Consider the following 55324-nt stretch of genomic DNA (forward strand, 5'->3'; position numbering starts at 1 on the left):
CGCATAGACATAAGAGTAGATCGAGAACATCACCAGGATCAGCAACCCCGGCCCGATCCCCGCCAGGAACAGCTCCGCGATGGATGTCCCCGATACCACGCCATAGATGATCATGCCGATCGACGGCGGGATCAGGAAGGCGATGTCGGATGCGTTGATGATCAGCGCCAGCGTGAAGCGGTCGCTGTAGCCCGCCTTGAGCAGGCGCGGCCGCATCGGGCCGCCCACCGCAACAACCGTGGCCTGCGTCGACCCCGACACGGCGCCGAACATGGTGCAGGCCCCCGCGGTCGAGATGGCCAGCCCGCCCTTGACGTGGCCCAGAAAGGCCATGACCACGTCGATCAGGCGGCCCGCGGACTGGCCGCGGGTCATGATCTCGGCCGCGAAGATGAACATCGGCACGGCGATCAGGCTGGCGGGCTGGATGCCCGCGATGACCTGCTGGACCAGCGTCTCAAGGTGGCCGATGCCGCCGAAGATCGCGACGAAGCCCACGACCGACGCGACGATCAGCGGGACCATCATCGGAAAGCCCAGCAACAGCAGCACGATCATCGTGCCAAGGATGGCGGTGGTCATGCGTCGGCGTCCTTCTGCGGCAGGTCGTACCCGTCGCGCACGGCGGTCGACAGCCAGATGTCGGGGTCCCTGAGGTTCTTCAGCGCGGTCAGCGCGTATTGCAGGCCGGTCAGGAAGAAGCCGGCGGGAACCCAGACGATGATCCACCATTGCGGGATGCGCAGCGCGGGCAGAACCCTGCCCCGGCCCGCCTGGCTCATGACATAGGACAGCGCGAACCACGCCAGCACCAGCAGCAGCACCGCCGTCAGCGCCGAGATCGCCACCAGCATCGCCTTGCGCGCCCTGGGCGGCAGCGCGTCGGTGATGGCCGACATGCGGATGTGGCGCCCGTGCCGCGCGGCATAGGAAATGCCGGCGAAGGTCACCAGGACGATCAGGGCCTGGTTGACCTCCTCGGCGAAATAGAGCGAGCGGCCAAAGACGAAGCGGCCGACGACATTGGCGACGGTGTTGAACGCCATCGCCAGCACGCCGATCGCCAGGGCCACGGCCTCCAGCCGGGCGATGGCGCGGTCGGCCACGCCCAGGACGCCGGGCAGACCGGATTCGTACAGCGCATCGTCGATGTCGTCCTGCGCCTGCGTCGCCTCGGCCGCGGCAAGGATGTCCGGGTCGTCGGCCGGGCCTGGGGGCCGGTCACCTTTTGTCTCTGGCGTCATGGCCACCTGTCCATCATCGTTCGCTTAGGCGCCCCGCCCCGCAGGACGGGACGGGGCACCGGGATCAGCCCTGGGCCGCGGCGGACAGGTCCGCCTTCATCTGGTCCAGGACCTCCTGGGCGCGGGGACCGCCGATCTCCAGGAAGGTCTCCTCGACCTGGGCGGCGGTGTCGCGGAAAGGCGCGCGCTGCTCCTCGGTCAGGGTGGTCACGGTCACTTCGGGGCGGTCGGCAGTGATCTTTTCCAGCGACGCCTCGGTCAGGCCCTGCTGATATTCGATGATGTGGTCGAACGCCGTCTTGGCCGCGTCGCGGACCACCTGCTGGTCCTCGGGGGACAGGCCCTCGAAGAACTCCTGGTTGGCCATCAGCGCTGTGGTGAAGTTGTTGTGGCCTAGCCGGGTGATGTGGTCCTGGACCTCGTACATCCGGGTGGATTCGATGAAGAAGGCCGGATTCTCCTGTGCATCGACGATGCCGGTCTGCAGGCCGCCATAAACCTCGCCCCAAGGCAGCGGCGTCGGCGTGGCGCCGAAAGCCTGATAGCTGCTGACCAGCAGCGGGTTGGTCATCACCCGCACCTTGACGTCGTCGAAATCGGCCGGCGCCGCGATGGGCCGGTTCGATGTGACCATCACCTCGCCCTCGGGGTACATGCTCAGCAGCTCCAGCCCCTGCTGGGCATACAGCTCGGGGAAGATCGTGTTGATCGCCTCGGAATTGCGGAAGAAGGCGAACAGCTGGTCGTCATCCTCGGGCAGCAGATAAGGCACGAAGAACACCTGCGCCTCGGGGATCAGCGATCCGGTGAAGCCGGGCGACTGGTTCACGAACTGCAGGATGCCCGATTGGGTCTGTTCCATGATGTTGTCGGATTCGCCTAGCGTGCCAAAGGGGAACAACTGGACCTCGTGGTCGGAATTGGCCTCGACCTCCTCCTTGAACTTCTGGGCATAGACGCCCTGGACCTCGTCCAGCGCCTCCTCGAAGGCATAGCGCCAGGTGTCGGCCATGGCGGCCCCCGATCCCAGGATCAGGGCGGTCAGGCTAGCGGTGGCAAGGCGGAATGCGGGGCGGGTGGTGATGGTCATGATACCTCCTGTTGGGGCGGGCCCTGCGCGCGGATCGCACGGGCCCTTCTGCGGCAGGATTCGGACCTTTCGGACCGTTCCGATTGGACCCGATGGTTCGGGACAAGCGGAATCCAAGTCAATTGATGTATTAAATCATGACAATTCTGACCGCGAGAGTCAAACAGGTCGCCCGATTTTCCTGCCCTCAGCCCGGAAGAACTGCCGAGACGATGCGCAGCGCCTGTTCAAGATCGCGCGTCGTGGCCCCGCCCAGCGACACGCGCAGCGCCGGCCCCTGGGGCAGGATCGCAAAGCCCGCGCCGGGCGCCAGCGCGACCTGGTGGGACAGCGCGGTGGCCAGGGCCGCGCCTTCGTCGATGCCAGGGTCCAGCGGCATCCAGCGGTGCAAACCGTGCAGGAACCCCTGCGCACGCTGGCCCAGGACGCGCACCGCCAGCCGGTTCCTTGCGGCCAGTTCGCTGCGCTGCGCCGCCAGCAGCGCGTCGGCCGTGCCGCCGGTGATCCAGTCATGCGCGATCTCGGCGATCAGGGGCGTGGCCATCCAGGCCATCGACAGGTGCCGGTTCAGCGCGGCCTCTGCCATTTTTTCGGGCATCGCCAGAAAACCCAGGCGCAGCCCCGGCGACAGGCATTTCGACAAGCCCGTGAAATAGAAGCTGCGCTCCGGCGCGAATCCCGACAGGGCGGGCGGGCGGCGCGGCGGCATCGGCCCCGTGGGGTCGCTTTCCAGGATCATCAGCCCGGCTTGGGTCGCGGCGCGGGCCAGGGCCTCGCGCCGGTCTCGGTCCATCACCCGCGCCCGCGGCCCCCCGCCCGAGGGCAGCAGGAACACCGCCTTCATCCGCCCGCCCGCCGCCCGCGCGGCCCGGATCAGCGCGTCGGGGTCCATGCCGTGTTCGTCGTCTGGGATGCCCTGCAGGCGCAGGTGCAGATGCTGGGCCGCGGGCCGCAGCGTGTGGCAGGTGGCGGATTCGGTCGCGATGATGTCCCCGGGCAGCGCCACGCATTGCAGCGCCACGAACATCGCGGGCGTGGTCCCGTTGGTGATCAGGATCCGCTGCGCCGGGACCACCATCCCGCAGCGCGCCAGCCACGCCGCAGCCATGCCGCCATACAGCGACATCGTCTGGCGCGGACGGAAGGACAGCATCGCCGGGTCGGGCAGACGGTCCGACAGGCGCAGCAACGTCTCGCTCCAGGCCGTGCGGATCTGGGGCAGCGCCACGGGCGTCATCATCGACAGGTCGATCGGTGGGCGGTCGGTGGGCGCGCGGAACCACGGCACCTCGATCGTCTCGCGCGGGCCGGATCGCACGAAGCTGCCGCGCCCGACCTCTCCCGAGATCAGGTCGGCGCGGATCAGCTCCTCGTACGCGCGGCTGACGGTCTGGACGCTGACGCCCAGCTGCCAGGCCAGGTCGCGATGCGGCGGCAGGCGCGTGCCGGGCGGCAGGCTGCCCGCGTCGATCGCCGCGGCGATACCCTGGGCCAGGCTGCGATAGGCGGGGCGGGTGATGTCGGTGCGTCTCAGGGGCCAGTGGGACATGGGATGCAGGATCGCCCGCCGCGCGCGGATTGACAAGCGGGCCACACGGGGGAACATGCGCGCCATGATCCCGCCCCGCAGCCTGCGCCTGGACGACCGCGACATCGCCATCCTGGCGGTGCTGTCGCGCGAGGGACGCATCACCAAGACCGACCTGGCCGCCCGCGTGAACCTGTCGCCCACCCCCTGCTGGGACCGGATGCGGCGGCTGGAACAGGCGGGCCTGATCCGGGGATACCGCGCCCAGATCGACCTTGCCGCCCTGGGGCCGCATGTGCAGGTCTTCGTCACGGTCGAACTGGACCAGCACCGCAGCGAAAGCTTTCAGCGGTTCGAGGCGGTGATCGCGCGCATGGACGCCGTCACCGGCTGCTGGGCGATCGGCGGGGGGTTCGATTACCTGATGTCGGTGATCGCCCCCGACGTGGCGGCGTTCCAAGGGGTCATGGACGGGCTGCTGGACAGCGGCGCGGGTGTCAGGCGCTATTTCAGCTATATCGTGACCAAGCCGGTCAAGGATCAGCCCGCCCTGGGCGCCATGCTGGAACATCATCGGCTTGAGGGCTGAAGTTCAGGGATTTCCTCGGACAGGACCCATCGGATCAGAGAAATCTTCGGGCCCCACCGCCCTATCCTGCCCCCAGCAGGAACAGGAGCGATGATGCTGACGAATGACGAACTGGCCCGTTGGGACCGCGAGAGCTTTTTCCACCCCTCGACCCATCTGGGGCAATTCGCGCGGGGCGAGGCGCCGCAGCGCATCGTCACCGGGGGCGAGGGCTGTCACATCACCGACCGCGACGGCAACCGCCTGCTGGACGCCTTCGCGGGCCTCTATTGCGTGAACGTGGGCTATGGCCGCCCCGAAATCGCGCAGGCCATCGCCGATCAGGCGCATCAGCTGGCCTATTACCACGCCTATGCCGGCCACGGGTCCGAGGCCGCGATCACGCTGGCGCAGATGGTCATGGACCGCGCGCCCCAGGGCATGGCGCGGGTCTATTTCGGCCTGTCGGGGTCGGATGCGAACGAGACGAACATCAAGCTGGTCTGGTACTACAACAACATCCTGGGCCGCCCGAAGAAGAAGAAGATCATCAGCCGGTGGCGCGGCTATCACGGGTCGGGCCTGATGACCGGATCGCTGACAGGGTTGCAGCTGTTTCACGCCAAGTTCGACCTGCCGCTGGACCAGGTGATCCATACCGAGGCGCCGTACTATTTCCGCCGCCCCGACGCGGCCCTGTCGGAGGCGGACTTCGTCGGCCATTGCGTGGCACAGCTGGAGGCGCTGATCGCGGAACACGGCGCCGACACCATCGCGGCCTTCATCGGAGAGCCGGTGCTGGGCACGGGGGGCATCGTGCCGCCGCCCGCGGGTTACTGGCCCGCCATCCAGGAGGTTCTGGACCGCCACGACATCCTGCTGATCGCGGATGAGGTGGTGACGGGCTTTGGCCGGTTGGGAACGATGTTCGGGTCGGACCATTACGGCATGCGCCCCGACCTGATCACCAGCGCCAAGGGCCTGACCAGCGCCTATGCGCCCCTGTCGGCCAGCATCGTGGGGCAGCGCGTCTGGGACGTGCTGGCGCGCGGCACGGACGAGAACGGCGTGATGGGGCATGGCTGGACCTATTCCGCCCATCCCATCGGCGCGGCGGCCGGGGTGGCGAACCTGAAGCTGATCGACAGCCTGGGGCTGGTCGGGAATGCGGGCACCGTCGGCGCCTATCTGAACGCGCGGATGCAAGCGGCCCTGGGCGATCACCCCCATGTCGGAGAGGTGCGCGGCGAAGGGATGCTGTGCGCCGTGGAACTGGTCGCGGACCGCGATGCCCGGCGCTTTTTCGACGTGTCCGAAGGCAAGGGCGCAAAGGTCGTGGCGGCGATGCTGAAGCGCGGCGTGATCGCGCGGGCAATGCCGCAGGGCGACATCCTGGGCTTTGCCCCGCCCCTGTGCCTGACGCGCGAGGAGGCCGACCGGATCGTCGCCGTCACGACCGAGGCGGTCGGCGAAGTGTTGGGCTGAATTGCGTCCCGCGACAGCGGGGGGATTTCACATCCCCCCGCACCGTGGCGTCGTGCGGCCGCCCTGGTGGCGGCGGGCTAATCTGTTCTGGCAGGTCGATGTCGCGCAAAAGGCCCGGCGCGGGAACCTGTCTGGACGGCGCCAGATCGCGCAGCAGCCGACCCGCGCCCTGATCCCCGGTCAGCTGCGCCAGCCGGGGCAGCCAGTCGCGCGGAAAGCAGGCGGGGGGCAGGGACGCGATGCCGTCATGGCTGCAGGACGGCAGACCATCCGCGGCCAGGCTGACGATCTGCGTCAGATGCGCCGCAGTGACGTCGGGCATGTCGCCCAGCGCGATCAGCAGGCGGTCAGGAGTGCCGGCCGCGGACAGGCCCGCGCGCAGGCTGTCGGACTGCTGGCCCTGCGCGATCAGGACGATGCGGAAACCATCCAGCAACGGTGCCAGTGCGGGATTGGCGATGACGGCGATGCGGTCGTCCAAGGGAATGGCCCGCATCGCCTGCGCGGCATGCGCCACAAGCGGCATCCCCGCAACCGTCGCCAGCAGCTTGTCCGACGGACCGAAACGGCGCGAGGCGCCAGCCGCCAGCAGCAGGCCGGTGCAGGTCACGCTGTCAGCACCTCGTAGGCGGCCAGGATCTGGGTCAGGGCCGAGGCCCCGATCAGGCGCGGATCGCGGGCCGGGCTGACGACGCCGATGGGCCCGGTGATCCGGTCCAGCGCCGCCAGGTCGAACCCCTGTTCGGTCAGGGCCGCCAGCCGCGCCGCCTGCGCCCGCCGCGACCCCAGCGCGCCGATGTAGAACGCCTCTGACCGCAGTGCGCGGGCCAGCGCGGGCAGTTCACGATCGTGGTCGTGAAACAGCGTCACCACGGCGGTATGCGCGTCCGGCGTCGCGTCCTGTCCCATCACGGGCATGTCCATCGCCGTGACCAAGGTGGTGAGGGCCTGCGCCTCGTCCCCCTCTCCGTGGATCTGGAACGCGGGAGGCGGCGGCAGGACCAGGGAAAAGTCGTCAGGGTCGGGATCGCCCGCGCGGCAGGGCGCACCGGTGCGCAGGTTCAGGCACCATCTGCCGGTCCGCCGGCGGATGCGGTCGTCCCAGATGGCGCCCAGCCAGTCGGGGTCGGGCTTATGGATCAGCGCGATCTGCACCGTGCCGCCGCAGGGCAGCGGCAGATCGACGGGGCCGCCCACGCCATAGGTCAGCCGCGTCACCGGGCCGGGCGCGTCCAGATGCGCCGCAATGTCCGCATCGATGCAGCCCGCGCCAAGACGGCCCACGCGACCGCCATCGGGCCACAGCGCCATCATCGCACCGGGGCGGCGGGGAAAGCCGCCCTTGGCATCGGTCAGCATGGCCAGCGACCCGCCGGGACGGCGCAGCAGCGCCTTGACGGGACAGTCGGCGGTGGCGGTGATGGGGGCGGAAATCGACATGGCGCAGTCTTTCGGCAATCGGTGCTGGCAGCCTAACGCAGTCGGCCCGATTTGGATGCCGAAAAAGCGACCAGGATGGTCATTCCGGACAGGGTTGTCCGGCTGCCCCCCATTTCAGCACGTCGTCGATATGCGCCTGCAGGCCGAAGGGCGCGGGTTCGCGGCCACCGCCGGGCGCGAAACCCCAGGCGACAAAGCCGCCGTGGCTGGCATCGTCGCGCAGGTGTTCGGCCAGTGCGACCCAGTCGCGCCCGCCGTTCCGCTGCGGGTCGCGCAGCTGGCGGCACAGGGCGGGACCGTCCAGGCCGAACCATGCCATCTCGACCGGGGGCAGCTGCCAGGGGATCATCGCGTTCGGTGCCTGATGCGGATCCGATTCCAGCGTCGAAGCGGTGACGTGGCAGGTGGCGCAGGGCAGCGTCTCGACCCCCATGCGGCTGTCGCCGCCGCTGACATGCATGCCGTGCGGGCGGGGTTCGGGATATTCGGGGCCGGACCACATGGGCAGGTGATCGGGCCCGACATGGCAGTTGGCGCAGCGCGGATGCGACACGACCTGCCGCACGCGGTCCCATGCCGCCAGACCGTCGGCGGTGCTGACCGATCCCGCCGCAGGCGGAGCGACGATCGAGGGCATGACACCCTCGGCCCAGGCCGGGCCGGTCATCAGCAGCAGGGCCAGCAGACGCATCATGCGAACCGCACCCCCCGGGCAAAGGGCAGGTCGCGCAGGCGCAGGCCCGTCGCGGCGAAGATCGCATTGCCCAAGGCCGCGGCGGCGGGCGGAACGCCGGGTTCGCCCAGACCCCGCAGGGGGCCGTTCTCCAGCAGGCGGACCTGAACGGCGGGGGCCTGGTGCATGCGCAACCCCTCGTAGGCATGGAAATTGGTCTGATCGGGGCGGTGGTCGCGATAGGTCAGTTCGCAGTTCATCGCATGGCCCAGCCCGAACAGCATGCCGCCCGACAGCTGCGCATCGGCGTTCACCGGGTCCAGCATGATGCCCACATCGGCCACGGCAAAGGCCTGGGTCAGGCGGATGCCCTGCGGTGTGTCCTGAACCTCGACCACCTGGGCGCAGGGCACGCCGAAGGACAGGCAGAACGCCACCCCTCGCCCGCGCCCCTGTCCCGCGTCGCGGCCGGTCCAGCCCGACAGGTCGCGGACCCCCTCCAGCACCGCGCGCGACGGGGCGTGGTCGCACAGACGCAGCAACCCCTCCAGCGGGTCGATGCCGGCCTGCGCGAACATCTCGTCCAGGGCGGTGCCCAGGAAGAAGCCGTTCGACGATGCGCCCACCGACCGCCAGCTGCTGACCGGCACCGATTCGGGCGCGCGCAGGCCCGTCACGCGGAAATGCGGGACCGCGAAGGGCTGGTCCCATGCGCCGGTGGTGATGCTGAGGTCAGGTCCGGGCGGCGCGCTGGCCACGCGCCCGAACCAGGAGGCGATGACCGATGGGCTGGCCACCGCCAGGTCCAGCGCCTGCACGCCATCGCCGGTCACGCGGCCCCGGACGCGGGCGATCTGCGCGGGGCGGGGCTGGTCATGGGCGAAATCCTCCTCGCGCGACCAGGTCAGCTTGACCGGACGACCGGGGACGGCCATCGCGATCTGGACAGCCTGGGCGATGAAGTCGATCTCCAGCCGGCGGCCGAAGCTGCCGCCGATCATCTGGTTCTCCAGCCGGATCGCGGTCTTGGGCAGACCGGTCAGGGCGGCGGCGCGGGCGACCGCGAAATCGGGGACCTGCGTGCCGGCCCAGATGGTGCAGGCATCGTCCGTCACCAGCACGGTGGCGTTCATCGGCTCCAACGGCGCATGGGCCAGGAAGGGCACGCGGTATTCGGCGGTGGAATCACCGGGGCCGATGGCCGCATCCACGTCGCCATCGTCTCGCTTGCGGCTGTCGATGTCGCCCGCGTCATGGGCGGCCTGCAGCGCGGCCCAGATCGCCTGCTGATCGCCCGCCGTATCGGGGGCCGCAAATTCGACGTACAGCGCCTGCGCGGCGCGCATCGCGGACCAGGTGTCGCGCGCCAGAACCGCGACGCCCCCGGTGATCGGCAGCACCCGCAGGACGCCGGGCAGGCCTTCGGCCGCGACGGGGTCCAGCCGTGCGACCGTCCCGCCCCAGGGCGCCATCCGCACCGTCGCGTGCAGCATGTCGGGCAGGACCAGATCGATCCCATAGACCTGCGTGCCGGTCGATTTCGCGACCACGTCGGCGCGCGACATCGGCTTGCCCAGCCAGCGCCACTGCGACCGGTCGCGCAGCACGACCTGGGTCACGGGGGGCATCGCGGCGGCGTCGCGGGCCAGGTCGGGATAGGGGATGCGCGTGCCGTCGGGCAGGATCACCGCGCCCTCCGCGGTGTCCAGATCGGCGCGGTCCAGCCCGTGGCGCAAGGCGGCGGCCTGCTTCAGCGTCTCGCGCGCGACGGCGCCCGCCTGGCGCAGCTTGTCGAAGCCGTCGGTGGTCGAGCTGGACCCGCCGGTCATCTGCCAGCCCAGCAGGCGCGCGGGAATGTCGGCGGCGCCCCGCGCGGTTTCGGCCAGCCAACCGGTATCTGTCGGCGCAAAGGGCATGAAATCCGCGATCAACGCGCGGTTATAGTACGTGGCGCTGACTGGGCCTGGCACGATGCGGGCAGTGGCGGGGNCGATGTCCAATTCCTCGGCGATCAGGGCGGCCTGCAGCCAGCGGGCGCCCTGCCCCTTGTCGGCGCGCGGCGCGACCAGCGTGACGCCATCCACGTCGATCAAGACATAGGGGTTCAGCGCGCCTGCATCCGTCCCCGCAAAGGGATCCGGCAGCGGGCGCGCATAGCGCCAGGCGCCAAAGGCCACGCCCCCGGCCACGGCGACCGACCCGATCAGGAAACCCCGCCGCGCGATGCGCCCCGCACGCGACATCAGGCAGACCCGATGCGGATCGCTGCCGACCGGATCGCCGCGCGGATGCGGGGATAGGTCGCGCAGCGGCACAGGTTGCCCGACATCGCGTGGTCGATGTCCGCGTCTGACGGGTCTGCATTCAGCGCCAGCAGGGACGCGGCCTGCATGATCTGGCCGGACTGGCAATAGCCGCATTGGGCGACCTGCTGTTCGATCCAGGCGGCCTGGACCGGGTGCGGGTCGTCGGGCGTGCCCAGCCCCTCGATCGTGGTGACCTCTCCGGCCACGTCGGCCAGGCGGATCTGGCAGGCGCGCACCGCCATGCCGTCCATGTGCACCGTGCAGGCCCCGCATTGCGCGATGCCGCAGCCGTATTTCGTGCCGGTCAGGTCCAGCAGATCGCGCAGCGCCCACAGCAGCGGCATCTGCGGGTCGGCGTCCAGGTCATGGGTGTTTCCGTTGACGATCAGTCGCATGGACGCAATCTGCCGCAGCCCGCCGCGTCGCGCAAGCGGGCGCATCCATGGCAAAAGGCCGCCAATCCTTGCGGATGGCGGCCCCTGCGCAGTCGGACAGACAGATCTTACTTGATCTTGCCTTCCTTGTATTCGACGTGCTGACGCACGACCGGGTCGTATTTCCGGACGGACATCTTTTCGGTCATCGTGCGGGCATTCTTCTTGGTCACATAGAAGTGGCCGGTGCCGGCGGTCGAGTTCAGCCGGATCTTGATGGTGGTCGGCTTCGCCATGGTTGTTGCTCCTGCTTCGGGGCAATCGCGCGCCGCAAACCCCGTGGAATTCTTATCGAAGCCGCCTTTTAGCCCCGCAGGTGGCGGAGTCAACCGCCAAAGCCGCGGATCGGCACGAAAACATGGGTCTTGGTCGCAGAAAACGGCGCGCCGACGATAAACGCCCTGCACCATGCGAAACGCCCCTGGCAGGAAGCCGAGGCGTTGGTCAGTCCGTCGATGTGGGGAAAGAAGTGGCAGCCCGTAGGGGAGTCGAACCCCTCTTTTCAGGTTGAAAACCTGACGTCCTAACCGATAGACGAACGGGCCACTTTCTGTCCGCTGCCAGTCTTCCCTAGCGGCGTGAGGCGGTGTTTAGGCAAAGCCGCGAGAGGCTGCAAGCCAAAAAAACGGACCTGCCCGAAAAAAATCGCACGCGGCCCTCAGGCCCCAAGAAATCCTGCGAAAATAAGCCACAAGGGCAAGGTCAGTGCCGCAAGGACAGTCTGCCAGGTGAAGATCGCGGCATAGAAATCGGCGTCCCCGCCCATCTGGCGCGCCAGAATATAGCCGACGGGCGCCCCCGGTGCGGCCGTGGCCAGCACGCCCGACGCGACCTGCCCCGCAGGCAGGCCGATGACCAGCGCGGCGGCCAAAAAGATCACCGGGCACAGCGCCAGCCGCAACCACACCCCCAGCCACAGCGCCGGGTCGCGCTGCCACAGGCGCGCGGGATCGATCCCTGCCCCCACCGCCAGAAGGCCTACGGCCAGCGCCCCCTGCCCCAGCCAGTCCAGCGGCGACAGCACGACCGCGGGCAGCGCGACGCCCGACAGGTTCAGCGCCAGCCCCGCCGCGCAGGACAGCACCATCGGGTTGCGGCCGATCTCGGCGCCGATGCGGGCCGTGGCCCCCGCGGGGCGCGGCCCGTCCGACAGCAGCGTCAGCGCCACGATGGCCGAGATGTTGAACGCCGGGATCAGGAACGCAAAGGCCACTGCCAGGTCGCCAAGCGCCTGCCCGCCCAGGCCCTGGGCCGCGACCGCCAGGATCAGCAGCGAATTGAACCGCAACGCGCCCTGGAACAGCGAGCTGCTGCGCGGCCCGGTCTGATCCCGGCGCGCGGCCCAGATCAGCGCCAGCGCCCCGGTCGCCGCAAAGGCCAGCGCCATCGCGCCCAGATAGGGGCCAAGCCGCCCCAGGGACAGCTCTGACCGATAGATCGACGTCAGCAGGATCGCGGGGAACAGCACGCGGTATCCCAACTGCTCGATTCCCGGCCAGCTGGCGGCGGGGATCAGCCCGCCCCGCCGCGCCAGATGGCCCAGCAGGACAAGGGCTATGACGGGGATGACGGCCAGGGCTGCTTGCATGAGGACCTTTCGGCCGTGCGTCTTGCGGCCTTTCGCGCGGGGTTGTAGACCCGCGGCCAACGAAAGGAAACGTCATGTCGATCACCGAGGATCAGGCCCGCAAGGTCGCCCATCTGGCGCGCATCGCGGTCGATGATGCCGCCCTGCCCGCCCTGGCGCGCGATCTGTCCGGCATCCTGCATTTCATGGACCAGCTGAACGAGGTCGATGTCGAGGGCGTGGAACCCATGACCGGCGTCACCCCCATGCGCCTGAAGCGGCGCGAGGATGTCGTGACCTCGGGCGGCATGGCCGACAAGATCCTGTCCAACGCCCCCGACGCCCGCGAGGGGTTCTTTGCCGTGCCGAAGGTGGTGGAATGACGAACGCGAACCGACTGACCATTGCCGACGCGCGCGACGCGCTGCGCGCAGGCGATCTGACCTCGGTCGAGCTGACCGATGCCTGCCTGGGCGCCATCGACGCCGCGGGCGCGCTGAACGCCTTCGTGCATCACACCCCCGACATGGCGCGCGACATGGCCCGCGCTGCCGATCAGCGCATCAAGGCGGGCGACGCCGCGCCGATGACCGGCATCCCGGTGGGCGTCAAGGACGTCTTCTGCGTCAAGGGCGTGCCGTCGCAGGCCGGCAGCCGCATCCTGCAGGGCTTCACCCCCGAATACGAATCGACCGTGACGCAGAACCTGTGGAACGCGGGCGCGGTGATGCTGGGCAAGCTGAACCAGGACGAATTCGCGATGGGTTCGACCAACGAATCCAGCTGCTATGGTCCGGCGGTGAACCCGTGGCGCGGGCCTGACGGCGCGCAGCTGACCCCGGGCGGCAGTTCCGGCGGGTCGGCCGCGGCCGTCGCGGCCGATCTGTGCCTGGGCGCGACCGGCACCGATACGGGCGGATCGATCCGCCAGCCCGCGGCCTTCACCGGCACGGTGGGGCTGAAGCCGACCTATGGCCGGGTCAGCCGGTGGGGCGTCATCGCCTACGCCTCCAGCCTGGACCAGGCGGGGCCGATGACGCGCACGGTGCGGGACGCCGCGATCATGCTGGGCGCGATGGCATCCGCCGATCCCCAGGACAGCACCTGCGCCGACCTGCCCGTCCCCGATTTCGAGGCCGCGCTGACCGGCGACATCCGTGGCAGGCGCATCGGCATCCCGCGTGAATACCGCGTGGATGGCATGCCCGACGCCATCGACGCCCTGTGGCGTCAGGGGGCCGAGATGCTGCGCGATGCGGGCGCCGAGATCGTCGACATCAGCCTGCCGCACACGAAATACGCCCTGCCCGCCTATTACGTGATCGCCCCGGCCGAGGCCTCGTCGAACCTGGCTCGCTATGACGGCGTGCGGTATGGCCACCGCGCCACCCTGGGCAAGGGCGACGGCATCACCGAGATGTACGAGAAGACCCGGGCCCAAGGCTTCGGCCCCGAGGTCCAGCGCCGGGTGATGATCGGCACCTATGTGCTGTCGGCGGGCTTCTATGACGCCTATTACAACCGCGCCCGCCGCGTGCGCGCGTTGATCAAGCGCGATTTCGACCAGGCCTTTTCGGCCGGCGTCGATTCGATCCYGGCGCCCGCGACGCCCTCGGCGGCCTTCCCGCTTGGCTCGGGCGACAAGGGCGATCCGGTGCAGATGTACCTGAACGACATCTTCACGGTGACGCTGAACCTGGCGGGCCTGCCCGGCATCGCGGTGCCGGTGGGACAGGACGCGCAGGGCCTGCCCCTGGGCCTGCAACTGATCGGCCGCCCCTTCGAGGAGGGCGATCTCTTGAACCAGGCGCAGGTGCTGGAACGCGCTGCGGGATTTGTGGCCAAGCCGGATCGCTGGTGGTAACGTCCGCGAAACGGACCGATGGAGGCGTCATGCGCGGCTGGTGGATGATCGGGGTGCTGGCGCTGGCCGGATGCGGGGAACATCGGGGCTGGAACCCGAACTATCAGTTCGAGGCCGACCGGTACGGCCAGTACCGCACCGCGCGCGAGGCGGCGCTAGTCACCGGCACCACCCCGGCCGCGACGATCCCCATCGCCCTGCCGGTCCAGGCGCCCACCGGGGCGCAGATCGCGGGCTCGGACCCCGTGCCGATCCCGCCCACGATGGGCCTGCGCATCCGCCGACCCGCGCCATAGGGCGACCGTGACCGCCTTTCCCAGTCCGAATCACGGCGACCGCCGCGGGCAGGTGCCGTCGCTGATCGTGATCCACTATACCGGCATGGCGGACGGCCCGTCGGCACGCGCGCGGCTGTGCGATGCCGCGGCCGAGGTCAGCGCCCATTGGCTGATCGATGCGGACGGCACAACGGAGCAGCTGGTCTGCGAAACCCGCCGGGCGTGGCATGCGGGGGCTGGACGGTGGCAGGGGCTGGACGACGTCAACAGCCGGTCCATCGGGATCGAGTTGGCCAATCCCGGCGACCGCCCCTATCCCGCGCCGCAGATGGCCGCGCTGCGCCGCCTGCTGCGCGACATCATGGACCGCTGGTCCATCGGGCCCGCCGCCGTGATCGGCCATTCCGACCTGGCGCCGGGCCGCAAGATCGACCCCGGCCCCCGCTTTGACTGGGAGGCCCTGGCGGCCGAGGGTCTGGCGACATTCGCCCGCCCCGCGCCAACCGACCCTGACCCCGCTCTGGCGGAGGGCCTGTCCGCCATGGGCTATCCCGACGTGCCGGCGCGCCTGGACGCGTTCCGCCTGCGCCACCGTCCCTGGGCCGCGGGCCCTGAGACGGCTGACGACCGCCGCACCGTCGCGCGGCTTCTTGGGGCGGCGGCCCCTTGACGCCCCCCGCGCCGCGTCCCATACGGGCGGCGCGCGGAGGGCTGGATGACCGCGGCAGGGCGACCTGTCGAGGAAAGTCCGGACTCCATGAGGCGATGGTGCCGGGTAACGCCCGGCGGGGGCAACCCCAGGGATAGCGCCACAGAGAACAGACCGCCCATCCCCGGATGGGTAAGGGTGAAACGGTGGGGTAAGAGCCCACCGGGGGGCTGGCAACAGCGCCCGCATGGCAAGCCCCACCAGGAGCAATGCCGAATAGGGATCGCGCGCGGAGCAATCCGCAGGGCCGCCTTGCCCCAGCAGATCCGGGTAGGCAGCTAGATCCGTCCGGTAACGGACGGACCAGAGGAATGGTCATCCAGCCGCGCAAGCGGTGGACAAAATCCGGCTTACAGGCCCTCCGCGCAACTCAGGCCTTCTTGCCGCCCTTGCCCCGCGCCTCGGTCGCGGTGGCGATCGCCTTGGCGGATTCGCCCTGCATCTTCTGGGTGAAGGCGACCATCTGCGCGGCATAGGTCTCGGCCCAATCGGCGAATGCGCTGCCGCCGGTGCCGCCCGCGGCGGACATGGCCTTGGCGCGCATCTCCTCGCCCTGCTTCTGCATGGTGGCGAACTGGTCCTCCCAGGCCTTCTGCATCTGCTGCCACTGGCTCTGCATGGCCTCGCTGGCGCCTTCCATCTGGGCCATGACGCGGGCGTTGACCTCCTGCTGCTGCTGCATGGCCTGGGCCTGCCACTGGCGGGCCTGCTCCATCGCCTCCTCCTGGCCCTTGGCCATCGCGGCCTGCCATTCGGTCAGGCGTTCCTGGAACTGGCGGGCATTGTCGGTCAGCGTCTTCAGCATGTCGGGCAGTATCATCACGGCTCCTCCCAAGGCTATGGGGCCATGAGAAAGGCCCCCGGATGCAAGCCTGCGTCCGGGGGCCGTGTTTGTCAAACCTGCGCGATCAATCCGCGGTCTGGACCGGGCTGTCCGCGGGCAGGCCCTGCTGCCGTTCGATCTCGCGCCAGCGGGCGACGGCGGCGTTGTGCTCCTCCAGCGTGCGGCTGAAGGCGTGCCCGCCGGTGCCGTCCGCGACAAAGTACAGATAGTCTGTCTCGTCGGGGTTCAGCGCCGCGCGGATCGCAGCCCGGCCCGGATTTGCGATGGGCGTGGGCGGCAGCCCGTCGATCCGGTAGGTGTTGAAGGGCGTGGGCGTGTCCAGCTCCGACCGGCGCAGGCCGCGGTCCAGCACCGCCTGCCCGTTCGTCACGCCATAGATCACCGTGGGGTCGGTCTGCAGGCGCATCCCCTGGCGCAGGCGGTTCACGAAAACGCTGGCGACCTGCGGGCGTTCGTCCGCCTGCCCCGTCTCCTTCTCGACGATCGAGGCCATGATCAGCGCCTCCTCGGGCGTCTCATAGGGCATGCCGAAGGGACGCGCCTCCCATTCCTGCGCCAGGATGGCGGCCTGGCGGCTGGCCATTTGGGCCAGGATCGCGTTCCGGTCGCCGCCCTTCTCCAGCAGGTAGGTGTCGGGCGCCAGGCTTCCCTCGGCCGGGATCTCGGCCACTTCTCCGGTCAGGAAATCGGCGGCGCGCAGCGCCTCGACCACCTGCCAGCTGGTGACGCCCTCGGCCATGACCAGCGACAGGCGCACGTCGGCGCGGTCCTGGGCCTGGACCAAGGGCGCCGGACGGTCGCCGCTGCCGGGGGTCCAGCGCGCCATTTCCTCATAGGCGCCGGTTTCGGGGTTGGTGTCGCGCAGCAGGACGGTGTTCTCGCGCACGCCGACGCGCACCACGACCTCGGTCCCGCAGGTCGAGGGGCCGCCCGCGGTCACAGTCTCGACGATCTGCTCCATGCTGGCCTGCGGCGGCATCAGGAAGCTGCCGAACTTCAGGTCGCGCGCCTTGTCCATGTAGTCGGCCCCGGCGCGAAAGATGTAGGCGTTCGAGATCGCCCCCTGCGCCGCCAGCTGGTTGCTGACCGCGTTCAGGCTGGCGCCCGGAGAGATCTGAACGCATTGCGCGATGGCGCTCGGGCCCGGCCCGCTGAATTCGCGCTTGGCCCAGGCCACCGCCGCCGCCGCCGCGATCAGCAGCACGATGGCCAGCGTCAGGAAGTTCGAGGCGATGTTGCGCCAGATCATCCGGCGACCTTCCCCAGCACCAGGCTGGCATTGGTCCCGCCAAAGCCGAAGCTGTTGGACAGCGCCACGTCAACCTTGCGGCGCACCGCGGCATTGGCCGCCAGATCCAGCTTCGGTGTCACGGCGGGGTTGTCCAGGTTGATCGTCGGCGGGCAGATCTGGTCGCGGATCGCCAGCACGCAGAAGATCGCCTCGACCGCGCCGGCCGCGCCCAGCAGGTGACCGATGCTGGATTTCGTGGACGACATGACCGCACCCGACGCGGCATCGCCCATCAGGCGTTCGACCGCGCCCAGTTCGATCGTGTCGGCCATGGTCGAGGTGCCATGCGCGTTGATGTAATCGATGCGGTCCGGCGTCAGGTTCGCGCTGCGCAGCGCCGCCTCCATCGCGCGGTATCCGCCATCGCCGTCCTCGGAGGGCGCGGTGATGTGGTAGGCATCGCCCGACATGCCATAGCCCAGCACCTCGGCATAGATCTTGGCGCCCCGTGCCTTGGCGTGCTCGTATTCCTCCAGCACGACGACGCCCGCGCCCTCGCCCATCACGAACCCGTCGCGATCCGCATCATAGGGGCGGCTGGCCGCCTGCGGGTCGTCCTCGCGCTTGGTCGACAGCGCCTTGCAGGCGTTGAAGCCCGCGATGCCGATCTCGCTGATCGGGCTTTCCGCGCCACCCGCGATCATCACGTCGGCATCGCCATAGCGGATCATCCGCGACGCATCGCCGATGGCATGGGCGCCGGTCGAACAGGCCGTGACCACCGCGTGGTTCGGCCCCTTGAAGCCATAGCGGATCGACACCTGCCCCGAGATCAGGTTGATCAGCGCGCCGGGAATGAAGAAGGGCGACACCCGCTTGGGCCCGCGCTCCTTGATCAGCACCGCCGTGTCCGCGATGGACGACAGCCCGCCGATCCCCGAGCCGATCATCACGCCCGTGCGCAGGCGGCTTTCCTCGTCCTCGGGCATCCAGCCCGCGTCGGTCACCGCCTGATGCGCGGCGGCGATGCCGTACAGGATGAAGTCGTCCACCTTGCGGCGATCCTTGGGCTCCATCCAGTCGTTCGCGTTGAAGGTGCCGTCGCTGCCGTCGCCCAGGGGGATCTCGCAGGCGTATTTCGTCACCACGTCGGACGCGTCAAAGCGCGTGATCGGCCCCGCGCCGGATTTCCCGGCCAGCAGACGTTCCCACGTCGCCTCGACGCCGGACGCCAGCGGCGTGACCATCCCAAGCCCGGTGACAACAACCCTGCGCATCGGCAATTCCTTCAGCTGCTCGCAATTTCAGCCCTGATACACGCGCCCCCCCTGCCGCGCAACGCCACGAAATTGCGATGGGCGGGCCATGGCGGAGCGCCGCCGGGGGGTCCGGGGGGCTGGCCCCCCGGCACGTCGCGGGACGCAGATCAGCCCAGGCCCTCGGCCCGGAACCGGGCCCGGATGTCGGATTGCGGGCGCGCGCCCACATGGCCGATCACCTCGGAGGCTGCGATGATGCCCATGCGTCCCGCGACCTCCAGCGGATGCCCCGAGGCAAGGCCATAGATCAGCCCCGCCGCGAACTGATCGCCCGCCCCCGTCGCGTCCACCGGCACGACGCGCCGGACCGGCACCGTCACGCGCTCGCCACTCCGGATCAGGATCGCGTCGTCGCCCGACCGCGTGCAGATCACCGTGCCGCAATCCGCCTGCGCCAGGCGCAGCGCCTCTTCCAGGTCCTCGACCTGGTACAGCGACTGCCATTCGTGGACATTGCCGATCACGTAATCCATCTGACCCGCGACCAGGCGGCGGAAATCGTCGCGGTGACGATCCACGCAGAACGGGTCCGACAGCGCGATGCCCGCCTGTCCCCCCGCCGCGTGACAGCAGTCGGCGGCCTTCAGGAACGCGGCCTTCCCCTTGTCCTTGTCGAACAGATAGCCCTCCAGGAACAGCCAGCCCGCGCCGTCGAACACCTCGGGCGCGACATCCTCCGGCCCCAGCTCGGCCGAGATGCCCAGATAGGTGTTCATAGACCGCTCTCCGTCGGGCGTGACGAAGATGATCGTGCGCGAACTGGGAAGACCCGCCCCCGCCACCGGCGCGTTCACAAAGCGCGTGCCCGCGGCCTCGGTCTGGCGGGCATAAAGCCGCCCGATCTCGTCATCGGCGACACTGCCGATGAAGGCCGTGCGCAGGCCCAAGCCCCCAATGCCCGCCAGCGTGTTCGCCACGCTGCCGCCCGCGACCATGCGCGCCTGGTCGCGGCGGGCCGAATGGTCGTCGGCCTGGGCGGCCATCAGGTATTCCGACCGCTCTCGGTCGACCAGCTGCATGATGCCCTTGGTGATGCCCAGGGCCTCCAGCCGCGCTTCCTCGGTTGGCGCGATGATGTCCATCACGGCATTGCCGATGCCGATGATATAGGGCCCAGTCCGGTCCGGGGTGGTCATGCGGTCTTCTCCTCATAGGGGCACAGGTCGCGGATCGGGCAGATGCCGCAGCGGGGTTTGCGCGCCTGGCAGACATAGCGCCCGTGCAGGATCAGCCAGTGATGCGCGTGCGTCTGGAACCGGGCGGGGACGTTGTCCTCGATCGCGCGCTCGACCTCGTCGACGTCGCGACCCGGGGCAATGCGGGTGCGGTTGCCCACCCGAAAGATATGCGTGTCGACCGCCTGCGCCGGATGGCCGAAGGCACAGGACAGCACGACATTGGCCGTCTTGCGCCCGACACCCGGCAGGCTGGTCAGGGCGGCGCGGCTGTCGGGCACCTGTCCGGCGTAATCGTCGACCAGGATGCGCGACAGGGCGATGACGTTCTTGGCCTTCTGACGATAAAGCCCGATGGTCCTGATATGCTCGGTCACGCCTTCCAGGCCCAGTTCCAGCATCTTCTCGGGCGTGTCGGCCACCGCGAACAGGCCCCGCGTCGCGCGGTTCACGCCCACATCCGTCGCCTGCGCCGACAGCGCGACCGCCACGACCAGGGTGAAGGGGTTCACGAACAGCAGTTCGGTCTCGGGGGCCGGGTTCGCCTCGGCCAGGCGCGAAAAGATCGCGACCTGATCAGCAAAGGGCAACGGGGGCGGAATGCGACGCTGGATGGCCATGCCTGCTTGTGACCGCCGCCGCGCCCGTTTGCAAGCGCGCCCCGTCCCGACGGGCCACGGGAGGGTTTCTGCCGCGTTTCCAATGGCCTCCACGAAACAGTGACTTTCCTTTGGCGCGGAACTGCGACAGCTTGCCACGCGTTGACGGCAGATCCCGGAATCGGTTCCACCGAACCGCCGGGGCAGCCACGAACGCACCGGGTGCGGCACCAAGGCCCGCCCGCGACCCAAGGAAAGGGAGCCCGATGAACCTCCGCAAGACTTCGATCCTGGCCGTTTGTGGCCTGACCCTGCTGGGCGCCTGCGCGCCCGCGATGACCGATACCGGCACCGGCGCCACCGGCCTCAGCCGCACCCAGCAGGGCGCGCTGGCCGGCGCCGCCGTGGGCGCGCTTTATGGCGGCACGCGTGACAGCGACAGCAACAACCAAGGCCGCGACGCCGCACGCGCCGCGATCATCGGTGCCGCCGCAGGTGCCGTGGCCGGCAACATCCTGGACCGCCAGGCAGCGGCGCTGGAACAGTCGATCAGCAACCCCAACGTGCAGATCATCAACCGCGGCAGCTACCTGCAGGTCATCCTGCCGGAAGGCATCCTGTTCGCCACCGGATCGGCCGCCGTCTCCGGCCCGGCGCAGACCGACCTCTATGCCGTCGCGCGCAACCTGAACCAGTACCCGAACAGCCGGGTGGAGGTCGTGGGCCACACCGACAACACCGGCAGCGCCGCCCTGAACCAGGACCTGTCGCAGCGCCGCGCGCAATCGGTCGCGGGCATCCTGGCCGCCGCCGGCGTGGCATCGGGTCGCCTGTCGGCGCTTGGCGCCAGCTACAACCAGCCGATCGCATCGAACGACACCGCCGCGGGCCGCGCACAGAACCGTCGCGTCGAGATCCTGATCCGTCCGACGCAGTAATCCTGCCGCATCGCGACCAGAGGCCGGGCCATTGCCCGGCCTCTTTGCATTGGCGGGGTCCGGTTCTAGGATGACCTTCCAGAACCCCGGGATACCGCCATGTCCGACGCCGACAGCCCCTTCCAGCCCATCGACGCCGCCCGCCTGTCCGACGCCGTCGTGGCCCAGATCGAGGCCCTGATCCTGCAGGGCGTGCTGCGCCCCGGGGAACGCCTGCCGGGCGAACGCGAACTGGCCGAACGCATGGGCGTCAGCCGCCCCTCCCTGCGCGAGGCGCTGGCCGCGATGCAGGCCGACGGGCTGCTGGTCACCCGGCCGGGCGCGGGCGTCTTCGTGGCCGACGTGCTGGGCAGCGCGTTCTCCCCTGCCCTGGTCCGCCTGATCGCGCGCCATCCGCAGGCGGCCGACGACTATCTGACTTTCCGCAAGGATCTGGAGGGTCTGGCCGCCGAACGCGCCGCCATGGCCGCCGGAGAGACCGACCTGACCGTGCTGGACCGCATCGTCCAGGCCATGCGCCATGCCCATGCCAGCCCCGATCCGCAGATCGAGGCCGCGCTGGACGCCGATTTCCATATGGCCATCGTGGAATCCAGCCACAACCTGATCGCGCTGCACCTGATGCGCGCGATGCAGGACCTGCTGCGCCAGGGCATGCTGTTCAACCGCCCACGCATCTTTGCCAGCCCGGAACTGCGCGACCGCCTGCTGGACCAGCATATCGCGATCAACGATGCGCTGCAGGCCCGCGACGGACCCCGCGCCCGTGCCGTGCTGGAGGATCATCTGGACCTGGTCGCGCGCACCCTGACCGCGCAGCGGCGCGCCGACGATCACGCGGCCGTCGCACGGCTGCGCCTGCAGAACCGCCGCGCGCCATAGCAAAAGGGCCCCCGAAGGGGCCCTTTCGATCAGTCTTGGCCGGATGTCGGGCCGGGCGATCTCAGTTCAGGCGACGCGCCACGTCCTCGATGGCATCGTCGATGCCGGCCGAACGCTGTCCGGCGCGCACCTGGCCTGCCAGGATCTCGGCGGCGGCGGCGATGGACGCGGCGACCGCACGGTCGCGGACCGCACGCACGGCGTCGTTCTCGGCGCTGGCGATCTTGTCCTGGGCAGCCTGCAGGCGACGGTCGATCGACCGGGACAGATCCTCACGGGCCGTGGCGGCCTGGGCCTCCGCCTCGCGCTTGGCGTTGGCGACGATCTGGTCGGCCTGCGTCTTGACCTCGCGCGAGCGACGCTCGTAGCTGGCATAGATCTCCTGCGCTTCCTCGCGCAGGCGACGGGCCTCGTCCAGGTCGTTGCGGATGCCCTCGGCGCGCTTGTCCAGCAGGCCGCCGATCAGGCCGGGGACCTTGAAGTAGACCAGCACCCCGATGAAGCCCAGGAAGGACAGCAGGACGATGAAGTCGGTGTTGCGCAGCGAGAAGAAACCGTAGTCGCCCGATGCGGCCATGGCGGGTCCGGCGCTGAACAAGATCAGCGTTGCGATCATGCGGTTCATTGCACGGCCCCTTTCATGCGCCCGTCCAGGGCTGCGCCCACGGTGGCGTCGTCGGCCTGGCCGCCGAAGGTGCGGACCAGCTCGGCGGTGACATCTTGTGCCACCTCGCGCGCGCTGACATCGGCGGATGCGCGGACCTCGCGGATGCGCGCCTCGGATTCGGCGGTGCGGGCGGCGATTTCGGCATCGGCCTTGGCGATCGCTTGGTCCAACTGCGCCTGGATCTCGGCACGGTTGCGGGCGACGATGGCCTGAGCCTCGGTGCGGGCATCGGCCAGCGCCTTGTCATAGGCAGCCTCGGCCTCGCGGGCCTTCAGCTTGAATTCTTCGGCGGCCATCAGATCGCCGGTGACGGCACCCTGACGGTCGGACAGAACGGCCGCGATCCGCGGCAGGGCCACGCGCGACAGGACCAGATAAAGGACCACCAGCGTGACGACCAGCCAGAAGATCTGGTTGCCGAACGTGGCGATATCCAGCTGCGGCAGGCCCGCGGCTTCGGCGGCGTGTCCGGCTGCATCGACCCCGTGGGTCGCGGCATCGGCGCCGTGGGTCGCGGCATCGTCGATGACGATCGCGCCCTCAGTGGTTTCGACCGCGGTGGTGGCGGCCTCTTGCAACAGGCTGAACATATCCTACCCCATGGCCTTGGAACGAACGAAGGGGCGGGGGACAGGCCCCCACCCCGCCGCAAGGATGGCCGTGGATCAGACCGCGAACATCAGCAGAAGCGCGACGAGGAACGAGAAGATCCCCAGTGCTTCGGCGAATGCCATGCCGATGAACAGCGTGGCGGTCTGGCCGGCAGCGGCCGACGGGTTGCGCAGGGCACCGGCCAGGAAGTTGCCGGCGACGTTGCCGACGCCCAGGGCGGCAAAGCCCATGCCGAACGCGGTCAGGCCGACGCCGATGTACTGGCCCAGTTCTGCGATATTGCCTTCCATGGTATTTCTCCTTGCGGTTGGAAGTTGGTCGATCTTGGTGGATGCGGACCCGATGCGGGACCGCGCAGGGGCTGCGAGGACCGTCGCGTCAGTGCGACGGGTGCAGCGCGTCCTTGAGGTAAACGCAGGTCAGGATGGTGAACACGTAGGCCTGGACGATGGCGACCAGCACCTCGAAGGCGTACATCCCGATGACCGCGATGATGGCGACAGGGGCGACGGCGGCGATGGCCGCGAAGCCCGCGAAAACCTTGATGACGGCGTGGCCGGCGATCATGTTGCCCGCAAGACGAATGGACAGCGACAGTGGACGCACGAAGTAGCTGATGACCTCGATCACGGCCAGGACCGGGCGAACGGCCAGCGGCGCCGAGCGCACCCAAAACAGGTCCAGAAAATGCGCGCCGTTCTTGACGAAGCCGATGATGGTGACGCCGAAGAACACCGCCAGCGCCAGAACGCCGGTGACGGCGATGTGCGAGGTCGTGGTGAAGGCCAGCGGAAGCAGGCCCAGCAGGTTCGCGAAGACCACGAACATGAACAGCGTCAGGATGTAGGGGAAATACCGCAGGCCATCCTTGCCGGCGATGTCCTCGATCATCTTGTGGACCAGGCCGTACGCCATCTCGGCGATGGACTGGGCGCGATTCGGCACGATGGCGCGGCCGCGGGTGCCCAGCACCAGCAGCGCGATGGATGCCAGCGCCGTCAGCGCCAGCCACAGCGTCACGTTGGTGGGCGTGTACCACGCCACGGGCCCGTCACCGAACAGCGGCGAGACCACGAACTGGTCCATCGGGTGGAATTCAAGGCCGCCGCCAGTCGCTTCCGTCGCCACGATCAGTCCCTTTCGTCACGGTCCGGCCGTTCGCCGGATTTTTCGCCTTCCGGCGCGGGGCCGGATTTCCTGTCAAGCTCGGACGCGGTGCGCATCATGGATTTGACGCCAGCCGCAAGGCCGAGGAAGATGAACAGGACCATCAGGAAGGGCGTCGTGCCCATCAGATAGTCCAGCCCGTAACCGAACACGAACCCCAGCCCCAGGCCGGTCACCAGTTCGATCACCATCCGCCAGGCAAGGTTTGCCTGTTCGTACTTTCCCATCGGGCCGGGGCCTTCGGGTTTTGGCGTCAGGGCGGCCAGCTTGGCCTCCAGTGCGCGCAGCCGGTCGGCATCCGCCGCCCTGTCCGCATCGCCCTGGGGTATTTCGGCCATCTGTCACGCCCCTGACGTCGTTGGGCGCTGTCTAGGGGCAGACGCCCCCCAAGTCAAGCAACTGAGACCTGCCTGCAACGCATTGATCCACATTGCCTTTCTTCGGTGGCGGCAATCTTGCAATCCCGATCGCGCCGCGCCATCATTCAACCGCCCGGTTGACCATCGCCCTCCGCAGAAAGCCCCGCCATGACCCCGCCCACCCCGCCGGACCGGCTGGACCTGATCTTTGCGGCCCTGTCGGACCCGACGCGGCGTCGGGTGTTGTCGATGCTGCTGGAGGATGACATGGCGGTCAGCGACGTGGCCGATCCGTTCCAGGTCAGCCTTGCGGCGATCTCCAAGCATCTGGCGGTGCTTGCGGCCGCCGGCCTGATCCGGCAGGAGAGGCGCGGCCGGATCACCTGGTGCAAGCTGGACCCGGACGGGATGCGCCAGGCCTCGGTCTGGATGCAGGGGTTCGGGCAGTTCGACCCGGTGGACCTGGATGATTTCGAACGTTTTCTGAACGCCCAGCTGGGGGATGACGATGACCAAGACGCCTGACGTGCTGTGCATCGGCGCGATGCTGTGGGACGTGATCGGCCGCGCGCCGCGCCGCATGGCGCCGGGTGCCGACGTGCCGGGACGCATCCGCCACCTGCCGGGCGGCGTGGCGCTGAACGTGGCTGTCGCATTGGCGCGGTGGGGCATGACACCGTCGGTCCTGTCCGCCGTGGGCCGCGATTCCGAGGGCGAGGGCCTGATCGCCGAGGCGCAGCGTCTTGGCGTGATGACCGACCACCTGACGCGCGACGCGGGCCTGCCCACCGACTGCTACATGGCGATCGAGGACAGCGAGGGGCTGATCGCCGCCGTGGCCGACGCGTTGAGCCTGGAACTGGCCGGCGCCGCGATCCTGGCGCCGCTGGACACCCTGCCCGCCTGGACCGGCCCCGTGGTCCTGGACGGCAACCTGACCGAGGAGCTGCTGGCCGCCATCGCCCGCGATCCGCGCCTGATGCGCGCCGACCTGCGCGTGGTGCCCGCCAGCCCCGGCAAGGCCGAACGCCTAGAGCCGCTGATCGCCGCGCGGCGCGGCTGCTTCTATCTGAACCGCCTTGAGGCCGAAATCCTGGCCGGGCGCGCCTGCGCCAACGCGGCCCTGGCCGCCGAGGCGGTCGTGGCGCGCGGCGCCGCCCGCGTGCTGGTCACCGACGGCCCGAACCCCGCGGCCGAGGCGATCGCCGGGGGCCCCACGCTGACCCATCAGCCCCCCACCGTCACCGTGGAACGCGTGACCGGTGCGGGCGACTGCTTTCTTGCGGCCCATCTGGCCGCCGAACTCAAGGAAATGCCGCGCGACGCGGCGCTGCGGCAGGCCGTCAGGGCCTCGGCCGCGCATGTCTCCGGAAAGGATGTCCCGTGACCCATACTGCCCCCCTCACCTTCGCCCCCGAGGTTCGCGACGCGCTGGATCGCGGCCTGCCCGTGGTGGCGCTGGAATCGACGATCATCACCCATGGCATGCCCTGGCCCCAGAACCTGGAGATGGCCGAGAAGGTCGAGGCCACCATCCGCGAGGGCGGCGCCGTCCCCGCGACCATCGCCGTCATGGGCGGCCAGATCCATATCGGCCTGACGCCTGCGGCCCTGCGCGCCCTGGCCCAGACCCCGCCGGCGGACGCGATGAAGCTGAGCCGCGCCGACCTGGCCGTCTGCATCGCCAATGGCCGGACCGGCGCCACCACTGTCGCCGCCACCATGATCTGCGCGCAGCTGGCGGGCATCAAGGTCTTTGCCACCGGCGGCATCGGCGGCGTCCATCGCGGGGCCGAGGACAGCTTCGACATCTCGGCCGACCTGCAGGAGCTGGCGCAGACCACGGTGACGGTCGTGGCGGCGGGCGCCAAGGCGATCCTGGACCTGCCCAAGACCTGGGAGGTGCTGGAGACCCTGGGTGTGCCGGTCATCGCCTATGGCCAGGACGAGCTGCCGGCCTTCTGGTCGCGCGCCTCGGGCATCCGCGCGCCGCTGCGCATGGACAGCCCCGAGGAGATTGCCGCCGCCGCCGCCATGCGCGCGGCCCTGGGCCTCAAGGGCGGCCAGCTGGTCGCGAACCCGATCCCGGTCGAGGCCGAGATCCCGCAGGACCAGATCATGCCCGTGATCGAACAGGCCCTGTCCGAGGCCGCGGCCCAAGGCATCGCCGCCAAGGCCGTGACGCCCTTCCTGTTGTCGCGCATCTTCGAACTGACCCAGGGTCGCTCGCTGGAAAGCAACATCGAACTGGTGCTGAACAACGCGCGGCTGGCGGCGCGCATCGCCGCCGCGATGGCCTAGACCACGCGCTGCGCCGGGAACAGGGCCGCCAGATCGAAGCTGTCGGCCCTGTTCAGCTTGTCCGCATGGTCTGACAGGAACGTGTCGGCGGCCTGCTGGCCTGCCGCCTTCATCGCCGCCAGAAGGCCCGGGCGCGGCATCAGCTTGGAGCGCGCCGACAGGTCGGTCATCAGCTTGTCGTCGTCGATCAGGTGAATCAGCACGTTCTTCATCGCGTCGCCGTCCATCTTGCCCTGGGCGAACAGGCGCTTGACGAAATTGATCGCGCGCAGCTGGTTCATCAGGCTGCTGTTGAAGCTGACCTCGTTCACGCGGTCCGATATTTCCACCGGCGTGCGGGGCAGCACCTCGCGCATCAGCGGGTTGATCGCCACGATCAGGATGTCGCGCGGCAGGCTTGCGCGATACAGCGGGAACAGCGCCGGGTTGCCCGCATAGCCGCCATCCCAATAGGCCTCGATCCGCCCGGTGTCGCTGTCGTGGATCTCGACCGCGCGGAACAGCGTCGGGAGGCAGGCCGAGGCCATCACCGCATCGACCGTCGCCTGGCCGCCGGTGAAGACCTTGATGCGGCCCGTGCGGACGTTCGTGGCGGCGACATACAGGTCCGGCCCCCGATCACAGGTGAAATCCGCCCAAGGCAGGTCGCGCAGCAGCGATTCCAGAGGGTTGACGTAGAACGGGCCGTAATCATAGGGGCTGAACAGCCGCGTCAGGTTGTCCATCCAGGCGGCCGGGGACACCATCTCGGTCCAGCGCTGCATGCCGCGGGACATGGGCATCACCGACTGCGTCCAGCGCACCACGCGGTTGTCGCTTTTCGATCCGACCTGCATCCACAGGGCATCCAGGTTCTCGCGCGCGGCACGCCGCCCGGCCAGGCCCTTGCCTGCCGCCAGCCCCGCCTTGAGCGCCGCCCCATTCAGCGCCCCGGCCGAAGTGCCGCTGATCGCCGCGAACTCCAGCCACTCCTCCTCCAGCAGGCGGTCGAGGACGCCCCAGGTAAAGGCCCCATGCGCGCCGCCGCCCTGCAGGGCCAGATTGATGCGTTTGATCTCCATGGCCCGCCCCTTGTTCATGATGCAGTCGCAGCATCATACAAAGGTCCGATATCATGGCAAGTTCCGCGCCGATGCCGCGCTGCGGCATCACGCCCAGCCTTCAGGCCCCTGCGCCATCGCGGTCCCATAGCGCGCGCCATGCGCCCACCCGGCGGGCAGGATCGCGTCGATCCGGGCCAGCTGATCGGCGCTCAGCGACAGGCCCGCGCCGCGGGCGATCTGACGCCAATGCTCCAGGCTGCGCGATCCGGGCAGCGCGATGACATGCGGCGCGCGCGACAGCACCCATGCGATCGCCACGGCCGCCGGGCTTTCGCCCTGATCGCGCGCCCAGTCTGCAAAGGCCCGCAACCGCGGCAGGTTGCGCGCCCAGGTGTCGGCCTGAAATCGCGGCATGCCGGCGCGCAGATCGCCCGGCGCAAAGCCCGCCGGGTCCGGCGGCACATCGGCAAAGACCCCCCGCCCGACCGGAGAGAACGCGACCAGTGCCGCCCCGTGACGCGCGCAGGCATCGACCATGCCCAGTTCAACCTGGCGCGACCACAGCGAATATTCCGACTGCACGGCGGCCACCGGACCGACGGCGCAGGCGCGTTCCAGCGTGGACGGCGCCACCTCGGACAGGCCGACGGCGCCGATCTTGCCCTCGTCGCGCAGGCGCATCAGCGTCTCCATCGCCTCCTCGACCGGGCGTGCGGCCTCGCGGCGGTGCAGATAGTAGAGGTCGATCCGCTCGACCCCAATGCGGCGCAGCGACCGCTCCAGCGCGGCGCGCAGATAGGCGGGCGAATTGTCGAAGGGATAGTCCGGATTGCGGGTGATGCCCGCCTTGCTGGCGATGGTCACGCGGCCCCGGTGGCGCGCCAGGACCGGGGCCAGCATCTCCTCGGCCCCGCCCGCGCCATAGACGTCGGAGGTGTCGATATGGTCGATCCCCATGTCGATGCAGGCGTCGATCACCCGCTGGCTCTCCGCCGCATCCGCCGCGCCATAGGTGCCCTGAAAGTTCATCGTCCCCAAGGCCACGGCCCCGACCTGGGGACCGCCCTGCCCCAGCTGGCGCCGCGGGATCACTCGGCGTTGGCCTCGGCGCGACTTTTCCCGGCCACGTCCAGGGCCAAGGTCGCGGCCATGAAGCGGTCCAGGTCGCCGTCCAGCACGCCCTGGGTGTCGCTGGTCTCCTCGCTGGTGCGCAGATCCTTGACCATCTGATAGGGGTGCAGGACATAGCTGCGGATCTGGTTTCCCCAGCCCGCATCGCCCTTGGCGGCATGCTGGGCGTTCACCTCCGCGTTGCGGCGGTCCAGCTCCATCTGGTACAGGCGCGCCTTCAGCGCGGCCATGGCGTTGGCGCGGTTCTGGTGCTGGGATTTTTCCGACGACGTGACGACGATGTTGGTGGGCAGGTGGGTGATCCGCACGGCGGAATCCGTGGTGTTCACGTGCTGACCGCCGGCGCCCGACGACCGATAGGTATCGATGCGGATGTCGCGGTCGGGAATGTCGATCTCGATATTGTCGTCGACCACCGGATAGACCCAGACGCTGCTGAACGAGGTGTGCCGCCGCGCCGCGCTGTCATAAGGGCTGATGCGCACCAGCCGGTGCACGCCCGATTCCGATTTCAGCCAGCCATAGGCGTTGTGCCCGCTGACCTTATAGGCGGCGCTGCGGATGCCGGTCTCCTCGCCCTGCGTTTCGGACAGCAGCTCGACCTCGTATCCCTTCTTCTCGGCCCAACGCACGTACATGCGCGCCAGCATCGACGCCCAGTCGCAGCTTTCCGTGCCGCCCGCGCCCGCGTTGATCTCCAGGAAGGTGTCGTTGCCGTCAGCCTCGCCGTTCAGAAGCGCCTCCAGCTCCTTCTGGGCGGCCATCTTGGCCAGCGCCTTCAGGTTGCCCTCGGCCTCGGACACCAGTTCGGCGTCGCCCTCCTCCTCGGCCAGCTCGATCATCTCGGCATTGGCCGACAGGTCGCCCTCGATCCGGCGATAGGTCTCAATGGCGTCCGACAGCGACTGCCGCTCGCGCATCAGCTTCTGCGCGCGGGCCGGGTCCGACCACAGGTCGCCATCCTCGATCATGGCGTTCATCTCTTCCAGGCGGTGCGGCGCGGTGGTCCAGTCCAGGCGCTGGCCCAGCAGGGTCAGGGAACGGCGGATGGCCTCGATGGTGGACTGCGTCTCGGCGCGCATGGGCGGATTCCTTCGGTCAGGCGTCAGGTCCGGGGTGATACCGCGAAGGCCGCCCTTGGGCAAGACCGGCACGGCCCCACGCCACGCCCCATGCGCCATGTGCGCACCGGTTCCGCCCCGGACGCCCCCCAGACCCCCCATCGTCACCGCGATGGGCGGGGGGTGCGGGGGGCAGCAGGCCCCCCGCCCGTCGCGGGACGCAAACGGGCGCGCGGCCTCAGTACAGCCCGCCCGACGACATGGTGCCGAAATCGGTCCGCCCCGGAATGACCCGCCTCTCGCCGGTCGAGGTCGTGATCGCCTGCCCCCTACCGCTGGCCCCGGCTTCCCAGGGCAGGATCACCACCTCGTCGCCAAAGCCCGACACGACGTAGGGTGTCAGCCAGTCGGGATCGGTGCCGTCACGGAAATACTCGGCGATGACGTTCGGGCCGCTGGCATCGTCCGGCAAGCGCTGGCCGGTGATGCGGTCGATCTTGACCCAATAGCCGCCCGGCGGGACGGTGAACTCCGTCCCGCCATACTCGGCCACGGCCTCGCGCATGAAGGCGTTGAAGACCGGAACGCACAGCGTCCCCCCATAGGCCCGTTCGCCCAACGAACGCGGCTGGTCATAGCCCAGATAGCAGCCCGCCACGATGTTGCTGGAATAGCCGATGAACCATACGTCCTTGGCATCGTTGGTCGTGCCGGTCTTGCCCGCGATCGGCACGGGCAGATCGACGCCCGACCCCGAACCGCGCTCGACCGCGCCCTCCAGCATCGAGGTCAGCTGATAGGCCGTGACCGCGTCCATCACGCGTTCGCGGTTGGTGTCGATCACCGGCGCCTGCCCGGCGGGCATGGCCTGCATCGCGCAGGTCTCGCAGACGCGCTGGTCGTGGCGATAGACGGTGCGCCCGCGGCGGTCCTGGACACGGTCGACCAGCGTGGGCTCGACCCGCTCGCCGCCATTGGCGAACATCGCATAGGCGGCGACCATCTTGAACAGCGTCGTCTCCTGCGCGCCCAGGGCGTTGGCCAGGAACGGCGCCAGCGTGTCATAGACGCCGAAATCCTCGGCATACTTGGCGACCCGATCCATGCCGATGTCGTCGGCGATACGGATGGTCATCAGGTTGCGCGACTGCTCGATTCCCGTCCGCAGCGGCGTCGGCCCGTAATGGCGCCCTGACGAGTTCTGCGGTTCCCACAGCCCCTGGGGCGTATTGATGCGGATCGGCTCGTCCACGACGATGGTCGCGGGGGTATAGTTGTTGTCCAGCGCCGCGGCATAGACGAAGGGCTTGAAGGACGACCCCGGCTGGCGCTGTGCCTGCGTGGCGCGGTTGAAGACGCTGCTCTCGTACGAGAACCCGCCCTGCATCGCCAGGACGCGGCCGGTATTGACGTCCATTGCCATGAACCCGCCCTGCACCTCGGGCACCTGGCGCAGGCTCCAGCGGTTGAAATCGGCACCGTCCATCATGGCGCGGACCAGGACCACGTCGCCCACCCGCACCAGATCGCCCGCCACCTGCGCGCGCGGTCCCAGCGTGCGCGTCTCGCGGTCCAGGGGCCGGGCCCATTGCACGTCGGATGCGGGGATCCAGTGACCGTCGGCGTCCTCCTCGATCCCCTCGATGCCGATGCGGGCGTCGGATGCCCCGACCTCCAGCACCACGGCCGGGTGCCAGCCCGGAATGTCGCGCGGCAGGCGCAGGTCCCACAGCGCACCGCGCCAGCTGGCCTCGTCGGTCAGCAGTCCGGCCTCGATCACCTCTCCGGTGCCGCGCCAGACGCCGCGGTTGCGGTCGTAATCCTCCAGCGCGGTCTGCAGCGCGCTTGCAGCCTCCGACTGCAGGTCGGGATCGACGGTCGCGCGGATGGTCAGCCCCCCGCCAAAGAATTCCTCCTGGCCGAACTCCAGGCTCAGCTGGCGGCGGATCTCGTCGGTGAAATAGTCGCGCGGCGGCAGCGCACGGCGGAACGACGGATAGTCCCCGTTCTGCACCGACCGCAGCGGCAGCTTGGCCTCGGCCTCATAGGTGGCCTCATCGATGAAGCCGTTCTGCCACATCTCGCGCAGGACATAGTTGCGCCGTTCGGTCACGCGCTCCTTGGCGGTCACGGGGTGATAGCGGCCGGGCGCCTGCGGCATGGCGGCCAGCATCGCGGCCTCGTGCGGGGCCAGTTCGGACAGCGACTTGTTGAAATAGGTCTGCGCCGCGGCGGCCACACCGAAGCTGTTCTGACCCAGGAAGATCTCGTTCAGGTACAGTTCCAGGATCTGGTCCTTGGACAGGCTGCGTTCCAGCCGCGCGGCCAGGATCAGCTCCTTGACCTTGCGTTCCACGCTGCGGTCGCTGGACAGAAGGAAGTTCTTCATCACCTGCTGGGTGATCGTGGACGCGCCGCGCACGCTGGACCCGCCCGAGACCGCGGCCTCGAAGGCGGCGGACAGAATGCCGCGCAGGTCATAGCCCGGATGGCTGTAGAAGTTCTTGTCCTCGGCGCTGACGAAGGCTTGCTTGATCAGGTCGGGCACCTCGTCGATGGGCACGAAGATGCGGCGCTCCTCGGCGAACTCGTCGATCAGCTGGCCTTCGGCGGAATAGATGCGGCTGATGGTCTTGGGCGAATACTGGGCCAGCGTCTCGTGGCTGGGCAGGTCGCGCGAATAGATCCAGAAGATGCCGCCGACGGTCAGGGCCGCAAAGAACACCCCGGTGACCACCCAGGAAAAGATCGCACCGAAGAAAGACAGGATGGGTCGCAGCACGGGGTCAGCCTTTGTCGGGGTTTCGCCGCGTCTATAGCGGCCACGGGTCCCCCGGTCAAAGCAACACTGGGTGTGTCAGTGACGAAGCAGTCCCGCGCGCGCCTGTTCGTCGCGCCACCACCCGGTCGTGGCCTCGGCCACGGCCTCGACCATGCGGGCGCGCCATTCGGGGTCGGTCAGGTTCGCAAGGTCCGTCTGGTCCGAGATGAACCCCAGCTCCAGCAGGACCGACGCGATGTCGGGCGATTTCAGCACCGAAAACGCCGCCCCCTGCACCGGCCGCCCGTGCAGCCCGATCCCCCGCAGCGCCATGCGCGAGGTCAGCAGCCGCGCGAAGGCCTCGGACCGGGGCTGGGTGTCGGTGCGCGCGAAATCCATCAGCACCGTGGCCAGCGCGTCGTCCTGGCCGCGCAGGTCCATCCCCGCCAGCAGGTCGTCGCGCTGATGGCGCATCGTCAGCTGCTGGCCCGCCCGCGTGTCGGACGAACTGTTCCAGACATAGACCGTGGCCCCCGCCGCCTGCCCCTGCGGCAGCGCATCGGCATGCAGCGACAGCAGCAGGTGGGACCCCGACTGCCGCGCCGCGGTCATCCGGTCCTCCAGCTTGACATAGACGTCGCTGTCGCGGGTCATCGTGACCGTCACGCCTCGCGCCTCCAGGGCGGTGCGCAGCTCCTGCGCGAATGTCAGGACCAGCGCGGCCTCGGTATCGGGGCCCGCCTGCGCGCCGGGGTCAAAGCCGCCGTGACCGGGGTCCAGCGTCACCGCCAGCCCCGTCGCGGTGGCGGGCGGTGGCAGGTCCGCCGGATCGGGCAGGTTGCGCAGCGCCGCCGCGGCCGACGGGCGCGGCGCGAAATCCTCGGGCGCTACGGGGTTCAGGGCGATGCGCAGCCGCGCCTCGGCCCCCTGGGTGCGCATCCCGGCCTCGGCCACGCGGAACGGCCCCGGCAGTTCGATCACCATCCGCGACCAGCCGCGCCGAAAGCTGCCCCACCGGATCGCAGGCGCCAGGTCCTGTCCGAACAGGTCGGCAGGGCTGCGGCCGCTCAGGTCAACGCCCTTCAGATCGACGACCAGGCGCGCGGGATCGCCGACCAGGAATGTCCGCCACGGCACCGGGCGGTCCAGCGCCAGCGACAGCTCCAGCGGCTGAGGGCCAAAGGCGCGGTGCCACCAGCCCTGCGGCGCCTGCGTCAGGGACGACCCGCCCAGGATCAGCCGTGCCGGATCCTGGGCCTGGACCGGCCCCGCCAGCAGCAGCAGGATCAGCAGCAGAAGCCTCATCTGGCCGCCATGAAGGCCGTCAGGCGGGCCAGGCCCTCGGCGATGTCCGCCGTTGCGCGGGCATAGGAAAAGCGCAGCGTGCGCGCGCCGCGGTCGGGGTCGAAATCCAGCCCCGGCGTGACCGCGACGCCCGCCTTGTCCAGGATCTCGGCCGCGAAGGCCACGGAATCGTCGGTCAGGTGCGACACGTCGGCATAGATGTAGAACGCGCCCTCGGGCGGGGCGATGCGGTCAAAGCCCGCGCGCGGCAGCCCCTCCAGCATCAGGCGGCGGTTCTCGGCATAGACGGCGCGGTTGGCCTCGGCCTCGGGGATGCAGTCCAGCGCGGCCAGGGCCGCCACCTGGCTGGCATGGGGCGGACAGATGAACAGGTTCTGGGCCAGACGCTCGACCGTGCGCACCATATCGGGCGGCACGACCATCCATCCGACCCGCCACCCTGTCATGGAAAAGTATTTGCTGAAAGAGTTTACGACCAGAACCTCATCCGTCACCTCAAGCGCGGAATGGCAGCGGTCGGCATAGGACAGCCCGTGATAGATCTCGTCCGATATCACCGCCATGCCCCGCGCGGCAGCGGCCTGGGTCAGGCCCGCCAGCTCCGGCACGGTCAGCACCGTCCCCGACGGATTGCCCGGAGAGGCCAGGATCAGCCCCTGCACGTCGTCGGGCAGATCCTGGGGCCGGGGCTGATAGCGGTCCTCGGGCCGGGTCGGGATGCCGACCGGGGTCAGCGACATCGCGCGCAGGATCTGACGATAGCTGGGATAGCCCGGATAGCCCATCGCCACGCTGTCGCCCGCATCGAACAGCGCCGAGAATGCCAGGATGAAGGCCCCGCTGCTGCCGGGCGTCACGACGACCCGCGCGGGGTCCAGATCGACCCCGTACCAGCGGCGATAGAGGTCCGCGATCCCCTGTCGCAGCGCGGGCAGGCCCAGGGCCACGGTATATCCCAAAGGCTGTTCCAGCGCCTGCGCCAGCGCCTGTCGCGCGCCCAGGGGTGCGGGGGTGCCGGGCTGGCCGACCTCCATGTGGATGACATGGCGACCTGCCGCCTCGGCCCGGGCGGCCACCTCCATCACGTCCATCACGATGAACGGGTCAACCTGTCCGCGCAGGGAGTGTCGCATTCGCTCGGCCTCATTTTTGCCTTGTGATAGCGCGGGACGGCGGCACGCTCCAGCCTTTAGGCGGCGGCGTGCCGTCACGCAGCCGTGTCGGGGGCGTTCTTGCCATCGCGGACGCGGCGGTCCAAGCTGTCGCCCACATCAGACCAAGGGATGCCCCATGACACGCCTGACCGCCGCCTTTTTCCTGGGGACCAGCCTGGCCCTGTCCGCGCCCGCGATGGCCTTCGACATCTCGGCCATGACCGACGATGAAAAGGCCGCCTTCGGCGAGGCGGTGCGCGACTATCTGATAGAGAACCCGCAGGTGCTGATCGAATCGATCAACGTCCTGGAGAACCGCCAGGCCCAGGATGCGGCGCAGACCGACCTGCAGCTGGTCGAGGCCAACAGCGACGCGCTGTTCGACGATGGGCACAGCTGGGTGGGCGGCAACCCGGACGGCGACCTGACCATGGTCGAGTTCATCGACTATCGCTGCGGCGTCTGCCGCCAATTCAACGCCGAGGTCCATGACGCGGTCGAGGAAGATGGCAACATCCGCTTAATCCTGAAGGAATTTCCGATTCTTGGAGAGGAAAGTGTGCTGTCCAGCCGCTTTGCCATCTCGGTCCACCAGATCGCCGGGGACGAGGCCTATGAAAAGGCCAATGACGCGCTGATGACCCTGCGCGCGCCCGCGACGGATGAATCGCTGCGCGGCATAGCCGAAGAGATCGGCGTCGATGCCGACGCGATCATGGCGCATATGGACACGGATGCGGTGAACACGGTCCTGCAGAAGAACCACGAGTTGGGCCAGACGATGGCGATCCAGGGGACGCCGACCTTCGTGATCGGCGACCAGATGCTGCGCGGCGTTCCGCGGGCGGGCGTGGCCCAGACCATCGCCCAGATCCGCGAAAGCATGTGATCAGTCGGCGCTGCTGCGCGAATAGACATCTTCGTAGCGGATGATGTCGTCCTCGCCCAGATAGCTGCCGGTCTGCACCTCGATCAGGACCATCGGCACCTTGCCGGGGTTCTCCATCCGGTGGACGGCGCCAAGGGGCACATAGATCGACTGGTTCTCGGTCACCAGGGTCACGCTGTCGTCGACGGTGACCCGCGCGGTGCCCGACACCACGATCCAGTGTTCCGACCTGTGGACATGGCTTTGCAGCGACAGGGCCGCACCGGGTTTCACCACGATGCGCTTGACCTGAAAGCGGTCTGCCAGGGCCAGCGTCTCGAACCAGCCCCAAGGGCGATGGTCGCGGGGGAACGCCTCGGCCTGCTTGGCGCGCTTGGCCTTCAACGCGGACACGGCCAGCCGCACGTCCTGCGCCCGGCCCCGGTCGGCGACCAGCACCGCGTCCGAGGTCGCCACCACCATCACGTCGCGCAGCCCGATGCCCACGACCTTGAGATCGTCGCTGTCCGACCGCAGCAGCACGTCCTGACAGTCGATCGCGGTGGAATTGCCGTCGGTGACCACGCCGTGATCCGACGGCGCATGGTCCAGCGCCTCGCGCCAGACCGCGTCCCAGCCGCCCAGGTCCGACCAGCGGCCCGAAAACCGCACCACGGTCAGGTTGTCGGCCTTTTCCATCACGGCATAGTCGATCGACTGATCCTCGACCCCGGCCCAGGGCGCCTTGGCCAGCCGCAAGAAACCCAGGTCCAGATGCGCCTGGTCCAGCGCCTGCTGGACCGGCTCCAGATAGGCGGGGGCGTGGGCACGGAACGCCTCGATCATGGTGCGGGCGCTGAACAGGAAGATACCCGCGTTCCACAGATAGTTGCCCGCCGCCAGCATCTGGCCCGCCCGATCGGCGTCAGGCTTCTCGACAAACCGCGCCAGGGGCTGCGGCCCCTCTCCGGCACCGGCCAGTTCCAGATAGCCGTAACCCGTCTCCGGGCGGTCGGGGGTGATACCGAAGGTCACGATGCGCCCCTGGGCCGCGGCCTCTGCACCCTGGGCCACGGTCGCGGCAAAGGCCTGGGCGTCGGGGATCACGTGGTCGGACGGCGCCACCAGCACCAGTCCGTCGGGATCGTCTGCGGCGACCATCAGCGCCGCCGCCAGGATCGCCGGCGCCGTGTTGCGGCCAACGGGTTCGATCACGATGCGGCCCGGCGCGATGCCCGCCTGTTCCAGTTGTTCGGCCACGATGAAGCGGAAGTCGGAATTGGTCATCACCACGGGCGCCGCGAATCCCGCGCCCGACAGCCGCCGGGCCGAGGCCTGGAACAGCGTCTCGTCCCCGGTCAGGGCGGCGAACTGCTTGGGAAAGCTCTTGCGCGACACGGGCCACAGCCGCGTGCCCGAACCGCCCGCCATCAGCACCGGTGTAATCATCGTCATCGCAAACCCCTTGGGCGAACCCCGCCCTGTCATCATTCCTGCCGGTTGCAGCCGGTCGTTCCCGCAGTCAAGGGCCAAGCGCCGTCAGCGTCAAGTCACGCCCTGAAATCGCCGTGAAAAAGACCCCCGTGCACGGGGCCGCGCACGGGGGTCAGTCGTCGCGCGTCTGTGCGCGCTTGCTGCTGCGACGGGCCAGGCCTGTCGGTGGGGAAACGACGCGGGGGGCCGCCTTATTCCCCACCCATGCTCAGCTGCAGCCGCTGGTGCCGCCGCAGGTGTTGCATTTCATGCAGGTGCCGTTGCGCACCAGCGTGTAGTTGCCGCATTCGCCGCAGGGATCGCCTTCGTATCCCTGCATCCGGGCCTTGGCGCGCAGGTCCAGCCCCGTGGCCATCCCCGTCGTGACGGCCGTCACCGATACGCCGGCCTGCAGCGCCATCAGGTCCTGCGGCATCCGCTTGCGCAGATAGCCCGCGCTGCTGATCTGCTTCAGCATCGTCAGCGACTTCAGTTCGGACGGCTGGCTGGGGCGCCCCTCGTCCTCGCCGCCGCCCATCTCGTCGAAACGCGCGCCCTCGGGGGCGACATGGGCCAGGTCGGTGCGGTCCAGATAACTGACGGCCAGCTCGCGGAACACATAGTCCAGGATCGAGGTCGCGTTCTTGATGCTGTCATTGCCCTGCACCATGCCCGCCGGCTCGAACCGGGTGAAGGTGAACGCGTCCACGAACTCCTCCAGCGGCACGCCGTATTGCAGGCCCACCGACACGGCGATGGCAAAGTTGTTCATCATCGCCCGGAAGCCTGCGCCTTCCTTGTGCATGTCGATGAAGATCTCGCCCAGCTTGCCGTCGTCATATTCGCCGGTGCGCAGATAAACCTTATGACCGCCGACGATGGCCTTCTGGGTGTACCCCTTGCGGCGCTGCGGCAGCTTCTCGCGGTTCGACCTGACGATCTCTTTGACGATGACGCGCTCGACGATCTTCTCGGCCAGGACGCGGGCCTTGTCGTGGGTGGACCCGTGGGCCAGGATCTCCTCGGCCTCGTCGTCATCCTCGATCAGGGCGCTGGCCAGCGGCTGGCTCAGCTTGGAGCCGTCGCGATAGAGGGCGTTGGCCTTGATCCCCAGGCTGTGCGACAGCTCGTACGCCGCCAGCGTGTCCGCGATGGTCGCGCTGGAGGGCATGTTGATCGTCTTGCTGATCGCCCCGGAAATGAAGCTTTGCGCCGCGGCCATCATGTGGATGTGGCTTTCCACCGACAGATAGCGCGTGCCGGTCTTGCCGCAGGGATTGGCGCAGTCGAACACCGGCAGATGCTCGGCCCGCAGATGCGGCGCGCCTTCCAGCGTCATCGTCCCGCAGACATGGTCGTTGGCCGCGTCGATCTGCGTCCGGCTGAAGCCCAGATGGCGCAGCAGGTCGAAGCTGGGGTCCGACAGCTTGTCCGCCGGGATGCCCAGGGTGCCGCGGCAGAAATCCTCTCCCAGCGTCCACTGGTTGAAGACGAAGCGGATGTCGAAGGCCGACGGCAGAGCCGCCTCGACCTTGGCGATCTCGGCCGCGCCAAAGCCGTGACCGGCCAGCGATGCATGGTTGATGGCGGGGCAGTTGCCCAAGGTGGCGTGGCCCACCGCGTGGCCCACGATCTCCTCGATCTGCGCTGGCGCATAGCCCAGCTTTTCCAGCGCCGCCGGGACCGACTGGTTGATGATCTTGAAATAGCCGCCGCCCGCCAGCTTCTTGAACTTGACCAGGGCAAAGTCTGGCTCGATCCCGGTCGTGTCGCAATCCATCACTAGGCCGATCGTGCCGGTGGGCGCGATGACGGTGGTCTGGGCGTTGCGGAAGCCGTGCGCCTGGCCCAGGGCCAGCGCCTCGTCCCAGGCCGCGCGGGCCAGCTCGACCAGGCCGACATCCGGGCAGTTCGCGGCGTCCAGCGCCACGGGGGCGACGTTCACGCCCTCGCACGCCGTGCCATGCGCCGCGGCGCGGTGGTTGCGGATCACGCGCAGCATGTGGTCCGCGTTGCGGGCATGGCCCGGGAACGCGCCCAGTTCCGCCGCCATCCGCGCGCTGGTCGCATAGGCCGTGCCGGTCATGATCGCCGACAGCGCCCCGCAGATCGCGCGGCCCTGGTCGCTGTCATAGCCCAGGCCCATGTTCATCAGCAGACCGCCGATATTGGCATAGCCCAGCCCCAGCGTGCGGAAATCATAGCTGCGCTGCGCGATCTCGCGCGAGGGGAACTGCGCCATCAGCACGCTGATCTCCAGCGTGACGGTCCACAACCGGCTGGCATGGACATAGGCGTCGGCGTCGAACCGGCCGTCGGTCCAGAAGGTCAGCAGGTTCATGGACGCCAGGTTGCAGGCGGTGTCGTCCAGGAACATGTATTCGCTGCACGGGTTCGATCCGCGGATCGGCCCGTCCTCGGGGCAGGTGTGCCAGGCGTTGACCGTGTCGTGGAACTGGATGCCCGGATCGGCGCAGGCCCAGGCCGCGTGGCCGATCTGGTCCCACAGGTCGCGCGCAGACACGGTCTTGGCGACCGTGCCGTCGGTGCGGCGGATCAGCTCCCACGGCGCATCCTCGCGCACCGCGCGCAGGAAGGCATCCGTCACCCGGACCGAGTTGTTCGAGTTCTGGCCCGAGACCGACACATAGGCCTCGGAATCCCAGTCCGTGTCATAGGTCGGGAACTCGATGCTGTCGAAGCCCTGGCGCGCGTATTGCAGCACGCGGTTCACATAGGTCTCGGGGATCATCGCGCGCTTGGCGCTGCGGATCGCGGCCTTCAGTGCGTCGTTGCGGGCCGGATCGACCTCTCCGCCGCCGGTGCGGATCGCCGCGAAGATGCCGTTCAGCTCACGCTCGTGCAGCTTGGAGCCGGCGACCAGGGACGCAACCTTCTGCTCCTCGATCACCTTCCAGTTCACGAAGGCCTCGATGTCGGGATGGTCCATGTCGCAGATGACCATCTTGGCCGCGCGGCGGGTCGTGCCGCCCGACTTGATCGCACCCGCGGCCCGGTCGCCGATCTTCAGGAACCCCATCAGGCCCGACGACTTGCCGCCGCCGGACAGCCGCTCACCCTCGCCGCGCAGCGACGAGAAGTTGGTGCCGGTGCCCGACCCGTACTTGAACAGGCGCGCCTCGCGGACCCACAGGTCCATGATGCCGCCCTCGTTCACCAGATCGTCGCTGACCGACTGGATGAAGCAGGCATGCGGCTGGGGATGCTCATAGGCGCTCGTCGATGCGGTCAGCGTGGCCGTCTTGTGATCGACATAGAAATGCCCCTGCCCCGGCCCGTCGATGCCATAGGCCCAATGCAGGCCGGTATTGAACCATTGCGGGCTGTTGGGCGCACCCATCTGGCGGGCCAGCATGTGGCGCATCTCGTCCAGATAGGCGCGGGCATCGGCCTCGGTCGTGAAATAGCCGCCCTTCCAGCCCCAATAGGTCCAGGCCCCCGCCAAGCGGTCAAAGACCTGCGCGGCGCTGGTCTCTCCGCCGAACCGGGCGTCCTCGGGCAGATCGGCCATTGCGGCATGGTCGGGAACGTGGCGCCACAGGAATTCGGGCACGCCCTTTTCGCGGACGGGCTTCAGCCGCGCGGGAACGCCGGCGCGACGAAAATATTTCTGGGCGATGACGTCGCTTGCGACCTGGCTCCAGCCCTCGGGGACCTCGACCGCGTCGTTGCGAAAGACCACCGTGCCGTCCGGATTGCGGATCTCGCTGAGGGTGGTGGTGAACGCGATGCCGCCATAGGCCCCGCCGGTTTCCGTGGTAAAGCGCCGCTCGATCTTCATCCTGCTTGTCCTTCCGGTCCCCTGCGCGCAGCCGCGATCCGCCCGTGCAGGGCGCGTCCGCCCCAGGGGACGGCCGTCAGATCAGGACTGCTGCGACGTTCCTGTGGTCGCCCCCGATAGGACCACCACATCTTGTGCCACACTGGCGATTGCCCACAAACTGCCGCCGCTTCGACGCTGTTTCAACCGAATTTTTTAGCGATCGGCCCCGCGAAAGCCGTTGACAGACAGCCCCATGGCTGCGTGCGGGATTCGCGCACAGAGACGTGCAGGAACAGGCGGTGCACGTGGCATACGGCGTCAAAAACCACGTCCGAACAGTCCCTTGCCGACCGCATTCCACGACTTGTCCACAGGCTTATCCGCAATTCATCCCCCGGTTGCGCACAGCCGATGCAGATCTGCCACGCCCGGCGGAAATCAGCGCATGGGCGTCAGGACACCATCATCGGTCACGATCAGGTCCAGCGGCTGGTCCGTCGGCTCGGCCGGGATCAGATCCAGCTGCTGGCAGGCATAGGCCAGACCGATCGCCGTCACCGGGCCCGATTTGCGCAGCATTTCCAACGTCCTGTCATAGAACCCGCCGCCATAGCCAAGGCGGTTTCCCTGCCGGTCGAACCCCGCCAGCGGAACGATCAGCACGCGGGGCGTCAGCACCTCGGCCGAATCGGCCGGGTGCGCCGTGCCGAAGGGTCCGGGCACCAGGGCCTCGTCGCGCCAGCGGCGATAGACCAGCGGGCGCGCCTTGCCGGTCACCACCGGCAGCACCAGCGGCCCGTCATGCGCGGCCATCGCGGCGCGGGGATCGGCCTCGTCGCGCATGGGCCAGTATCCGGCCAGAACCGTGCCCGCGTGTGGTGCCAGCGTCGCGATCAGGTTGCGCGACAGGGCCTGCCCGTCGCCGCCCGCCGCACGGGCCACCAGCGCCTGCGCGCGCAGCCGGGCCTTGTCCGCGGTCACAGCAGCACCGCCGTGGCCAGCCCCAGGAAGGCCAGGAAACCGATCACGTCGGTCATCATGGTCACGAAGGTTCCCGACGCCAGCGCGGGGTCCGCGCCCAGCTTGTTCAGGCCAAGCGGGATCAGGATGCCCGCCAGCGCGGCGACCAGCAGATTGATGATCATCGCCGACCCGATCACCGCCGCCAGACCCGGATCGCGGAACCAGACCCAGGTGATCGCAGCCATGATGACCCCGAAGAACACCCCGTTGGTCAGCCCCACGATGACCTCGCGCCGGACGACGCGCAGGGCGTTGGCTCGGCTGAGGTCGCGCGTCGCAAGGCCGCGCACCGCAACGGTCAGCGTCTGCGTCCCCGCGTTGCCCCCCATCGACGCCACGATCGGCATCAGCACGGCAAGGGCCACCAGCTGGGCGATGGCGTCCTCGAAGAAGGCGATGACGCTGGCGGCGGCCAGGGCGGTGACGATGTTGGTGGCCAGCCACGGCACGCGCTGGCGCACCGTCTGCATCACGCTGTCCGAGATGCTGGATTCGTCGCCCACCCCGGCCAGGCGCAGGATGTCCTCCTCATGCTCCTCGTCCAGGACCTGCATCGCGTCGTCGATGGTGATGACGCCCACCAGGCGGTCATCGCGGTCCACGACGGGGGCAGAGATCAGGTGATACTGGTTGAAGACATAGGCGACCTCGGCCTCCTCGGCAAAGGCGCTGATGGTGCGAAAGCTGTCCTCGGCCAGCTCGCGCAGCGTGGCGTCGCTGCGCGATGCCAGCAGGCGACCCAACGTGACATAGCCCACCGGATGGCGGCGCGGATCGACCAGGACGATGTGATAGAACTGTTCGGGCAGCCATTCCTCGGCGCGCAGGAACTGGATGGCACGGGCCACGGTCCAATGCTCGGGCGCGGTAACGACCTCGGACTGCATCAGGCGGCCGGCGGAATATTCTGGATAGGCCAGCGACTGCTGGACCGCCGCGCGGTCGCCCGCATCCAGCGCGGCCAGGATCAACGCCCTCTCGGCGTCGTCCAAGTCCTCGACCAGGTCGACGACGTCGTCGCTGTCCATCTCGCGGACGGCATCGTCCAGGACCGCGCGGGGCAGCTGCTCCAGCACCTCCTCGCGGATGGATTCGTCGATCTCGGACAGGACATCGCCGTCGATGCCGTCGGCATAAAGCGTCAGGAAGGCGCGGCGGTCGCCGGGGGTCAGCCGCTCGATCAGGTCGGCGATGTCGGCCGGGTGCATCGGCTCCAGGGCCGCGTCCAGTGCGGCGCGGTCGCCGGCCTCGACGGCCGCGTCGACGCGGTTCAGCAGATCGTCGGTTTCGGTCGCGCGGTTTTCGTCGGCCATGCTGCCCCCTGCGTTCTTGTCGTGTCAGCCGTTCAGCAGATCCAGCGCCGCGCGGTGCAGCGCCTCGGACGCGGCGGCGATCACCTGACCGCCTTGGGCGGCGGACCCGCCCTGCCAGTCGGTCACGATGCCGCCCGCGGCCTGCACCACCGCCAGCGGACCCGCGATGTCATAGGATTGCAGCCCCGCCTCGATCACCAGATCGACCTGGCCCAAGGCCAGCAGGCCATAGGCATAGCAGTCCAGCCCGTATCGCGTCAGCCGCGCCCGGTCGGCCACGCGGCGAAAGGCCGCGGCCTCGGCCGCCGTGCCGATTTCGGGAAAGGTCGTCAGCAGCGTCGCGCGCTCCAGCGGCGTGCCGCCGCGCACGCGCAGCGCCCGTTCGCCCGCGGCCGAGGTCAGCCGGGCATGGCCAAGCCCGCCCTCGAACCGCTCGCCGACATAGGGCTGGTCGATCAAGCCATAGATGACGTCCCGCCCGTCGGACAGGCCGATCAGCACGCCCCAGCTGGCCGCCCCGCACAGGAACGCGCGCGTGCCGTCGATCGGATCCAGGATCCAGGTCAGGCCGCTGGTGCCGGGGGTCGCGCCATATTCCTCGCCCAGGATGGCGTCATCGGGCCGCTCGCGCGCCAGCACGTCGCGCATCGCGCTTTCGGCATCGCGGTCGGCCTGGGTCACCGGGTCGAAATCGGCCGGCCGCTTGTTGTCGGCCGCCAGATCCGCGTGGCGGAACCACGGCAGGATTGCCCGACGGGCAGCGTCTGCCATCAGATGCGCGGTGCGGGTGATCTGGTCTGCGTCCTGCATGCGGCCCCCTGCGTGTCGTCACGCCGGGTGTAGCCTGTCATGCGCCGGGGGACCAGCGGTCAAAGGGGGCCGTCGTCCGGCGGTCAAGCGGCGCGGGACGGCGGCAGGGTCATCCGCCTTCTGGCGGTCAGGCCTTTCAGGCGGCGTCGGACAGGACGCGGGCCAGCTCGAAGATCTGGCGACGCTGCGCCTCGGGCATGGCGTAATAGGCGCGCACCAGCTGCAGCGCTTCCTTGTCGGCGAAGATGTCGCCTTCGACCACGCCGGGAACCTCGCCCTCGGACAGGCCCTCGAAGAAGAAGCTGACCGGAACGTCGACCGCCCGCGCGATGTCCCACAGACGCGAGGCCGAGACGCGGTTCATGCCGGTCTCGTACTTCTGGATCTGCTGGAACTTGATGCCGACCTTGTCGGCGAGTTGCTGTTGAGTCATGCCAATCATCCAGCGACGATGGCGGATACGCTTACCAACGTGAACATCTACACTATGCTTCATTGCCCCAACCTTTTGCAATCTCAGGATGCTCTAGCCCGGAAAGGCACAATTTTCGAGTGTCAACTTGGTTAATCGGGGCTTTCCTGACCATAAAGACAGGTCCAAGGGTGTCCTTGCGGCCATATCGGCATCGCGTTGACTTGGCCAGCGGGGATGCGAACGTGCAGACAACATCCGAGGGCCACAATACATGTCACAAATGATTCGCGCAGCCTTCATCTCGGCCCTGGGTCAGGACCCGGTGATCCGGGATGTTCCGCCCCCCGTGGCCTGTCCCGATCAGGTGCTTTTGCGCATGGGCGCGGCGGCATTGAATTTTGCCGACCTGCTCAAAGCCAAGGGACAGTACCAGGAACCGGCCGATCCGCCCTTCGTGCCGGGGCTGGAGGGGGCGGGCACCGTCCTCTCGGCGCCCGCCGGATCGGGCCTGGTTGCCGGCACACGCGTGGTCGTTTCGGCACCGGGCACGATGTCGCAGGTGATGGCGGTCGATCCGGGGGCCGTCCAGGCCATTCCGGACGCCATGACGCTGGAACAGGCGGCGGGCTTTCAGGTGGCTTATGGGACAAGTCACCTGGCCCTGGCCGGGCGCGGCGCGCTGCAGGCGGGACAGACGCTGGTCGTTCTGGGGGCCGCGGGCGGGGTCGGGCTGACCGCGGTGCAGATCGGCGCCGCGATGGGCGCGCGGGTGATCGGCATCGCGCGCGGCGCCGACAAGGTCGAGGTGGTCCGCCAGGCGGGGGCATCCCACGTGATCGACAGCGCCAGTTGCCCCGATCTGCGCGCGGCGCTGCGCGATCTTGGCGGCGCGGACGTGGTCTATGACCCCGTGGGCGCCGAACCGGGCGAGGCGGCGTTCCGCGCCCTGCGTCCCGGCGGGCGGTTCCTGGTCATCGGTTTTGCCGGCGGTCGCCCCCCGGTGCTGCCCCTGAACCACGCGCTGGTCAAGAACATCGCTATCCACGGCTTCTACTGGGGCGGCTATCGCGGGCTGGACCCGCAGGCGCTGCGGGACAGCATCGACGCGCTGTTCGACCTGTTCCGCGCGGGCCGGCTGGACCCTGTCGCGGGCGCCACCCTGCCCCTGGACGATCTGCCCCAGGGCTACGCCATGCTGAGAGAGCGGCGCAGCGTTGGCAAAGTGGTCATCACGCTGTGATCACGACGCATTTGAGCCAAGCGCGGCATTGAAAAATCCCGCCTTTCCACCGATATTGGACCCAAGCCGGCACTGCGTCGGCATGCCTTCCAAGGGAGACATCGATGGCAGATTACAACACGTACCGTACCGCGCAGGGCGTAGGCCACCGCACGGCGGCGGTCGACCAGGGCCTGCGGGCCTACATGAACAAGGTTTATGGGCTGATGGCGGTCGGCATGGGTGTAACCGCCGCGACCGCCTATGGCACCGCGACCGCCGCCATGACCAACCCGGCCGTGGCCAACACGCTGTACAACTCGCCGCTACGGTGGGTGATCATGTTCGCGCCGCTGCTGATGGTGTTCGCCTTTGGCGCGGCCCTGAACCGGCTGTCCGTCTCGGCGGCGACCGGGGTTTTCTACGCCTTCGCGGCGCTGATGGGCGTCTCGATCAGCTCGATCTTCCTGGTCTATACCGGGGTGTCGATCGTCCAGACCTTCCTGGTCACGGCCATCGCCTTCGCGGGCCTGTCCCTGTGGGGCTATACCACAAAGAAGGACCTGTCGGGCTGGGGCACGTTCCTGCTGATGGGCCTGATCGGCCTGATCGTCGCGTCGATCGTGAACATCTTCATCGCCTCCTCGGCCATGCAGTTCGCGATCTCGGTCATCGGCGTGCTGATCTTCGCGGGCCTGACCGCCTACGACACGCAGAACATCAAGAACACCTACCTGCAGATGCAGGGTTCGGGTGCGGATTTCCTGGGCAAGTCCGCCATCATGGGCGCGCTGAAGCTGTACCTGGACTTCCTGAACCTGTTCATGTTCCTGCTGTCCTTCATGGGCAACCGCGAATAATCCAACGCACCTGCGACATGAAAAGAGGCCCCCTTTCGGGGGCCTTTTGCTTTTGCATGGCGGGGTCTCAGGCGGCCTGCCGGACCGGCGGCAGGGACGATGCCGCCTCGGCCGCGATCTCAAAGCTGCGCAGCCGGGCCGTGTGATCGTGGATCTGGCCGGTCAGGATCACCTCGTCGGGGCGATAGGTCTCGACCAGACGCGACAGCTGGTCGCGGACGCGCTCGCGGTCACCCACTGCACTGATGCGCAGCGCACCGTCGACGGCCTGGCGCATCTGCGCGCCGATCTCGGCGTCGATGTCGCGGACCGGGCGCGGCAGCTTGCCGGGCTGGCCGGTCCGCAGGCGCGCGAAGGCCAGCTGCATCGTCGTGCGCAGATAGGCGGCCTCTCCGGCGTCGTCGGCGGCAAAGACGTTCGCCGCCAGCACCGCATAGGGCTTCTGCCCCCAGGGCGAGGGGCGGAACCGTTCGCGATAGATGCTCAGCGCTTGTTCCAGCTGTTCGGGGGCGAAGTGGCTGGCGAAGGCATAGGGCAGGCCCAGATGCGCCGCCAGCTGCGCGCCGAACAGGCTGCTGCCGAGGATCCAGACGGGGATGTTCGTCCCCTCTCCGGGCAGCGCGCGGACGGCCGCGCCCGCGCGTTCAGGGCCCAGATAGTCCAGCAGCTCGACCACGTCCTGCGGAAAGCTGTCGGCCATCGGATCCCGGCGCAGGGCGCGGATCACCGCGCCGTCACCCCCGGGCGCGCGGCCCAGGCCTAGGTCGATGCGGTCGGGAAAGGCCGTGGCCAGGGTCCCAAAGGCCTCGGCCACGGTCAGCGGCGCATGGTTGGGCAGCATGATGCCGCCCGCCCCCACGCGGATCGTCCTGGTCGCCTGTGCGACCAGTCCGATCAGGACCGCGGTCGCGGCGCTGGCGATGCCGGGCATGTTGTGATGCTCGGCCAACCAGAAGCGGTGATAGCCCCAGCCCTCGGCATGTTGGGCAAGGTCGATCGTGTTGCGGATGGCGTCCTGCGCCGTGGACCCTTCGGGAACCGGCGACAAGTCGAGAACGGAATAGGGAAGATGCTGTGTCATTCCCCTGATCTAGGCCGCCTGCCCCGCTTTGCAATAACGGGACAGGACATACCAGGCAGTCGTTCAGGCCATCTTGCGCAGATAGGTCCAGGTCGGCACCCGGCCGCCCCGCGCGACGGACCAGCTTTCGGCATCGCCCAGATAGACGAAGCCGCAATTGGTCAGCACCCGGGCCGATCCCGGATTGTCCTGAAACGCCTCGGCGAACAGGGTCCGTGCCCCGTGCGGGTTCGCCGCGACAAGGGCCGCCACGGCCTCGGTCGCGAAGCCGGTGTTCCAGAAGCCCGCGCCGATCCAGAAGCCCAGTTCCGACTGCGACCCCTCCATGCGGGTCAGCGACACGACGCCCAGCAGCTCGGCCAGCTTGTGGTCCGACCCGTCGATGGCCCAGACATCCTCGGACCGATCCGCGGCCAGGGAGCGGGCGACGAAACTCTCGGCGGCGCCGCGGGGCAAGGGATGGGGGATGGCGCGCGTGCCTTCGGCCACGCGTCGGTCGGCGGTGTAATGTTCGATCAGGCCGGCATCAGAGGCGCGCAGCGGTCGCAGCGTGAACCGCTCTGTCGCGATCACGGGCTGGGCCGGGCCATCGGCCAAGACGGGCGCAAGGTCGTCCAGACGACTTCCCTCGCGCATGGGTGCAGACATCACCATGTTTCCTCCCCAAGAAACCGATCAATAAATGTGACGATAAAACGGTTCGGGGGACCGGCTCTCGCCGATCCCCCCTTAGCATCAGAATATTACGCTAAGGTTACTCGGCTGCTTCCAGCTCGGCGGGGACGATCGAAATGAACGTCCGGCCCTTCAGGCCCTTCTTGAAGCTCACATGGCCGTCGGTCAGCGCAAACAGGGTGTGATCCTTGCCCATGCCGACGTTCACGCCCGGCCACCAGGTGGTGCCGCGCTGACGTGCGATGATGTTGCCCGCGATGGCGGCCTGGCCACCGAACAGCTTGACGCCAAGACGGCGTCCCGCGCTGTCGCGGCCGTTGCGGGAAGAACCGCCTGCTTTCTTATGTGCCATGGGTCGTTCTCCTTAGGCTTCAGCGGCGTCTTTGGCCGGTTTCTTGGTCTTGGCGGGCGCATCCGCGGCCTCGACCTTCGTGCGGGCGCCGACGGCGGTCTTGACGCCGGTCTTGTCCGCACCCTTGTCCAGCACGTCGGTGACGCGCAGCAGCGTCAGCTGCTGACGGTGACCGCGGGTCCGCTGCGAGCTGTGCTTGCGGCGGCGCTTGACATAGGTGATGACCTTGTCGGCCTTGATCTGCTCGATCACGGTGGCCTGCACGCAGGCACCGGCGACCAGGGGCGCACCCAGAGTCGAACCAACCATCAGCACATCGTTGAACTGGACCGTATCGCCAGCCGCGGCATTCAGCTTTTCAACGCGCAGGACGTCGCCCGCCTGCACCTTGTACTGCTTGCCGCCAGTTTTCAGAACCGCGAACATCGCTTTCTTCCTTCATCACCGCGTCCTGCGGCCCCGACAATGTCGGCGTTGGGGGGCGAACCCCGCCTTCGGACGGCGCACCCTTGTGCGGGTGTCGTTAAAAACAATCGACCGGCCAAGGGCGGTTGCCCTGCCGGTGCGCTGCATTTGCCCGATCCGGGCCTGCCTGTCAAGGCCGGTGCGATGGCGCGGAACCCTGCGGCACCGCGGGGCTTGTACCCTGCCACTGACAGGACCGGACCCCAGCTGATGCAACGCTTCTCCTGCCCGCATTGCGGCACGCGCGCCTATTTCCACAACCTGATCTGTCTGTGCGGAGAGCCGCTGGTCTATGCGCCGGTCTTGCGGCGGATGGTAGCGGACGCCCCCCATTGCGCCAACCGCCCGCGCATCGCCTGCAACTGGGCGGCCGAGGTTCCGGGCGGCTTCTGCGCGTCCTGCGCCATGTCGCATGTCGTGCCGGTGATGAACATCGGCGACAACCAGCGCCTGCTGGCCAGCGCCGAACGCGCCAAGCGGTGGGTTCTGGCCAACCTTGCGGAATGGGACTGGTTCACCCCGGCCGATCCGGGGCGGCGTCCGCGGTTCCTGATGCTGTCCGAACATACCGGCGGGCGCGATCAGCAGATCATCATGGGCCATGCCAACGGAGAGATCACCATCAACGTGACCGAGGCGGACGAGCTGATCCGCCTGAAACGCCAGCTGAAGCTGGGCGAGCAGTACCGCTCGATGGTCGGCCATTTCCGCCACGAGATCGCGCATTTCCTGTTCGACCGCCTGAAGGTCCTGCCCGATTTCCTGCCCGCCTTCCGCGCCGTCTTCGGCGACGAGCGGGCCGATTACGCCCAGGCCCTCAAGAACCACTATGCCGATCCGCGCGACCCGGCAGGCGATTTCATCACCACCTATGCCACCTCGCACCCGCACGAGGACTGGGCGGAGACGGTCGCCCACCTGCTGCACCTGACGGACGTGGCCGACAGCTTCTGCAGCACGCATCTGGACATGCCGGGCGTGCCGCCGGACTATCACCCCTATTCCGAGACCGATCCGTATCGCCTGCTGAACATCGCGGCCGAGATCACCATCGCGGTCAACGACATCAATCGCGCGCTGGACAACAGCGACCTCTACCCGTTCGTGCTGACCGTGCCGGTCCGGCACAAGATCGCCTTCGCCCATGGCTGGCTGCAGAACCACCTTGCCCGCGGCGAGGGGAAGGCCGCCTAGACAGCGGCCTTTTCCTCCAGCGACATCCATTCCTCCTCGGCATCGGCCAGGGCAGCCTGGCGTTCGGACAGGGCCAGGCTGGCCTTTTCGAACTTGGCGGGCGCGGTCTGGAACAGCGTCGGGTCGGACATGAATTCCGACAGCTTGGCGATCTCTGCTTCCAGCTTTGCGATGATGCCGGGCAACGCATCCAGCCGGTGCCGTTCGGTGAAGCTGAGGCCATCGCGCGCGGCCCTGGGCTTTTCCGTCACCGGCACGGCCTTGGCGACCGCGACGGGCTCCTCGACCACTGTCTCGCCGCGCTGCGCCTGGTAATCGCTCCACCCGCCGGCATAGACGGTGGCGCGGCCGTCACCCTCCATCGCCACGGTGGTGTCGGCCACCCGGTCGATGAAATCGCGATCGTGGCTGACCAGCAGCACGGTGCCGTCATATTCGCCCAGCAGGTCCTGCAGCAGGTCCAGCGTCTCGACGTCCAGATCGTTGGTCGGTTCGTCCATGACCAGCAGGTTCGACGGCCGCGCCATCAGCCGCGCCAACAGCAGACGCGCCTTCTCGCCGCCAGACAGGCTGCGGACGGGTGCGCGGGCCTGGGCGTCGTCGAACAGGAAATCCTTCAGATAGGCCACGACATGCTTGGGCTGGCCCCGCACCATCACCTGGTCGGCGCGGCCCGACACGCGCATCTCGGGGTCGCCGGTCAGCGATTCCCACAGCGTCTGGTCGGGGTTCAACGCGGCGCGGGCCTGATCGAAGACCGCGATCTCCAGGTTGGTGCCCATCGTGACCGTGCCTTGGTCGGGGGCGATCTCTCCGGTCAGCATCTTGATCAGCGTGGTCTTGCCCGCGCCGTTCGGCCCGACAAAGGCGATGCGATCGCCGCGCTGGATGCGCAGGTCGAAGGGCCGCAGGATGGTCTTGTCGCCGAAGGCCTTGGCGATGCCGGTGGCCTCGACCACCTTCTTGCCGCTGGTGGTGCCGCTGTCGAACGCCATCGCGGCGGTGCCCTGACGGCGGATCTGGCTGCTGCGCTCGGCCCGCAGGGCGGCCAGGGCGCGGACGCGGCCTTGGTTGCGCTTCCTGCGCGCGCTGATGCCCTCGACGGCCCATCGGGCCTCGGCCTTGATCTTGCGGTCCAGCTTGTGGCGGGCGTCATCCTCGGCGGCCCAGGTCGCCTCGCGCCAATCCTCGAAGCCTTCGAAGCCCCGTTCCTGCCGACGGACCTGGCCACGGTCGATCCACAGCGTCGCCTTGGTCAGGCGGCGCAGAAAGGCGCGGTCGTGGCTGATCAGCACAAAACCCGCACGGGTCTGGGACAGATGGTCCTCCAGCCAGCCGATGGCCTCGATGTCCAGGTGGTTGGTCGGCTCGTCCAGCAGCATCAGTTCGGGCGCCTGCGCCAGCAGGCGGGCCAGCGCGGCGCGGCGACGCTCGCCGCCCGATGCGGTGGCCACGGGGCGGTCGGGGTCGAACTTCAGCCCCTCGGCGGCCATGTCGACGCGGTAATCCTCGCCCGGCTCCAACCCGTCGCGGGCAAACTCGCCAAGCGTCTCAAAGCCCGACAGGTCCGGGTCCTGCTCCATGTAGCCGGTCGAGACACCGGCGGCCAGGACCACCTCGCCCCGGTCGGGTTCAACGAAACCGGCCATCACCTTCATCAGGGTGGACTTGCCCGACCCGTTCCGACCGACCAGCGCGACGCGGTCGCCCGGCTGGACATTCAGGGACAGGCCCTCGAAAATGGGATCGCCGCCATAGGTCAGCGAGATCTCGGAGAGTTGCAAAAGGGGTGCGCGTGCCATGACCGCGCCCTAGCCCGGCGCTGCGTCGGGGTCAATCCACCGGATTGCTTGACAGGTTCGGTCGGAATTGCCACAAGACGCGGGAATTCTGACCAAAGGAGTCAACATGCGTCCCCTGATCATCGCCACGCTGCTGGGTGCCACCGCCATGCCGGCCCTGGCGCAGGAAGTGAACGTCTATTCGCACCGCCAGCCCGAGCTGATCCAGCCGCTGATCGACGCCTTCACCGCCGAGACGGGCATTCCGGTCAACGTGGCCTTCGTCGACAAGGGCATGGTCGAGCGCCTGCAGGCCGAGGGCGACCGTTCGCCCGCCGACCTGGTGCTGACCGTCGACGTGGCCCGCCTGGGCGAGGTCAAGGACGCGGGCGTCCTGCAGCCGGTCGAGGACCCGGCGCTGGAGGCGATCCCCGCCGGCCTGCGCGACGACGAGAACCAGTGGTTCGCCCTGACCACCCGCGCCCGCATCGTCTATGCCAGCAAGGAGCGCGTGGCCGACGGAGAGGTCACCACCTACGAGGATCTGGCCGATCCGAAATGGGAAGGCCGCATCTGCACCCGCAGCTTCACCAACGACTATAACGTCGCGCTGACCGCGGCCTATCTGGCCCATCACGGCGAGGAAGAGACCGTCGCCTGGCTGGAGGGCGTCAAGTCGAACCTGGCCAAGCGTCCCGAGGGCGGCGACCGCGACCAGGTCAAGGCGATCTGGGCCGGCGAATGCGACATCAGCCTGGGCAACACCTATTACATGGGCGCGATGCTGAAGGATGACGAGCAGAAGGAATGGGCCGAATCGGTCCGTATCGTCTTCCCGATCTTCGAGGATGGCGGCACGCATGTGAACGTGTCCGGCGTGGCGATGACCAAGTCCGCGCCGAACCGCGACGCGGCCCTGCAGCTGATGCAGTTCCTGGCCGGCGAAGAGGCACAGCGCATCTATGCCGAAACCAACAACGAGTTCCCCGTGACCGAGGGTGTCGAGCGGTCCGAGCTGGTGGCCAGCTGGGGCGACTTCACCGCCGACGATCTGACGCTGACCGAGATCTCGGACCTGCGCCCGCAGGCGCTGGACCTGATCGAGCGCGTCAACTTCGACGGGTGACGGCTTCTTGCGTCGGGGCCCCAACCCCCCGACGCAAGGAAACTTACAGATGTCCGCAAAAGGCGCAGGCGCGGGCTTGCGCCTTTTTCGTTGCTGACGCAATCATCGCCGCTTGTGAGCCTTGGAGACGCGGTTTGGCACAGAAGATCATCATCGACACGGACCCCGGTCAGGACGACGCGGTGGCCATCCTGCTGGCGCTGGCCTCTCCGGAACTGCAGGTCCTGGGCATCGTCGCGGTGGCCGGCAACGTGCCGCTGGCCCTGACGGAGGTGAACGCCCGCAAGGTGGTCGAACTGTCGGGCCGGACCGACGTGCCGGTCTTTGCGGGCCGCGACCGGCCCCTGTCGCGCGATCTGGTAACGGCCGAACACGTGCATGGCAAGACCGGTCTGGACGGGATCGAGCTGCCCGCGCCCACCCTGCCCCTGCAGGCGCAGGACGGCGTCGATTTCATCGTCGAGACCCTGCGCACCCATGATGCGGGCACCGTGACGCTGGTGCCCATCGGCCCGCTGACCAACATTGCCGAGGCATTCCGCCGCGCCCCCGACATCATCGGACGCGTGCAGCAGATCGTGCTGATGGGCGGTGCCTATTTCGAGGTGGGCAACATCACCCCCGCGGCCGAATTCAACATCTATGTCGATCCCGAGGCCGCGGCCGAGGTGTTCGCCGCGCGCGTGCCACTGGTCGTCATGCCGCTGGACGTGACGCACAAGGCGCTGACCGACCGGGCCTGGGTCGAGGCGATGCGCGCCCTGCCCGGCCGCTGCGGCCCGGCCGTCGCGGGCTGGACCGACTTCTTCGAACGCTTCGATACCGCGAAATACGGCAGCCTCGGCGCGCCACTGCATGATCCCTGCACCATCGCCTGGCTGCTGGACCCCGACCTGTTCCAAGGCCGCCACATCAACGTCGAGATCGAGATCGAGGGCCGCTGGACCACCGGCATGACCGTCGCAGACTGGTGGCGGGTCAGCGGGCGGACACCCAACGCGCTGTTCCTCAAGGACGTGGACCGCGACGCGCTGTTCGACATGATCCACGACCGCATCGCGCGGCTGCCCTAGGGCGCATCCTCGGACGGGGGCGGTTCGGGCAGCGGCACGACCCCCTCTCCGTCGCCGATGCGATCGTCCAGCGCCGC

At 68.6% G+C, this 55324-nt stretch carries 56 protein-coding genes, 1 tRNA gene and 1 other RNA gene (2 of these 58 only partly in view); 18 read left to right on the forward strand and 40 right to left on the reverse strand.

The window, feature by feature from the left end:
- From GBO37_RS20775 to GBO37_RS21530, 4 genes are all read right to left on the reverse strand, one after another.
- A protein-coding gene (locus tag GBO37_RS20775; protein ID WP_252930660.1) for a TRAP transporter large permease crosses the window boundary here: on the reverse strand, positions 1-582 show its 5' end (the start). The gene continues 705 nt to the left of window position 1, outside the view; 582 of the gene's 1287 nt are visible here — the first part of the coding sequence; its start codon is at positions 580-582; its stop codon lies off the left edge, out of view.
- A complete protein-coding gene (locus tag GBO37_RS20780) occupies positions 579-1244 on the reverse strand; it encodes a TRAP transporter small permease (RefSeq protein WP_252930661.1) in 666 nt (221 codons plus the stop codon). Before GBO37_RS20780 ends, GBO37_RS20775 begins: the two co-directional genes overlap by 4 nt.
- Before the next feature lie 64 nt (positions 1245-1308).
- Complete coding sequence (gene dctP, locus GBO37_RS20785; protein ID WP_139597512.1) at positions 1309-2334, reverse strand: TRAP transporter substrate-binding protein DctP; 1026 nt, start codon at positions 2332-2334, stop codon at positions 1309-1311.
- A gap of 187 nt (positions 2335-2521) precedes the next feature.
- Positions 2522-3949, reverse strand: coding sequence for a PLP-dependent aminotransferase family protein (locus GBO37_RS21530; protein ID WP_305884493.1), 1428 nt, complete (start codon positions 3947-3949; stop codon positions 2522-2524).
- On the opposite strand from GBO37_RS21530, the gene GBO37_RS20795 reads away from it, so the two are divergent.
- Positions 3939-4451 (forward strand): Lrp/AsnC family transcriptional regulator, encoded by a 513-nt coding sequence (locus tag GBO37_RS20795; RefSeq protein ID WP_252930662.1) that lies wholly within the window; start codon positions 3939-3941, stop codon positions 4449-4451. The two genes, GBO37_RS21530 and GBO37_RS20795, sit on opposite strands and share 11 nt — an antisense overlap.
- A 93-nt stretch (positions 4452-4544) precedes the next feature.
- Positions 4545-5915 carry an aspartate aminotransferase family protein gene (locus GBO37_RS20800; protein ID WP_252930717.1) on the forward strand — a complete coding sequence of 457 codons (1371 nt, stop codon included), beginning with the start codon at positions 4545-4547 and terminating at the stop codon, positions 5913-5915.
- Here the strand turns inward: GBO37_RS20800 and GBO37_RS20805 are convergent.
- The 8 genes from GBO37_RS20805 to GBO37_RS20840 all read right to left on the reverse strand — a co-directional run bounded on the left by GBO37_RS20805 (position 5881) and on the right by GBO37_RS20840 (position 12356).
- Entirely contained in the window at positions 5881-6525 is a 645-nt protein-coding gene (locus GBO37_RS20805; RefSeq protein WP_252930663.1) for an NTP transferase domain-containing protein, read from the reverse strand. The genes GBO37_RS20800 and GBO37_RS20805 overlap by 35 nt on opposite strands.
- The gene (locus GBO37_RS20810; RefSeq protein WP_252930664.1) at positions 6522-7355 is read right to left on the reverse strand and encodes an XdhC family protein; all 834 of its coding nucleotides are present in this window, start codon (positions 7353-7355) and stop codon (positions 6522-6524) included. The genes GBO37_RS20805 and GBO37_RS20810 overlap by 4 nt, the downstream gene beginning before the upstream one ends.
- 79 nt (positions 7356-7434) lie before the next feature.
- The gene (locus GBO37_RS20815) at positions 7435-8049 is read right to left on the reverse strand and encodes a hypothetical protein (protein WP_252930665.1); all 615 of its coding nucleotides are present in this window, start codon (positions 8047-8049) and stop codon (positions 7435-7437) included.
- Complete coding sequence (locus GBO37_RS20820) at positions 8046-10343, reverse strand: xanthine dehydrogenase family protein molybdopterin-binding subunit (protein WP_371927663.1); 2298 nt, start codon at positions 10341-10343, stop codon at positions 8046-8048. The genes GBO37_RS20815 and GBO37_RS20820 overlap by 4 nt, the downstream gene beginning before the upstream one ends.
- Positions 10271-10729 carry a (2Fe-2S)-binding protein gene (locus GBO37_RS20825; protein WP_252930666.1) on the reverse strand — a complete coding sequence of 153 codons (459 nt, stop codon included), beginning with the start codon at positions 10727-10729 and terminating at the stop codon, positions 10271-10273. The genes GBO37_RS20820 and GBO37_RS20825 overlap by 73 nt, the downstream gene beginning before the upstream one ends.
- 107 nt (positions 10730-10836) lie before the next feature.
- Entirely contained in the window at positions 10837-11004 is a 168-nt protein-coding gene (rpmG, locus tag GBO37_RS20830; protein ID WP_042244479.1) for a 50S ribosomal protein L33, read from the reverse strand.
- A 234-nt stretch (positions 11005-11238) separates the two neighbouring features.
- Positions 11239-11313 (reverse strand) — tRNA-Glu (locus GBO37_RS20835).
- Between the two features lie 113 nt (positions 11314-11426).
- On the reverse strand, positions 11427-12356 hold the full coding sequence (locus GBO37_RS20840; protein ID WP_252930667.1) for an AEC family transporter: 930 nt from the start codon (positions 12354-12356) through the stop codon (positions 11427-11429).
- 74 nt (positions 12357-12430) lie between these two features.
- Here GBO37_RS20840 and gatC point away from each other — a divergent pair, with 74 nt between their 5' ends.
- The 5 genes from gatC to rnpB all read left to right on the forward strand — a co-directional run bounded on the left by gatC (position 12431) and on the right by rnpB (position 15555).
- A complete protein-coding gene (gene gatC, locus GBO37_RS20845; protein ID WP_042244485.1) occupies positions 12431-12718 on the forward strand; it encodes an Asp-tRNA(Asn)/Glu-tRNA(Gln) amidotransferase subunit GatC in 288 nt (95 codons plus the stop codon).
- Complete coding sequence (gatA, locus tag GBO37_RS20850) at positions 12715-14199, forward strand: Asp-tRNA(Asn)/Glu-tRNA(Gln) amidotransferase subunit GatA (protein ID WP_252930668.1); 1485 nt, start codon at positions 12715-12717, stop codon at positions 14197-14199. The genes gatC and gatA overlap by 4 nt, the downstream gene beginning before the upstream one ends.
- Positions 14200-14228: 29 nt before the next feature.
- A complete protein-coding gene (locus GBO37_RS20855; protein WP_127898309.1) occupies positions 14229-14495 on the forward strand; it encodes a hypothetical protein in 267 nt (88 codons plus the stop codon).
- Between the two features lie 7 nt (positions 14496-14502).
- A complete protein-coding gene (locus tag GBO37_RS20860) occupies positions 14503-15147 on the forward strand; it encodes an N-acetylmuramoyl-L-alanine amidase (protein ID WP_252930669.1) in 645 nt (214 codons plus the stop codon).
- A gap of 33 nt (positions 15148-15180) precedes the next feature.
- Positions 15181-15555: RNase P RNA component class A (rnpB, locus tag GBO37_RS20865), an RNA gene on the forward strand.
- Between the two features lies 1 nt (position 15556).
- Here rnpB and GBO37_RS20870 read toward each other — a convergent pair.
- The 5 genes from GBO37_RS20870 to nth form a co-directional block, all read right to left on the reverse strand.
- Positions 15557-16006, reverse strand: coding sequence for a hypothetical protein (locus GBO37_RS20870; protein ID WP_127898308.1), 450 nt, complete (start codon positions 16004-16006; stop codon positions 15557-15559).
- 88 nt (positions 16007-16094) lie between these two features.
- On the reverse strand, positions 16095-17276 hold the full coding sequence (gene mltG, locus GBO37_RS20875) for an endolytic transglycosylase MltG (protein WP_176695014.1): 1182 nt from the start codon (positions 17274-17276) through the stop codon (positions 16095-16097).
- Positions 17276-18538, reverse strand: coding sequence for a beta-ketoacyl-ACP synthase II (gene fabF / locus GBO37_RS20880; RefSeq protein ID WP_045999383.1), 1263 nt, complete (start codon positions 18536-18538; stop codon positions 17276-17278). The genes mltG and fabF overlap by 1 nt, the downstream gene beginning before the upstream one ends.
- 149 nt (positions 18539-18687) lie before the next feature.
- Positions 18688-19716, reverse strand: a complete 1029-nt coding sequence (locus GBO37_RS20885; protein ID WP_252930670.1) for an adenosine kinase — start codon at positions 19714-19716, stop codon at positions 18688-18690.
- Positions 19713-20375 carry an endonuclease III gene (nth, locus tag GBO37_RS20890; protein WP_139597470.1) on the reverse strand — a complete coding sequence of 221 codons (663 nt, stop codon included), beginning with the start codon at positions 20373-20375 and terminating at the stop codon, positions 19713-19715. The genes GBO37_RS20885 and nth overlap by 4 nt, the downstream gene beginning before the upstream one ends.
- Positions 20376-20620: 245 nt before the next feature.
- On the opposite strand from nth, the gene GBO37_RS20895 reads away from it, so the two are divergent.
- Entirely contained in the window at positions 20621-21292 is a 672-nt protein-coding gene (locus tag GBO37_RS20895) for an OmpA family protein (RefSeq protein WP_045999386.1), read from the forward strand.
- 99 nt (positions 21293-21391) lie between these two features.
- Entirely contained in the window at positions 21392-22174 is a 783-nt protein-coding gene (locus tag GBO37_RS20900; protein WP_252930671.1) for a FadR/GntR family transcriptional regulator, read from the forward strand.
- A 61-nt stretch (positions 22175-22235) separates the two neighbouring features.
- Here the strand turns inward: GBO37_RS20900 and GBO37_RS20905 are convergent, their stop codons facing one another.
- The 5 genes from GBO37_RS20905 to GBO37_RS20925 form a co-directional block, all read right to left on the reverse strand.
- Positions 22236-22799, reverse strand: coding sequence for a F0F1 ATP synthase subunit B (locus tag GBO37_RS20905; RefSeq protein ID WP_252930672.1), 564 nt, complete (start codon positions 22797-22799; stop codon positions 22236-22238).
- A complete protein-coding gene (locus GBO37_RS20910) occupies positions 22796-23431 on the reverse strand; it encodes a F0F1 ATP synthase subunit B' (protein ID WP_084693672.1) in 636 nt (211 codons plus the stop codon). Before GBO37_RS20910 ends, GBO37_RS20905 begins: the two co-directional genes overlap by 4 nt.
- Positions 23432-23506: 75 nt before the next feature.
- The gene (locus GBO37_RS20915; RefSeq protein ID WP_022707390.1) at positions 23507-23743 is read right to left on the reverse strand and encodes a F0F1 ATP synthase subunit C; all 237 of its coding nucleotides are present in this window, start codon (positions 23741-23743) and stop codon (positions 23507-23509) included.
- 88 nt (positions 23744-23831) lie between these two features.
- Positions 23832-24581 carry a F0F1 ATP synthase subunit A gene (locus tag GBO37_RS20920; RefSeq protein ID WP_045999389.1) on the reverse strand — a complete coding sequence of 250 codons (750 nt, stop codon included), beginning with the start codon at positions 24579-24581 and terminating at the stop codon, positions 23832-23834.
- 2 nt (positions 24582-24583) lie between these two features.
- On the reverse strand, positions 24584-24958 hold the full coding sequence (locus tag GBO37_RS20925; RefSeq protein WP_252930673.1) for an AtpZ/AtpI family protein: 375 nt from the start codon (positions 24956-24958) through the stop codon (positions 24584-24586).
- A 189-nt stretch (positions 24959-25147) separates the two neighbouring features.
- On the opposite strand from GBO37_RS20925, the gene GBO37_RS20930 reads away from it, so the two are divergent.
- From GBO37_RS20930 to GBO37_RS20940, 3 genes are read left to right on the forward strand one after another with little or no spacing between them, the layout of a single operon-like run.
- Positions 25148-25504 (forward strand): helix-turn-helix transcriptional regulator, encoded by a 357-nt coding sequence (locus GBO37_RS20930; RefSeq protein ID WP_045999391.1) that lies wholly within the window; start codon positions 25148-25150, stop codon positions 25502-25504.
- Positions 25488-26366 (forward strand): PfkB family carbohydrate kinase, encoded by an 879-nt coding sequence (locus tag GBO37_RS20935; protein ID WP_252930674.1) that lies wholly within the window; start codon positions 25488-25490, stop codon positions 26364-26366. Before GBO37_RS20930 ends, GBO37_RS20935 begins: the two co-directional genes overlap by 17 nt.
- Complete coding sequence (locus GBO37_RS20940; RefSeq protein WP_252930675.1) at positions 26363-27280, forward strand: pseudouridine-5'-phosphate glycosidase; 918 nt, start codon at positions 26363-26365, stop codon at positions 27278-27280. Before GBO37_RS20935 ends, GBO37_RS20940 begins: the two co-directional genes overlap by 4 nt.
- Here the strand turns inward: GBO37_RS20940 and GBO37_RS20945 are convergent.
- The 6 genes from GBO37_RS20945 to GBO37_RS20970 all read right to left on the reverse strand — a co-directional run bounded on the left by GBO37_RS20945 (position 27277) and on the right by GBO37_RS20970 (position 35714).
- On the reverse strand, positions 27277-28341 hold the full coding sequence (locus GBO37_RS20945; RefSeq protein ID WP_045999393.1) for a patatin-like phospholipase family protein: 1065 nt from the start codon (positions 28339-28341) through the stop codon (positions 27277-27279). The two genes, GBO37_RS20940 and GBO37_RS20945, sit on opposite strands and share 4 nt — an antisense overlap.
- A gap of 87 nt (positions 28342-28428) precedes the next feature.
- A complete protein-coding gene (locus GBO37_RS20950; RefSeq protein WP_252930676.1) occupies positions 28429-29415 on the reverse strand; it encodes an aldo/keto reductase in 987 nt (328 codons plus the stop codon).
- Positions 29412-30536, reverse strand: a complete 1125-nt coding sequence (prfB, locus tag GBO37_RS20955) for a peptide chain release factor 2 (protein ID WP_045999394.1) — start codon at positions 30534-30536, stop codon at positions 29412-29414. The genes GBO37_RS20950 and prfB overlap by 4 nt, the downstream gene beginning before the upstream one ends.
- Positions 30537-30753: 217 nt before the next feature.
- Positions 30754-33297: a PBP1A family penicillin-binding protein gene (locus tag GBO37_RS20960; protein ID WP_252930677.1), complete on the reverse strand. Its 2544-nt coding sequence runs from the start codon at positions 33295-33297 to the stop codon at positions 30754-30756.
- Between the two features lie 75 nt (positions 33298-33372).
- On the reverse strand, positions 33373-34581 hold the full coding sequence (locus GBO37_RS20965; protein ID WP_252930678.1) for an N-acetylmuramoyl-L-alanine amidase: 1209 nt from the start codon (positions 34579-34581) through the stop codon (positions 33373-33375).
- Entirely contained in the window at positions 34578-35714 is a 1137-nt protein-coding gene (locus tag GBO37_RS20970; RefSeq protein ID WP_252930679.1) for a pyridoxal phosphate-dependent aminotransferase, read from the reverse strand. The genes GBO37_RS20965 and GBO37_RS20970 overlap by 4 nt, the downstream gene beginning before the upstream one ends.
- 157 nt (positions 35715-35871) lie before the next feature.
- On the opposite strand from GBO37_RS20970, the gene GBO37_RS20975 reads away from it, so the two are divergent.
- On the forward strand, positions 35872-36624 hold the full coding sequence (locus GBO37_RS20975; RefSeq protein WP_252930680.1) for a DsbA family protein: 753 nt from the start codon (positions 35872-35874) through the stop codon (positions 36622-36624).
- Here the strand turns inward: GBO37_RS20975 and GBO37_RS20980 are convergent, their stop codons facing one another.
- The 6 genes from GBO37_RS20980 to GBO37_RS21005 form a co-directional block, all read right to left on the reverse strand.
- Positions 36625-38058 (reverse strand): mannose-1-phosphate guanylyltransferase/mannose-6-phosphate isomerase, encoded by a 1434-nt coding sequence (locus GBO37_RS20980; RefSeq protein WP_252930681.1) that lies wholly within the window; start codon positions 38056-38058, stop codon positions 36625-36627. It lies immediately after the preceding gene.
- A gap of 247 nt (positions 38059-38305) precedes the next feature.
- Positions 38306-41878, reverse strand: a complete 3573-nt coding sequence (locus tag GBO37_RS20985; protein WP_252930682.1) for a vitamin B12-dependent ribonucleotide reductase — start codon at positions 41876-41878, stop codon at positions 38306-38308.
- 420 nt (positions 41879-42298) lie between these two features.
- The gene (locus GBO37_RS20990; RefSeq protein ID WP_252930683.1) at positions 42299-42841 is read right to left on the reverse strand and encodes a 5-formyltetrahydrofolate cyclo-ligase; all 543 of its coding nucleotides are present in this window, start codon (positions 42839-42841) and stop codon (positions 42299-42301) included.
- The gene (mgtE, locus tag GBO37_RS20995; protein ID WP_127898294.1) at positions 42838-44196 is read right to left on the reverse strand and encodes a magnesium transporter; all 1359 of its coding nucleotides are present in this window, start codon (positions 44194-44196) and stop codon (positions 42838-42840) included. The genes GBO37_RS20990 and mgtE overlap by 4 nt, the downstream gene beginning before the upstream one ends.
- A 24-nt stretch (positions 44197-44220) precedes the next feature.
- The gene (locus GBO37_RS21000; RefSeq protein ID WP_252930684.1) at positions 44221-45006 is read right to left on the reverse strand and encodes an inositol monophosphatase family protein; all 786 of its coding nucleotides are present in this window, start codon (positions 45004-45006) and stop codon (positions 44221-44223) included.
- A gap of 136 nt (positions 45007-45142) precedes the next feature.
- Positions 45143-45502 (reverse strand): helix-turn-helix domain-containing protein, encoded by a 360-nt coding sequence (locus GBO37_RS21005; RefSeq protein ID WP_042244532.1) that lies wholly within the window; start codon positions 45500-45502, stop codon positions 45143-45145.
- A gap of 190 nt (positions 45503-45692) precedes the next feature.
- On the opposite strand from GBO37_RS21005, the gene GBO37_RS21010 reads away from it, so the two are divergent.
- Together GBO37_RS21010 and GBO37_RS21015 are read left to right on the forward strand one after the other, a co-directional pair.
- Entirely contained in the window at positions 45693-46661 is a 969-nt protein-coding gene (locus GBO37_RS21010; protein WP_252930685.1) for an NADPH:quinone oxidoreductase family protein, read from the forward strand.
- 104 nt (positions 46662-46765) lie between these two features.
- The gene (locus GBO37_RS21015) at positions 46766-47500 is read left to right on the forward strand and encodes a Bax inhibitor-1/YccA family protein (protein WP_045999403.1); all 735 of its coding nucleotides are present in this window, start codon (positions 46766-46768) and stop codon (positions 47498-47500) included.
- Positions 47501-47567: 67 nt separating this feature from the next.
- On the opposite strand, the gene GBO37_RS21020 is transcribed toward GBO37_RS21015, so the two are convergent.
- The 4 genes from GBO37_RS21020 to rplU all read right to left on the reverse strand — a co-directional run bounded on the left by GBO37_RS21020 (position 47568) and on the right by rplU (position 50034).
- The gene (locus tag GBO37_RS21020; RefSeq protein ID WP_252930686.1) at positions 47568-48581 is read right to left on the reverse strand and encodes an LLM class flavin-dependent oxidoreductase; all 1014 of its coding nucleotides are present in this window, start codon (positions 48579-48581) and stop codon (positions 47568-47570) included.
- Between the two features lie 63 nt (positions 48582-48644).
- Positions 48645-49229: a GNAT family N-acetyltransferase gene (locus GBO37_RS21025; protein WP_232303256.1), complete on the reverse strand. Its 585-nt coding sequence runs from the start codon at positions 49227-49229 to the stop codon at positions 48645-48647.
- Positions 49230-49335: 106 nt separating this feature from the next.
- The gene (gene rpmA / locus GBO37_RS21030; RefSeq protein ID WP_045999405.1) at positions 49336-49608 is read right to left on the reverse strand and encodes a 50S ribosomal protein L27; all 273 of its coding nucleotides are present in this window, start codon (positions 49606-49608) and stop codon (positions 49336-49338) included.
- Positions 49609-49620: 12 nt separating this feature from the next.
- Positions 49621-50034, reverse strand: coding sequence for a 50S ribosomal protein L21 (rplU, locus tag GBO37_RS21035; RefSeq protein ID WP_139597460.1), 414 nt, complete (start codon positions 50032-50034; stop codon positions 49621-49623).
- Between the two features lie 249 nt (positions 50035-50283).
- On the opposite strand from rplU, the gene GBO37_RS21040 reads away from it, so the two are divergent.
- On the forward strand, positions 50284-51267 hold the full coding sequence (locus GBO37_RS21040; RefSeq protein ID WP_252930687.1) for a putative zinc-binding metallopeptidase: 984 nt from the start codon (positions 50284-50286) through the stop codon (positions 51265-51267).
- Here GBO37_RS21040 and GBO37_RS21045 read toward each other — a convergent pair.
- Entirely contained in the window at positions 51264-53069 is a 1806-nt protein-coding gene (locus tag GBO37_RS21045; protein ID WP_252930688.1) for an ABC-F family ATP-binding cassette domain-containing protein, read from the reverse strand. The two genes, GBO37_RS21040 and GBO37_RS21045, sit on opposite strands and share 4 nt — an antisense overlap.
- 106 nt (positions 53070-53175) lie before the next feature.
- Between GBO37_RS21045 and GBO37_RS21050 the strand changes: the two genes are divergently transcribed.
- Positions 53176-54174 (forward strand): Fe(3+) ABC transporter substrate-binding protein, encoded by a 999-nt coding sequence (locus GBO37_RS21050; RefSeq protein WP_252930689.1) that lies wholly within the window; start codon positions 53176-53178, stop codon positions 54172-54174.
- Between the two features lie 134 nt (positions 54175-54308).
- The gene (locus GBO37_RS21055) at positions 54309-55247 is read left to right on the forward strand and encodes a nucleoside hydrolase (protein ID WP_252930690.1); all 939 of its coding nucleotides are present in this window, start codon (positions 54309-54311) and stop codon (positions 55245-55247) included.
- Here the strand turns inward: GBO37_RS21055 and GBO37_RS21060 are convergent.
- Positions 55244-55324 carry the end of an OmpH family outer membrane protein gene (locus GBO37_RS21060; RefSeq protein WP_252930691.1) on the reverse strand. The gene runs 588 nt beyond the window's last position, so only the last 81 of its 669 coding nucleotides appear in the window; the start codon falls outside the window, past its right edge; the stop codon is at positions 55244-55246. The genes GBO37_RS21055 and GBO37_RS21060 overlap by 4 nt on opposite strands.

The organism is Paracoccus sp. 08 (genome assembly GCF_024105395.1).
In the GTDB taxonomy this organism is placed as follows: Bacteria; Pseudomonadota; Alphaproteobacteria; order Rhodobacterales; family Rhodobacteraceae; genus Paracoccus; species Paracoccus marcusii.

Excerpts from the sequence above, each read along its gene's own strand:
- GBO37_RS21005 (WP_042244532.1), bottom strand. The coding sequence starts at position 45,502 with ATGAAGCATAGTGTAGATGTTCACGTTGGTAAGCGTATCCGCCATCGT.
- GBO37_RS20885 (WP_252930670.1), bottom strand. The coding sequence starts at position 19,716 with ATGACCACCCCGGACCGGACTGGGCCCTATATCATCGGCATCGGCAAT.
- GBO37_RS20900 (WP_252930671.1), top strand. The coding sequence starts at position 21,392 with ATGTCCGACGCCGACAGCCCCTTCCAGCCCATCGACGCCGCCCGCCTG.
- GBO37_RS21530 (WP_305884493.1), bottom strand. The coding sequence starts at position 3,949 with ATGGCGCGCATGTTCCCCCGTGTGGCCCGCTTGTCAATCCGCGCGCGG.
- GBO37_RS20780 (WP_252930661.1), bottom strand. The coding sequence starts at position 1,244 with ATGACGCCAGAGACAAAAGGTGACCGGCCCCCAGGCCCGGCCGACGAC.
- GBO37_RS20810 (WP_252930664.1), bottom strand. The coding sequence starts at position 7,355 with ATGTCGATTTCCGCCCCCATCACCGCCACCGCCGACTGTCCCGTCAAG.
- rpmG (WP_042244479.1), bottom strand. The coding sequence starts at position 11,004 with ATGGCGAAGCCGACCACCATCAAGATCCGGCTGAACTCGACCGCCGGC.
- GBO37_RS21015 (WP_045999403.1), top strand. The coding sequence starts at position 46,766 with ATGGCAGATTACAACACGTACCGTACCGCGCAGGGCGTAGGCCACCGC.
- GBO37_RS20980 (WP_252930681.1), bottom strand. The coding sequence starts at position 38,058 with ATGACGATGATTACACCGGTGCTGATGGCGGGCGGTTCGGGCACGCGG.
- GBO37_RS20970 (WP_252930679.1), bottom strand. The coding sequence starts at position 35,714 with ATGCGACACTCCCTGCGCGGACAGGTTGACCCGTTCATCGTGATGGAC.
- GBO37_RS20905 (WP_252930672.1), bottom strand. The coding sequence starts at position 22,799 with ATGAACCGCATGATCGCAACGCTGATCTTGTTCAGCGCCGGACCCGCC.
- GBO37_RS20855 (WP_127898309.1), top strand. The coding sequence starts at position 14,229 with ATGCGCGGCTGGTGGATGATCGGGGTGCTGGCGCTGGCCGGATGCGGG.
- prfB (WP_045999394.1), bottom strand. The coding sequence starts at position 30,536 with ATGCGCGCCGAGACGCAGTCCACCATCGAGGCCATCCGCCGTTCCCTG.
- GBO37_RS20985 (WP_252930682.1), bottom strand. The coding sequence starts at position 41,878 with ATGAAGATCGAGCGGCGCTTTACCACGGAAACCGGCGGGGCCTATGGC.
- GBO37_RS20915 (WP_022707390.1), bottom strand. The coding sequence starts at position 23,743 with ATGGAAGGCAATATCGCAGAACTGGGCCAGTACATCGGCGTCGGCCTG.
- nth (WP_139597470.1), bottom strand. The coding sequence starts at position 20,375 with ATGGCCATCCAGCGTCGCATTCCGCCCCCGTTGCCCTTTGCTGATCAG.
- rpmA (WP_045999405.1), bottom strand. The coding sequence starts at position 49,608 with ATGGCACATAAGAAAGCAGGCGGTTCTTCCCGCAACGGCCGCGACAGC.
- GBO37_RS21025 (WP_232303256.1), bottom strand. The coding sequence starts at position 49,229 with ATGTCTGCACCCATGCGCGAGGGAAGTCGTCTGGACGACCTTGCGCCC.
- GBO37_RS20975 (WP_252930680.1), top strand. The coding sequence starts at position 35,872 with ATGACACGCCTGACCGCCGCCTTTTTCCTGGGGACCAGCCTGGCCCTG.
- GBO37_RS20965 (WP_252930678.1), bottom strand. The coding sequence starts at position 34,581 with ATGAGGCTTCTGCTGCTGATCCTGCTGCTGCTGGCGGGGCCGGTCCAG.
- GBO37_RS21050 (WP_252930689.1), top strand. The coding sequence starts at position 53,176 with ATGCGTCCCCTGATCATCGCCACGCTGCTGGGTGCCACCGCCATGCCG.
- GBO37_RS21000 (WP_252930684.1), bottom strand. The coding sequence starts at position 45,006 with ATGCAGGACGCAGACCAGATCACCCGCACCGCGCATCTGATGGCAGAC.
- GBO37_RS20930 (WP_045999391.1), top strand. The coding sequence starts at position 25,148 with ATGACCCCGCCCACCCCGCCGGACCGGCTGGACCTGATCTTTGCGGCC.
- GBO37_RS20925 (WP_252930673.1), bottom strand. The coding sequence starts at position 24,958 with ATGGCCGAAATACCCCAGGGCGATGCGGACAGGGCGGCGGATGCCGAC.
- GBO37_RS21010 (WP_252930685.1), top strand. The coding sequence starts at position 45,693 with ATGTCACAAATGATTCGCGCAGCCTTCATCTCGGCCCTGGGTCAGGAC.
- GBO37_RS20935 (WP_252930674.1), top strand. The coding sequence starts at position 25,488 with ATGACCAAGACGCCTGACGTGCTGTGCATCGGCGCGATGCTGTGGGAC.
- rplU (WP_139597460.1), bottom strand. The coding sequence starts at position 50,034 with ATGTTCGCGGTTCTGAAAACTGGCGGCAAGCAGTACAAGGTGCAGGCG.
- dctP (WP_139597512.1), bottom strand. The coding sequence starts at position 2,334 with ATGACCATCACCACCCGCCCCGCATTCCGCCTTGCCACCGCTAGCCTG.
- GBO37_RS20825 (WP_252930666.1), bottom strand. The coding sequence starts at position 10,729 with ATGCGACTGATCGTCAACGGAAACACCCATGACCTGGACGCCGACCCG.
- GBO37_RS21020 (WP_252930686.1), bottom strand. The coding sequence starts at position 48,581 with ATGACACAGCATCTTCCCTATTCCGTTCTCGACTTGTCGCCGGTTCCC.
- GBO37_RS20945 (WP_045999393.1), bottom strand. The coding sequence starts at position 28,341 with ATGGAGATCAAACGCATCAATCTGGCCCTGCAGGGCGGCGGCGCGCAT.
- GBO37_RS20870 (WP_127898308.1), bottom strand. The coding sequence starts at position 16,006 with ATGATACTGCCCGACATGCTGAAGACGCTGACCGACAATGCCCGCCAG.
- GBO37_RS21045 (WP_252930688.1), bottom strand. The coding sequence starts at position 53,069 with ATGGCACGCGCACCCCTTTTGCAACTCTCCGAGATCTCGCTGACCTAT.
- GBO37_RS20800 (WP_252930717.1), top strand. The coding sequence starts at position 4,545 with ATGCTGACGAATGACGAACTGGCCCGTTGGGACCGCGAGAGCTTTTTC.
- gatC (WP_042244485.1), top strand. The coding sequence starts at position 12,431 with ATGTCGATCACCGAGGATCAGGCCCGCAAGGTCGCCCATCTGGCGCGC.
- GBO37_RS20910 (WP_084693672.1), bottom strand. The coding sequence starts at position 23,431 with ATGTTCAGCCTGTTGCAAGAGGCCGCCACCACCGCGGTCGAAACCACT.
- fabF (WP_045999383.1), bottom strand. The coding sequence starts at position 18,538 with ATGCGCAGGGTTGTTGTCACCGGGCTTGGGATGGTCACGCCGCTGGCG.
- mgtE (WP_127898294.1), bottom strand. The coding sequence starts at position 44,196 with ATGGCCGACGAAAACCGCGCGACCGAAACCGACGATCTGCTGAACCGC.
- GBO37_RS20895 (WP_045999386.1), top strand. The coding sequence starts at position 20,621 with ATGAACCTCCGCAAGACTTCGATCCTGGCCGTTTGTGGCCTGACCCTG.
- GBO37_RS20840 (WP_252930667.1), bottom strand. The coding sequence starts at position 12,356 with ATGCAAGCAGCCCTGGCCGTCATCCCCGTCATAGCCCTTGTCCTGCTG.
- GBO37_RS20795 (WP_252930662.1), top strand. The coding sequence starts at position 3,939 with ATGCGCGCCATGATCCCGCCCCGCAGCCTGCGCCTGGACGACCGCGAC.
- GBO37_RS20815 (WP_252930665.1), bottom strand. The coding sequence starts at position 8,049 with ATGATGCGTCTGCTGGCCCTGCTGCTGATGACCGGCCCGGCCTGGGCC.
- GBO37_RS21040 (WP_252930687.1), top strand. The coding sequence starts at position 50,284 with ATGCAACGCTTCTCCTGCCCGCATTGCGGCACGCGCGCCTATTTCCAC.